Origin of the sequence: Zoogloea sp. (genome assembly GCF_041914405.1) — a bacterium.
Lineage (GTDB): Bacteria > Pseudomonadota > Gammaproteobacteria > Burkholderiales > Rhodocyclaceae > Zoogloea.
Genome location: NZ_JAYSDK010000005.1, coordinates 62,786 through 120,456 on the forward strand (window position 1 = coordinate 62,786; position 57,671 = coordinate 120,456).

At 68.8% G+C, this 57,671-nt stretch carries 40 protein-coding genes and 1 tRNA gene (1 of these 41 cut by a window edge); 25 read left to right on the forward strand and 16 right to left on the reverse strand.

Annotated features, from left to right (window positions below; all coding sequences use genetic code 11):
* Nucleotides 1–289 precede the first annotated feature (289 nt).
* Nucleotides 290–1,219 carry a family 2A encapsulin nanocompartment shell protein gene (locus tag ACE3RX_RS04560; RefSeq protein WP_374480776.1) on the forward strand — a complete coding sequence of 310 codons (930 nt, stop codon included), beginning with the start codon at nt 290–292 and terminating at the stop codon, nt 1,217–1,219.
* The gene (locus ACE3RX_RS04565) at nt 1,194–3,077 is read left to right on the forward strand and encodes a family 2A encapsulin nanocompartment cargo protein cysteine desulfurase (protein WP_374480778.1); all 1,884 of its coding nucleotides are present in this window, start codon (nt 1,194–1,196) and stop codon (nt 3,075–3,077) included. Before ACE3RX_RS04560 ends, ACE3RX_RS04565 begins: the two co-directional genes overlap by 26 nt.
* 67 nt (nt 3,078–3,144) lie before the next feature.
* Here ACE3RX_RS04565 and ACE3RX_RS04570 read toward each other — a convergent pair whose 3' ends face one another.
* Complete coding sequence (locus ACE3RX_RS04570) at nt 3,145–4,374, reverse strand: PEP-CTERM sorting domain-containing protein (protein ID WP_374480780.1); 1,230 nt, start codon at nt 4,372–4,374, stop codon at nt 3,145–3,147.
* Nucleotides 4,375–4,686: 312 nt separating this feature from the next.
* Complete coding sequence (locus ACE3RX_RS04575; protein ID WP_374480782.1) at nt 4,687–5,571, reverse strand: LysR substrate-binding domain-containing protein; 885 nt, start codon at nt 5,569–5,571, stop codon at nt 4,687–4,689.
* A gap of 75 nt (nt 5,572–5,646) precedes the next feature.
* Between ACE3RX_RS04575 and ACE3RX_RS04580 the strand changes: the two genes are divergently transcribed.
* Nucleotides 5,647–6,915: an MFS transporter gene (locus tag ACE3RX_RS04580; protein ID WP_374480784.1), complete on the forward strand. Its 1,269-nt coding sequence runs from the start codon at nt 5,647–5,649 to the stop codon at nt 6,913–6,915.
* A 31-nt stretch (nt 6,916–6,946) separates the two neighbouring features.
* Here ACE3RX_RS04580 and ACE3RX_RS04585 read toward each other — a convergent pair whose 3' ends face one another.
* Nucleotides 6,947–7,804: a pirin family protein gene (locus tag ACE3RX_RS04585; RefSeq protein ID WP_374480786.1), complete on the reverse strand. Its 858-nt coding sequence runs from the start codon at nt 7,802–7,804 to the stop codon at nt 6,947–6,949.
* Between the two features lie 87 nt (nt 7,805–7,891).
* Nucleotides 7,892–8,494 carry an FMN-dependent NADH-azoreductase gene (locus ACE3RX_RS04590; RefSeq protein WP_374480788.1) on the reverse strand — a complete coding sequence of 201 codons (603 nt, stop codon included), beginning with the start codon at nt 8,492–8,494 and terminating at the stop codon, nt 7,892–7,894.
* A 101-nt stretch (nt 8,495–8,595) separates the two neighbouring features.
* Between ACE3RX_RS04590 and ACE3RX_RS04595 the strand changes: the two genes are divergently transcribed.
* On the forward strand, nt 8,596–9,516 hold the full coding sequence (locus ACE3RX_RS04595; protein ID WP_374480790.1) for a LysR family transcriptional regulator: 921 nt from the start codon (nt 8,596–8,598) through the stop codon (nt 9,514–9,516).
* Between the two features lie 695 nt (nt 9,517–10,211).
* Here ACE3RX_RS04595 and ACE3RX_RS04600 read toward each other — a convergent pair.
* From ACE3RX_RS04600 to ACE3RX_RS04625, 6 genes are all read right to left on the reverse strand, one after another.
* A complete protein-coding gene (locus ACE3RX_RS04600; RefSeq protein WP_374480792.1) occupies nt 10,212–11,237 on the reverse strand; it encodes an amino acid ABC transporter permease in 1,026 nt (341 codons plus the stop codon).
* Nucleotides 11,234–12,196: an ABC transporter permease subunit gene (locus ACE3RX_RS04605; protein WP_374480795.1), complete on the reverse strand. Its 963-nt coding sequence runs from the start codon at nt 12,194–12,196 to the stop codon at nt 11,234–11,236. Before ACE3RX_RS04605 ends, ACE3RX_RS04600 begins: the two co-directional genes overlap by 4 nt.
* Nucleotides 12,196–13,245: an amino acid ABC transporter substrate-binding protein gene (locus ACE3RX_RS04610; RefSeq protein ID WP_374480797.1), complete on the reverse strand. Its 1,050-nt coding sequence runs from the start codon at nt 13,243–13,245 to the stop codon at nt 12,196–12,198. The genes ACE3RX_RS04605 and ACE3RX_RS04610 overlap by 1 nt, the downstream gene beginning before the upstream one ends.
* A gap of 95 nt (nt 13,246–13,340) precedes the next feature.
* Nucleotides 13,341–14,801 (reverse strand): efflux transporter outer membrane subunit, encoded by a 1,461-nt coding sequence (locus ACE3RX_RS04615; RefSeq protein ID WP_374480799.1) that lies wholly within the window; start codon nt 14,799–14,801, stop codon nt 13,341–13,343.
* A 4-nt stretch (nt 14,802–14,805) separates the two neighbouring features.
* Nucleotides 14,806–18,006 carry an efflux RND transporter permease subunit gene (locus ACE3RX_RS04620; protein ID WP_374480801.1) on the reverse strand — a complete coding sequence of 1,067 codons (3,201 nt, stop codon included), beginning with the start codon at nt 18,004–18,006 and terminating at the stop codon, nt 14,806–14,808.
* Between the two features lie 19 nt (nt 18,007–18,025).
* Nucleotides 18,026–19,246 (reverse strand): efflux RND transporter periplasmic adaptor subunit, encoded by a 1,221-nt coding sequence (locus tag ACE3RX_RS04625; protein ID WP_374480803.1) that lies wholly within the window; start codon nt 19,244–19,246, stop codon nt 18,026–18,028.
* 260 nt (nt 19,247–19,506) lie between these two features.
* Between ACE3RX_RS04625 and ACE3RX_RS04630 the strand changes: the two genes are divergently transcribed.
* From ACE3RX_RS04630 to recD, 6 genes are all read left to right on the forward strand, one after another.
* Nucleotides 19,507–20,520: a LysR family transcriptional regulator gene (locus ACE3RX_RS04630; RefSeq protein ID WP_374480805.1), complete on the forward strand. Its 1,014-nt coding sequence runs from the start codon at nt 19,507–19,509 to the stop codon at nt 20,518–20,520.
* 94 nt (nt 20,521–20,614) lie between these two features.
* Nucleotides 20,615–20,932, forward strand: coding sequence for a cytochrome c (locus ACE3RX_RS04635; RefSeq protein WP_374480807.1), 318 nt, complete (start codon nt 20,615–20,617; stop codon nt 20,930–20,932).
* Nucleotides 20,933–20,942: 10 nt separating this feature from the next.
* The gene (locus tag ACE3RX_RS04640) at nt 20,943–22,220 is read left to right on the forward strand and encodes an NAD(P)/FAD-dependent oxidoreductase (protein WP_374480809.1); all 1,278 of its coding nucleotides are present in this window, start codon (nt 20,943–20,945) and stop codon (nt 22,218–22,220) included.
* 190 nt (nt 22,221–22,410) lie between these two features.
* Nucleotides 22,411–25,938 carry an exodeoxyribonuclease V subunit gamma gene (recC, locus tag ACE3RX_RS04645; RefSeq protein WP_374480811.1) on the forward strand — a complete coding sequence of 1,176 codons (3,528 nt, stop codon included), beginning with the start codon at nt 22,411–22,413 and terminating at the stop codon, nt 25,936–25,938.
* Nucleotides 25,935–29,591 carry an exodeoxyribonuclease V subunit beta gene (gene recB, locus ACE3RX_RS04650; RefSeq protein ID WP_374480813.1) on the forward strand — a complete coding sequence of 1,219 codons (3,657 nt, stop codon included), beginning with the start codon at nt 25,935–25,937 and terminating at the stop codon, nt 29,589–29,591. The genes recC and recB overlap by 4 nt, the downstream gene beginning before the upstream one ends.
* The gene (gene recD, locus ACE3RX_RS04655; RefSeq protein WP_374480815.1) at nt 29,588–31,645 is read left to right on the forward strand and encodes an exodeoxyribonuclease V subunit alpha; all 2,058 of its coding nucleotides are present in this window, start codon (nt 29,588–29,590) and stop codon (nt 31,643–31,645) included. Before recB ends, recD begins: the two co-directional genes overlap by 4 nt.
* Before the next feature lie 190 nt (nt 31,646–31,835).
* On the opposite strand, the gene ACE3RX_RS04660 is transcribed toward recD, so the two are convergent.
* Both ACE3RX_RS04660 and ACE3RX_RS04665 read right to left on the reverse strand, forming a co-directional pair.
* Nucleotides 31,836–34,031, reverse strand: a complete 2,196-nt coding sequence (locus ACE3RX_RS04660) for an ATP-binding protein (protein WP_374480817.1) — start codon at nt 34,029–34,031, stop codon at nt 31,836–31,838.
* A gap of 45 nt (nt 34,032–34,076) precedes the next feature.
* The gene (locus ACE3RX_RS04665; protein ID WP_374480819.1) at nt 34,077–37,661 is read right to left on the reverse strand and encodes a PAS domain S-box protein; all 3,585 of its coding nucleotides are present in this window, start codon (nt 37,659–37,661) and stop codon (nt 34,077–34,079) included.
* Nucleotides 37,662–37,890: 229 nt separating this feature from the next.
* On the opposite strand from ACE3RX_RS04665, the gene ACE3RX_RS04670 reads away from it, so the two are divergent.
* Entirely contained in the window at nt 37,891–38,328 is a 438-nt protein-coding gene (locus tag ACE3RX_RS04670; RefSeq protein WP_374480821.1) for a hypothetical protein, read from the forward strand.
* Nucleotides 38,329–38,330: 2 nt separating this feature from the next.
* On the forward strand, nt 38,331–40,595 hold the full coding sequence (locus ACE3RX_RS04675) for an AAA family ATPase (protein WP_374480823.1): 2,265 nt from the start codon (nt 38,331–38,333) through the stop codon (nt 40,593–40,595).
* A gap of 46 nt (nt 40,596–40,641) precedes the next feature.
* On the opposite strand, the gene ACE3RX_RS04680 is transcribed toward ACE3RX_RS04675, so the two are convergent.
* Nucleotides 40,642–40,716 (reverse strand) — tRNA-Val (locus tag ACE3RX_RS04680).
* Nucleotides 40,717–40,862: 146 nt separating this feature from the next.
* On the opposite strand from ACE3RX_RS04680, the gene ACE3RX_RS04685 reads away from it, so the two are divergent.
* Entirely contained in the window at nt 40,863–41,705 is an 843-nt protein-coding gene (locus ACE3RX_RS04685; RefSeq protein ID WP_374480825.1) for a tetratricopeptide repeat protein, read from the forward strand.
* Between the two features lie 116 nt (nt 41,706–41,821).
* On the opposite strand, the gene ACE3RX_RS04690 is transcribed toward ACE3RX_RS04685, so the two are convergent.
* The 3 genes from ACE3RX_RS04690 to ACE3RX_RS04700 all read right to left on the reverse strand — a co-directional run bounded on the left by ACE3RX_RS04690 (nt 41,822) and on the right by ACE3RX_RS04700 (nt 44,975).
* Nucleotides 41,822–42,700 carry a DMT family transporter gene (locus tag ACE3RX_RS04690; RefSeq protein ID WP_374480827.1) on the reverse strand — a complete coding sequence of 293 codons (879 nt, stop codon included), beginning with the start codon at nt 42,698–42,700 and terminating at the stop codon, nt 41,822–41,824.
* A gap of 113 nt (nt 42,701–42,813) precedes the next feature.
* Entirely contained in the window at nt 42,814–44,313 is a 1,500-nt protein-coding gene (locus tag ACE3RX_RS04695; protein ID WP_374480829.1) for an NAD(P)H-hydrate dehydratase, read from the reverse strand.
* A gap of 92 nt (nt 44,314–44,405) precedes the next feature.
* Nucleotides 44,406–44,975, reverse strand: a complete 570-nt coding sequence (locus tag ACE3RX_RS04700) for an NADPH-dependent FMN reductase (protein ID WP_374480831.1) — start codon at nt 44,973–44,975, stop codon at nt 44,406–44,408.
* A 211-nt stretch (nt 44,976–45,186) separates the two neighbouring features.
* Here ACE3RX_RS04700 and urtA point away from each other — a divergent pair, with 211 nt between their 5' ends.
* The 12 genes from urtA to ACE3RX_RS04760 all read left to right on the forward strand — a co-directional run.
* A complete protein-coding gene (urtA, locus tag ACE3RX_RS04705) occupies nt 45,187–46,446 on the forward strand; it encodes an urea ABC transporter substrate-binding protein (protein WP_374480833.1) in 1,260 nt (419 codons plus the stop codon).
* A gap of 95 nt (nt 46,447–46,541) precedes the next feature.
* Nucleotides 46,542–48,143 carry an urea ABC transporter permease subunit UrtB gene (gene urtB, locus ACE3RX_RS04710; RefSeq protein WP_374480835.1) on the forward strand — a complete coding sequence of 534 codons (1,602 nt, stop codon included), beginning with the start codon at nt 46,542–46,544 and terminating at the stop codon, nt 48,141–48,143.
* 12 nt (nt 48,144–48,155) lie between these two features.
* Nucleotides 48,156–49,355 carry an urea ABC transporter permease subunit UrtC gene (gene urtC, locus ACE3RX_RS04715; RefSeq protein ID WP_374480837.1) on the forward strand — a complete coding sequence of 400 codons (1,200 nt, stop codon included), beginning with the start codon at nt 48,156–48,158 and terminating at the stop codon, nt 49,353–49,355.
* Nucleotides 49,356–49,357: 2 nt separating this feature from the next.
* Complete coding sequence (urtD, locus tag ACE3RX_RS04720; protein WP_374480839.1) at nt 49,358–50,209, forward strand: urea ABC transporter ATP-binding protein UrtD; 852 nt, start codon at nt 49,358–49,360, stop codon at nt 50,207–50,209.
* Nucleotides 50,210–50,212: 3 nt separating this feature from the next.
* On the forward strand, nt 50,213–50,905 hold the full coding sequence (gene urtE, locus ACE3RX_RS04725; RefSeq protein WP_374480841.1) for an urea ABC transporter ATP-binding subunit UrtE: 693 nt from the start codon (nt 50,213–50,215) through the stop codon (nt 50,903–50,905).
* A gap of 1,152 nt (nt 50,906–52,057) precedes the next feature.
* Nucleotides 52,058–52,942, forward strand: coding sequence for an urease accessory protein UreD (locus ACE3RX_RS04730; RefSeq protein WP_374480843.1), 885 nt, complete (start codon nt 52,058–52,060; stop codon nt 52,940–52,942).
* 97 nt (nt 52,943–53,039) lie between these two features.
* Complete coding sequence (gene ureA / locus ACE3RX_RS04735; protein ID WP_079435773.1) at nt 53,040–53,342, forward strand: urease subunit gamma; 303 nt, start codon at nt 53,040–53,042, stop codon at nt 53,340–53,342.
* A 9-nt stretch (nt 53,343–53,351) separates the two neighbouring features.
* Nucleotides 53,352–53,657, forward strand: coding sequence for an urease subunit beta (locus tag ACE3RX_RS04740; RefSeq protein WP_374480846.1), 306 nt, complete (start codon nt 53,352–53,354; stop codon nt 53,655–53,657).
* A complete protein-coding gene (ureC, locus tag ACE3RX_RS04745; protein WP_374480848.1) occupies nt 53,658–55,358 on the forward strand; it encodes an urease subunit alpha in 1,701 nt (566 codons plus the stop codon). It begins immediately after the preceding gene.
* 3 nt (nt 55,359–55,361) lie between these two features.
* Complete coding sequence (gene ureE, locus ACE3RX_RS04750; RefSeq protein WP_374480850.1) at nt 55,362–55,838, forward strand: urease accessory protein UreE; 477 nt, start codon at nt 55,362–55,364, stop codon at nt 55,836–55,838.
* Between the two features lie 25 nt (nt 55,839–55,863).
* Nucleotides 55,864–56,532 (forward strand): urease accessory protein UreF, encoded by a 669-nt coding sequence (locus ACE3RX_RS04755; RefSeq protein WP_374480972.1) that lies wholly within the window; start codon nt 55,864–55,866, stop codon nt 56,530–56,532.
* A gap of 12 nt (nt 56,533–56,544) precedes the next feature.
* Nucleotides 56,545–57,671 carry the 5' portion of a patatin-like phospholipase family protein gene (locus ACE3RX_RS04760; RefSeq protein WP_374480852.1) on the forward strand. Its footprint extends 157 nt past the window's final position, so only the first 1,127 of its 1,284 coding nucleotides appear in the window; the start codon lies at nt 56,545–56,547; its stop codon lies beyond the right edge, outside the window.

Sequence of the window (57,671 nt, forward strand, 5' to 3'; positions counted from 1 at the left end):
TGGTGCGTGGTGCGTGTGGGCGGGTGTTTGTGTTTGGGGGGGGGCTAACCGGGGCGCGGGGCGCGGGGCGCCCCCCGGCGGGCTCCCGACACCCCCCCCCCCACAGGGGTGGGCTGGCCTGCCCGGCTGCCCTCGAGATCATGCCGGCAGCACCCCTCGAACACCTCGCCAAGGCCCGCCGCTCGGGCCTTTGCCGTCTATAGCCGGTTGAAGCTGAGGAGTCCGGAAACGACACTCGCTTATCTCCAGATTTCATAACTATTCCATTTTTAATTCATAAGGAGCTCCCATGGCCGACCATATCGATGTTCCGACTGCCCTTGGCGACAATGCCGCCCGGCAGTTGGCGAATGCCACCAAAACCGTTCCGCAGCTGTCCACGATCTCCCCGCGCTGGCTGGTGCACCTGCTGCAATGGCTGCCGGTCGAGGCCGGTATCTACCGCCTGAACAAGGTCAAGAACCCCCGCGACGTGCGCGTGGCGTGCTCCCAGCGTGACGAGTCCGAGCTGCCGCAAACCTTCGTTGATTACGACGAAGCGCCCCGCGAGTACTTCCTGAACGCGGTCACCACCATCCTCGACGTGCACACCCGCGTCTCCGACCTGTACAGCAGCCCGCACGACCAGATCAAGGAACAGCTGCGCCTGACCGTCGAGACCATCAAGGAGCGTCAGGAAAGCGAACTGATCAACAACCCGGACTACGGCCTGCTGGCCAACGTGTCCGACGAGCAGCGCATCTCCACGCTGACCGGAGCGCCGACCCCGGACGACCTGGACGACCTGATCACCAAGGTGTGGAAGGAGCCCGGCTTCTTCCTGGCCCACCCGCTGGGCATCGCCGCCTTCGGCCGCGAATGCACCCGCCGCGGCGTGCCGCCCCCGACCGTCAGCCTGTTCGGCTCTCAGTTCCTGACCTGGCGCGGCATCCCGCTTATCCCGTCGGACAAGGTGCCCGTCGAGGACGGCAAGACCAAGATCCTGCTGCTGCGCACCGGCGAAAAGCGTCAGGGCGTGGTCGGTCTGTTCCAGCCTGGCCTGGCCGGCGAGCAGAGCCCGGGCCTGTCCGTGCGTTTCATGGGTATCAACCGCAACGCCATCGCGTCCTACCTGATTTCGCTGTACTGCTCGCTGGCCGTGCTGACCGATGACGCACTGGCTGTCCTCGATGACGTGGAGATCGGCAAGTACCATGACTATCCCGACACCTACAAGTGAGGGGCTTGCGGCCCTGGGCGGTAGCGCACCGGCGGGCGTGCCCGACGAGAGCGTGCTGGCCCGGCTGGCCGGTGAGTTCTTCGCCGCGCTGCCCAACGGGCTGCCGGGGCCGAACAGCGTCGGCAGCTTCGGCGCCGCTGCGCCGCAGCCCGAGGTGCCGCCGGAGATTCGCCTCGGCGACGTCGGCCCGCAGCTGACGGCCGCCGCGCCGGTGGCGCCGGTCGCCGCCGAGTCGGTGCCGCTGGATCACGCCGGCGCCGCCGGCAAGGCCGGCAACCCCGCTCTCGGCGTACCCGAAGCCTACGCGGCCGCCTTGCCGACCTTCAGCCCGCCGGCGTCGCCGCCGCCGCTCGCGCCGTCCACGCCCTATTACTTCCTGGGGGAGGCGAGTGCCGTGCAGTCGGCGCCGCAGGGCGCGCTGCCGGTTGCCGAGAACCGCGTCGTGCCGCAGTCCTTCGGGCTGCCGGGCGAGGCCGAGCTGCATGCCATCCTGGCGGAGATCGCCGGCGACCGGCGTGCTGCCGCGGCGCCGACGGCCACCGCGCCCGGGCATTTCTACTTCCTGGACACGGGGCTTGAACCCAGCCGCCAGGCGGAAGCGCCCAAGCCCCAGCCATCGGCCCATCCAGCCTTCGACGTGCAGGCGGTGCGCCGGGATTTCCCGATCCTGCAGGAGCGGGTGAACGGCAAACAGCTGATCTGGTTCGACAACGCCGCGACGACCCACAAGCCGCAGGCGGTGATCGATCGGCTGGCCTACTTCTACCAGCACGAGAACTCCAACATCCACCGCGCCGCACATGAACTGGCGGCACGGGCGACGGACGCCTACGAAGGGGCGCGCAGCAAGGTGGCGCGCTTCCTCGGCGCGGCGTCCACGGAGGAGATCATCTTCGTGCGCGGGGCGACCGAAGGCATCAATCTGATCGCCAAGACCTGGGGCTGGAAGAACGTCGGCGAGGGCGACGAGATCATCGTCTCCCACCTGGAGCACCACGCCAACATCGTGCCCTGGCAGCAGCTCGCTGCCGCCAAGGGTGCCAAGCTGAAGGTGATCCCGGTGGACGACACGGGCCAGGTGTTGCTCGACGAGTTCCGCAAGCTGCTCACCAGCCGCACCAAGATCGTCTCGGTGACCCAGGTCTCCAACGCCCTCGGTACCGTCGTGCCGGTCAAGGAGATCGTTGCGATCGCTCACCAGGCGGGTGCAGTGGCGGTGGTGGACGGGGCTCAGTCGGTCTCCCACATGCGGGTCAATGTGCAGGACATCGGCGCGGACTTCTTCGTGTTCTCCGGCCACAAGGTCTTCGGGCCGACCGGCATCGGCGCGGTGTATGGCAAGCGTTCCGTCCTCGAGGACATGCCCCCGTGGCAGGGCGGCGGCAACATGATTGCCGACGTGACCTTCGAGAAAACGATCTACCACGCGCCGCCGACCCGTTTCGAGGCCGGCACCGGCAACATCGCGGACGCGGTGGGGCTCGGCGCGGCGATCGACTACGTGGAGCGCATCGGCATGGACAACATTGCCCGCTACGAGCATGACCTGCTGGTCTATGCGACCCGCGGCGTGCTCACCGTGCCCGGCCTCAAGCTGATCGGTACCGCCCGGGACAAGGCTTCGGTGCTGTCCCTGGTGCTCGACGGCTACCGGCCCGAGGAAGTGGGCCGCGCCCTCAATGAGGAAGGCATAGCGGTGCGCTCCGGCCACCACTGCGCCCAGCCCATCCTGCGCCGCTTCGGCCAGGAAGCCACGGTGCGACCGTCGCTGGCCTTTTACAACACCTGCGAAGAGGTCGATGCCCTCGTCGCGGTGCTGCATCGGCTGGCCCGCGGCAAGGGGCGCATCGGGCGCTGAGTCATCTTTTGTGCGGAAAAAGACAAAACCCCGGTAAGCGTTGGCTTACCGGGGTTTTGTTCGTTGCTCATGCGGGCTGGCGTCTGCGGAATCCGACAAGCGCGCCGAGGGCCGTGCATAGCAGGGCAAGCAGCGAGGGCTCGGGGATCACTGATTCGGCAACGGCGCGATTGGCCGTGCCGATCGGGGCCGTCAGGGAACCGTCGTCCTTGATCTTCCAGTAATTGTTGCCGTTGGCCACGCCGGGGTCGTGCACGATGAGCGTCTTGTTGTCCTTTCCGGCGTCGATGTACCCCGTCACGGTAACCCAGTGGGAGTTGCCGCTCGGCCAGGTGATCAGGAATTCCACGTCCTGCCCTTTCTTCAATTCCTTCTTCACGAAGTCGAAGGTCGAGGCGCCCTGTGCCTTGGGATCCTTGACGCCGCCTTCCTCCACCACGGGCAGCATGGTGGCCTTGAGGATGTCTTTGAGTCCGGCCTCGAAGGAGCCCCGGTCCAGGCCAGGATAGCCCCGGTCGCCATTGACGATCGGGCTTTCCGGGTTCCAGTTGTTGGGCAGGCCGGCGCTCCCGTCCGTGTTGTGCTTCTGCATTGCGTTGGCGATCTGCTTCAGGAGTGCTTGCTGGTCGATGGAGCCGTTTGCCAGCTTGGGTAGCTTGTCCGTCGAAAGCCCATACTTCTTCGCCAGCCACAGCAGGGAATTGAGGGTGGCGGTCGGACCGCATTCTTCGTTGAGTTGCTTGATGTCCGGCACACCTCCGCGAAGGTAGCCCTCGATGATGGGAACTGCCGCGGGCGGCGGGCTGACGACCGGAGTGCCACCGCCGACTTCGCCGTGCAGGTCGTTGCTCCCGTATGAGGTATTTGCAGGCAGCAGTCCCACATTCGACCACTGGCTGTCGATGGCGGGCAGCAAGGAGGGCAGGGTCGGCACAAAGGGATCACTGTTGAAAATCGCCTTGACGCTGGAGAACGCCGTGCTGCTCTGGGTGAACCAGAAATGCTGCGATTCTTCGGTCAATGATTGTACGAGCGGAATGGGCTCGTTCCGGATGACCCACTGGTCGCCGTTCACGACATTGAGGTATCCAAAGCTGCTTGGGCCGGTGACGAGCGGTGTGGATGTGGCGGATGCCAACGAGTTGAGGGTGAAGTCGAAGGTGTAGACCTGCGTCGGCAGGACGGGGCCGGAGACTGCGGTGATGCCCACGGTATCGAAGCTGGCTACGACATAGGCCCAAGCGGGCATATGGCTGAAAACCGCAAGGATGAATGCAATGGAACGCCAACGAGACATGGTGAGTCCTCCTGTTCATGCCATCGTCGCGTTTGGCCCATTGGCCTCTCAGCCGCAGCTTACGGCGACTCCGGCAGTGGATGGTTTCGGGACTCTCTCGTTGGGCGGGTCCGTGACAGCTGGACCGCTCGAATTTGTCGTGCAGGTAACGCGTGTGACGAGATTCTTGCGTTCAGAATAAAGCCATATACGTGCCAAACTCACTTGAAATTCTGTATGTTATTGTAGTTTTTGCTGTTTTTATTGCGTTGCTGTGAGGGAAAGCGTTGTCTTGGGCGCCTGCTTGCAGGCACTGTCAAATTTGTCGACCTTTCAGTCCGAGTACAGGTTGGACAGAAACTGTTCCACCAGTGGATTGCGGTCGCCCTTGCGGGTCGCCACGCCCAGCGACAGGTAGGCGCCGGGGTCGCTGACCGGCAGGTAGCGCACGCCCTCGATGCGCACGCACTCCAGCGGCGCCGGCAGCAGCGCCACGCCGAGGCCGGCGGCGACGAGGCCGATCTGCGTGGTGGCCTCGCCGGCGATTTGCACGATGCGCGGCTCGAAGCCGGCTTTCAGGCACAGCTCGCGGAGCAGGATGGTGAGGCCGGTGCCGACGGTGATCGGGTAGGTGATGAAGCCTTCGCCGTGCAGGTCGGCGAGGCTCAGCACCGGGCGGCTGGCCAGCGGATGGACGGCGTTGATGACGAGGCGTAGCGGGTCGTGGTGGATCTCCCGCACGTCGAGGCTGGGCGGTGTTTCAAGCCCCGTGTAGCGCACGAAGCCCAGGTCCAGCTCGCCGGCCTCGATGGCCGTGTACTGGTCGGGGGTGAACATTTCGCGCAGGTTGAGCGTCACGTCGGGGCGCTGCTCCCGATAGCGGCGGACCAGGTTGGGCAGCACGGCGGTGAAGGGCAGGGACGAGGTGAAGCCGATCTTCAGCTCGCCCACCTCGCCGCGGGCCATCCGGCGCACGTCGTCCACCGCGCGCCCGGCTTGCTCCAGCACGCGGCGGGCGTGCTCAAGGAAGCGCTGGCCAGCTGGCGTCAGCGCGACGCGGCGTTTGGTGCGCTCGAACAGCTGCACGCCCAGCTTCTCCTCCAGCGCCTGGATCTGCTGGCTCAGCGGCGGCTGGCCGATGTGCAGGCGTTCGGCGGCGCGGGTGAAGTTGAGCTCCTCGGCGACGGCGACGAAGTAACGCAGATGGCGCAGCTCCATATATATCTTTGAGGTATTAATTCGGTCGGTAATATATATTGGACTGGTGGTTTTGGGCGGGACTAGCATGGCCTCATGCAAACCGATGCCCCCTGCTGCGAGCTTCCCGCCCAGCCAGTCCCGTCCCGCCCCCGTGTGGAGTCCGCCCCCGAACGCAGCGTCGCCGCCGACAAGCTGCACGCGGGCACCGCCGAATACCGGCGCGCCTGCCTGGCCCTGTTCCTCGGCGGTTTCGCCACCTTCTCGCTGCTCTATAACCTGCAGCCGCTGATGCCGCTGCTGGCCCATGGCTTCGGGTTGAGCCCGGCACTGGCCAGCGGCGCGGTGTCGGCGGCCACCATTGCGCTGGCGGCAGCGCTGATCCCGGCGGCCATCCTCGCCGATCGTGTCGGGCGCAAGCCGGTGATGGTCGGCGCGCTGTCCCTGTCCACGGTGTTCACGCTGGTCGGCGCCTTTGCCGGCGACTTCCACAGCCTGCTGGTGTCGCGGGCGCTGCTCGGCATGACCCTCGCCGGCCTGCCGGCGGTGGCGATGGCCTACCTCAGTGAAGAATTCGCGCCGACCTCGCTGGCTCGGGCGATGGGCTTGTACATCTCCGGCAATGCGCTGGGCGGCCTGTCCGGGCGCTTCCTCGCCGCGCTGATCGCCGAGCATGCGGACTGGCGCGTGGCGCTGGTCTGCCTGGCGGCCTCGTCGATGCTGACCACGCTGCTGTTCTGGCGCCTGCTGCCGCCGTCCCGCCATTTCCAGCCGATCCAGGTGGCGGTGGCGGACGTGCTCGGCAACGCGCGCAAGACCTTCGCCGACGGCGGCCTGCGCCTGCTGTTCGCGATGGGTTTCCTGCTGATGGGCTGCTTCACCAGCCTCTACAACTACCTGGGCTTCCGCCTCGTGGCGCCGCCGTTCTCCTTGAGCCCGGCGCAGATCGGCATGGTCTTCCTGCTCTACCTGGTGGGCATCGTGGCGTCCAACCTGGGGGCGCGGCTGGTCGAGCGCTTCGGGCGGGTGGTGACGCTGCGGGCGATGGTGGCGCTGATGCTGGCCGGGCTGGCGATGAGCGTGGCGCCGCAGCTGCCGGTGCTGGTGGTCGGCGTGGGGATCTTCACCTTCGGCTTCTTCGCCGGTCATTCGGTGGCGGCCAGCTGGGTGGGGCGGCGTCCGGCTCCGGCACGGGCCCTGGCGGCGGCGATCTACCTGTGCTGCTACTACTTGGGGGCCAGCCTGATCGGTACGGTGTCCGGGCTGGCCTGGCAGTTCGATGGCTGGATTGGCGTGGCGGGCTGCCTGGGCGGCGGCCTGCTGGTGGCGGCGGTGATCGGCTGGCGCCTCGGCCGCGTCGTCTGACGCGGCCGGGCTCCGGCCATTTTGGCAGGACTCAGGCCAGCTCGCCGGCCTGGTAGTCGGCGATGGCCTGCTCGATCTCTTCGCGGGTGTTCATCACGAAGGGACCGTACTGCACCACCGGCTCGCCGAGGGGCTTGGCGGCCAGCAGCAGGAAGCTGGCGCCGTCCGGCCCGGCACTGACTTCGATACGCTCGCCGGCCGACAGCACGCCGGCCTGGCGGGCCTGCAAGGTCTTGCCGGCGCCGTCCGCGCCCACCGACAGGCTGCCGGCGTAGGGGTAGAGGAAGGCCGTGTGGCCGTCCGCCACGCTCTGGGCGAAGTGCTCGCCGGCACCCAGGCGCACGTCGAGGAACAGCGGCGCGGTGCTGATGCCCTGGATCGGGCCGGGTACGCTGCTGCCGTCGGCGCGGTCCAGCGCACCGGCCACCACCTTCACCTCACCACCCGGCACCGCCACGCTCGGAATCTCTTCCGGCTGGATGTCCCGGTAGGCGGCCGGCTTCATCTTTTCCTTGGCCGGCAGGTTGATCCAGAACTGGAAGCCATGCAGGCGACCCTTGTCCTGCAGCGGCATCTCCGAGTGGATGATGCCACGCCCGGCGGTCATCCACTGGGCGCCGCCGGCGCGCAGATGGCCCTTGTGGCCCAGGTGGTCCTGGTGCTCGAAATCCCCCGCCAGCATGTAAGTGACCGTCTCGAAGCCCCGGTGTGGATGGGGCGGAAAGCCGGCGATGTAGTCGTCCGGATTGTCCGACGCGAACTCGTCGAGCATCAGGAACGGGTCCAGGCGCAGGAAGGGGCTCTGGCCCAGGCTGCGCCGGAGCTTCACGCCGGCCCCGTCGGAAACGGGGATGGAGGGAATGATCCTGTCGAGGCTGCGGATGGTCATGGTGGTCTCCGTTGGGGTTGGGGATGCCGTGCGAGGGTGCGGGCGGCCGCCGGGCGACACGTCCGCCCCTCGTCTATCAAGGCTGGATCAGGCGGCGAGGGCTTCGAGCGCCTTGTGGGCGCCGGCCAGGGCTTCGGCCTTGCTCTCTTCGCCCATGTTCAGGCCTTCAGCGTAGACAAATTCCACGTCGGTGATGCCGATGAAGCTCAGGAAGATCTTGATGTAGTCGGTCTGGACGTCGTACGGGGTACCGGCGTAGCGGCCGCCGCGGGTCGCCAGGACGTACACCTTCTTGCCGGTGACCAGGCCTTCCGGGCCGTTGGCGGTGTAGCGGAAGGTCACGCCGGCGCGGGCGATGTGGTCGAAGTAGGCCTTCAGCGTGGAGGGCGTGCCCAGGTTGTACATCGGCAGGCCGATCACGATCTCGTCGGCAGCCTTCAGCTCGGCGACCAGCGCATCCGAGAAGTCCACCACCGCCTGCTGCTCGGCCGTGCGCTCTTCCGGCTTGGCCAGGAAGGCGCTGAAACGGGCGCCGTCCAGGTGGGGCACCGGGTTGGCGGCCAAGTCGCGGCTCACCACCTGGGTGTCGGGGTGGGCGGCGACGCGGGCGGCCACGAAGCGCTCGGCGAGCTGGCTGGACTGGCCTTGGTTGGCGAACAGGCTGGCGTTGATCTTCAGAAGGGTGCTCATTGTGTCTCTCCGGGTGATGTGTTGGTGTGTGTATTTAATGATTTACCGAGAAGATAAAAAAGACGAAGATTTCGTTTAAATCTATCGAATGAGCTGATGATATGGCTGCGCCCAACCCTCCATCCGCGCCCGTCCCGCACATCGCCCTCGAGCAATGGCGGGCCCTGATCGCCGTCGTCGAGGCCGGCGGCTACGCCCAGGCGGCCGAGGTGCTGTTCAAGAGCCAGTCCGCCGTGACCTACGCGGTGCAGAAGATCGAATCCCAGCTCGGCGTGCGCGCCTTCGAGATCCAGGGCCGCAAGGCCGTGCTGACGCCGGTCGGGCAGATGCTGTACCGGCGCGCGCTGGCCCTGGTGGAGCAGGCCAGCGACCTGGAACAGGCAGCGCGCAAGCTGTCCGCCGGCTGGGAAGCGGAGATCGGGCTGGCGGTGGAGATCGTCTTCCCGCCCGACGTGCTGCTCGACTGCCTCGCCCGCTTTGGTGCGGAAGCCCCGCGCACGCGCATCGAGGTCATCGAGTCGGTGCTCGGCGGCACCGGCGAAGCGCTGCTCACCGGCCAGGCCGACATCGCCATCACGCCCCACGTGCCCCCCGGCTTCCTCGGGCGGCCGCTGATGCGCATGCGCATCGTCGCCGCCGCCCATCCCGATCACCCGCTGCACCAGCTCGGGCGGACCCTCGGCGAACAGGACCTGCGCCCGCACCGCCGCCTCAACGTGCGCGAAACCAGCTCCACCCGCGATAAGCGCAGCCTGATCCTCGAAGTGGAGCAGCGCTGGACCTTCAGCAGCATCGCCACTTCCATCGCCGCCGCCTGCGCGGGGCACGGTTTTGCGTGGTTCCCGGAGCCGCGCATTGCTGCTGAGCTGGCCGACGGCCGGCTGAAGATCCTGCCGCTGGGCGGGGCGGAAGTGCGCTGCTTGGAGATGTATCTGGTGGTAGCGGACCCGGATTTTGCGGGGCCGGGGGTGAGGCGGTTGGCGGAGATTTTTGGGGAGGCGGTGGCGGGCTTGGAGGGTTAACGGGCCTCCATCCAAGGGCCGCCCCCCGTGGGGTCGAATTCATTCGACCACGATGCTTTCAGCCCTTGCCGGCGCAAGTTGGTGCCTTGCTGGCCGGCTTTCCGGTTTATTGGTTTGAATTGGCCGGGACTCGCCCCGGCGGGCGACCTTCTTTCTTGCGTCGCCAAGAAAGAAGGCAAAGAAGGCGACCCGTGCCTCACCGGTCGTCCGCTGTGCGGACGACTTCCCTGCGCTGCTCGCAGCAGGCGGCCGTCGCGGAACTCGCCGGCTGCGCCGGCTCAGACAGCCGCGCCGGACTTCCCCGCCTGCAGCTGCGCTGCTCGGCGGTTCGGGACGGGCTTTGGGGGAGGCACCGAGCCTTTCCTGAAGCTGAGGTGTAGTTGGTATAGCCGCCTTGTGCGGCACCTGCCGTCGAGTGACCGCCTTTCCTTTCCCCCTCTGACGCGCCGAGTGGAGGGTGGGACGGGCGGATCAGGGCTGCGCATGTTTGAGCCCGCAGGGCGAGTTTGCGCAGACCCCGCCCGGCACGCCCGGAGCTCGGGCACCCCCGCAGGGGGCGCGGCAGCGGGGCACGTTTCTTTGCATCCTTTCTTGTCGTGTAACAAGAAAGGATGTCGCCCGCCGGGGCGAGACCCGGCCAATGCGAAGCTAACAAACCGGAAAGCTGATTTTTGCGCCGCTAAACGCCGTTTCAGTTAGCCCCCCAGCCTCCGGCTGACCCGCCCCAACACCCAACACCCCACCCAGTACACCGCCGCAATGAATAGCCAGGCTTCCAGGTAGAACGGCCGCCATTCCGGGTCGCCGGAGAGGGCGAGGCTGAGGGAGCCGGTGAGTTCGTAGAGGCTGACCACGGTGACCAGCGAGGTGTCCTTGAACAGAGCGATGGCGCTGTTGGCGATGGAGGGGGCAACGGCGCGCAGGACCTGGGGCAGCACGATCCAGCGCTGGGTCTGCCAGAAGCCGAAGCCGAGGGCGGCGGCGGCGTCGAGCTGGCCGGGGCGGATGGCTTGCAGTCCGCCGCGGATGATCTCGGACAGGTAGGCGGCGGCGAACAGCACGATGGCGATCAGCACGCGCCACAGCATGTCCAGCGCCAGGCCTTCGGGGAAGAACAGCGGCAGCAGGAAGGAAGCGGCGAAGAGGGCGGCGACCAGCGGGATGCCGCGAGCCAGTTCGACGTAGGCGGTGAGCACGGCGCGCAGCACGGGCAGTTCCGAGCGTCGGCCGTAGGCGACGGCGATGCCGAGCGGCAGCGCGCCGGCCATGCCGGCACCGGTCAGCAGCAGGGTCAGCGGCAGGCCGCCCCACAGTTCGGTGGGTACCGGCGCCAGGCCGGCCACGCCGCCACCTAGGAGCGGCAGGGCGACGAGCGGCGGGGCCAGCAGCAGGGCGGCCAGTGCGCTGCCTGGCAGGCGGCGGAAGGCGGTCAGCAGCCAGCCGGCACCGATCAGGCTGGCGGCGACGATGGGGCGCCAGGCTTCCTCGTCCGGGTAGCGACCGAGGAGGATGAAGCGGCCTTTCTCGACGACCACGCCCCAGCAGGCGCCGCCGTGTTCCAGCGCGGTGCACGCGGCGGCGTCCGGGGCGAGGTGGGCGTTGCTCACTGCCCAGCGCAGCAGCGGCGGCAGCCACAGCAGCGCGGCGGCCAGCACGGCGAGGCTCAGCAGGGCGTTGAGGGGATCGCCGAAGAAGCGGCGGCGCAGTGTACTGAAATTCATGCCGGCCCCCCGCGCAGGCTGCGCTTTTCCAGCCGGTGGCTGACAGCGGCGGCGAGTAGGGACAGCAGCAGGTACACGGCGATCACGATGCTCAGGCATTCGATGGCGCGGCCGCTCTGGTTGAGGCTGGTGCCGGCCACCGCCATCAGGTCCGGGTAGCCGATGGCCACCGCCAGCGAGGAGTTCTTGAACAGGTTGAGGAGCTGGCTGGTGGTGGGCGGCAGCGCGGCGCGCCAGGCCTGCGGCAGCTGCACCAGCAGGAAGGTCTGGCGCGGTGTCATGCCGAGGGCGAGGGCGGCGGTGCGCTGGCCGGCGGGCAGGGCGAGCACGGCGCCGCGCAGGGTCTCGGCGATGTAGGCGGCGCCGTAGATCGCCAGGCCGAACAGCAGGGCCAGGTATTCCGGGGTCAGGCTGGCGCCGCCGTCGATGCCGAAGCCGGCGGGCTCCGGGATCTCGAAACCGCTGTCGCCCCACCAGGGCAGGGCCAGCCCGGACTTGCTGAGGAACACGCCGGGCGCCAGCTGCAGCGGTGCGTCGGCGGCCGGCAGCAGGTCGGTGAGGATGAAATACCAGGCCAGCAGGTGCAGCAGCAGCGGCACGTTGCGGATGGCGTTGACGGCGGTGCCGGCCAGGCCGCGCACCAGCGGGTTGTCGGCCAGCCGCCCGAAGCCGAGCAGGATGCCCAGGCCTAGCGCCAGCGCGGCGCCGGGCAGGGCTACGCGCAGGGTGTTGAGCAGGCCGGCGACGAAGGCCCGCAGCGTGGTGTCGCTGGGCTCGAAGGGCAGCACGCTCTCGCCAAGGGAAAAGCCGGCCGGCTCGAGCAGGAAGTCGAAGCCGCTGCGGATGCCGCGCTCCTCCAGGTGGGCGCGGGTCGTCGCTACCAGCAGGCCGAGCAGGGCCAGCAGCGCGACGATCAGCAGCGCCTGCACGGCGCGGGAGGCGGACTGCGTTCGGGTCATCAGCGCAGCGGCAGCGCGTACAAGATGCCGCCCTTGTTCCAAGGCGCGTTGAGGCCGCGCGGCAGCTTGAGGGTGGAGTCCGGGCCGACGTTGCGGTTGAAGATCTCGCCGTAGTTGCCGACAGCCTTCACCGCCCGCGCCGCCCAGTCCCGGTCGAGGCCGAGGTTCTTGCCGAGGTCTTCGCCCACGCCGAGGAAGCGCTGCACGGCCGGATCGGGAGAGGACTTGAGGCTGTCTACCTTGGCTTGGGTGATGCCCAGCTCTTCCGCCTCGATCAGCGCATTGACGGTCCATTTGACGATCGCGAACCATTCGTCGTCGCCGCGCCGCACGGCCGGGCCGAGGGGCTCCTTGGAGATGATCTCCGGCAGGATCACGTAGTCGTCGGGGTTGGGTGCTTCCTTGGCGCGGATGAAGGCCAGCGCCGAGGCATCGGTGGTGTAGGCCTGGCAGCGGCCGCTGAAGAAGGCCTTGATGGACGGCTCGAACTTCTCAAAGACCACCGGCTTGACCTTGATGCCCTGGGCGTGGGCGAAGTCGGCCAGGTTCTTCTCGGTGGTGGTGCCGGACTGCACGCAGACCTCGGCGTTCTTCAGCTGCTTGGCGCTGGTCACCTTGGTCTTTTTGGCGACGAGGAAGCCCTGGCCGTCGTAGTAGGTGACCGCCGCGAAGTGCAGGCCCTGGCCGGCGTCGCGGGTCAGGCTCCAGGTGGTGTTGCGGGACAGGATGTCCACCTCGCCGGACTGCAGCGCGGTGAAGCGCTGCTGGGAGTTGAGGGGCACCCAGCGCACCTTGCGGGCGTCGCCGAGGACGGCGGCGGCCAGGGCCTTGCAGACGTCCACGTCCAGGCCCTTCCACTGGCCCTGGCTGTCGGCCGCCGAGAAGCCGATGACGCCGGTGCTGACGCCGCAGGCGAGCTGGCCCTTGGCCTTGATGGCGTCGAGGGTCTTGCCGGCGAAGGCCGGCGTGGCGAAGCCGCCGACGGCGGACAGGATGGACAGGCTCAGGACGCCGGCAAGGCGCCCGCGCAACGCGGAAAATCGGGACATGGCAAAGGGAAAAATAAGGCCGATGCCCCGTAGCTTAAAGGGCATCGGCCTCCTGTTGCAAAGCAGCACCGGCCACGCACGGCGCAATTTTTCGATCAACCGGATGCAGGCGTCCACCCGCCGCCGAGGGCGCGGATCAGATTGACGGTGGCCCGCGCCCGCTCCCCGTCCAGCCCGACGGCGAGGCGCTGCTGCTGTAGCACGCTGCGTTCCGCGTCGATCACGTTGAGGTAGCTCACCGCGCCTTCCCGGTATTGCAGGCGGGCCAGGCGGGCGGCCCGCTCGGCGGCGCCGACGGCGTCGTCCTGCTCCCGGTGCTGGTCGCCGAGCAGGCGCAGCTGGGCCAGGTTGTCCTCCACCTCGCGGAAGGCCTGCAGCACCGTCTGGCGGTAGCGCGCGGCGTCTTCCACGTAGGCCGACTCGGCCTGCTTGAGGCCGGCCTCGCGGGCGCCACCGTCGAAGATCGGCAGGCTCAGCGCGGTGCCGACCAGCGGGCCGAGCACGAAGGTCCGGCTGGCATACTTGAACAGGTCGCCGACGCCGCCGGCCTCGTAGCCGGCCGCCCCGGTGAGGGACAGGCGCGGGAACCAGGCCGACTTGGCAACCCCGATGCGCGCGTTGGCGGCGGCCATCGCCCGTTCGGCGGCGGCGATGTCCGGCCGCCGTTCGAGCAATGCCGACGGCAGGCCGGCCGGCACGCCGATGGCGAGGCGGCGCAGCGGCATGGCCTGCAGGCTGAACTCCGCCGGCGACTTGCCGAGGAGGATCGCCAGCGCGTGCTCGGCCACCGCCCGCTGGCGGGCCAGGCCGAGGGATTCGGAGCGCGCCGCGGCGAGTTCGCTGCGCGCCCGGGCCAGGTCCAGCTCGGCGATGTCGCCCTCGTCGAAGCGGCGCTGCAGCAGCTGCACGGTGTCGGCGCGCAGCTTGACGGTGTCCACGTACAAGGCCTGGGCAGCGTCCAGCTCGCGGATCAGGAAGTAGGCCTGAGCCACGTCGGCCTGCAGGGCCAGCAGGGTTGCGCCGAACAAGGCGCCGCTGCGCTCGGCGTCGAGGCGGGCGGCGTCCTCGGCGCCGGACAGGCGGCCGAACAGGTCCACCTCGTAGGCGACCGTGGCCTGGCCGCGCCATAGGGTGCTTGTGCGCGTGTCAGCGTCGACGGCGAGGCCCTGGGAGGCCGGCGACGGGCGCTGGCGGGTCGGGCCGAAGCCGATGCCGACCTGGGGCAGGCGCGCCGCGTGGGCGGCCTGTTCCAGCGCGCGGGCCTGGCCCAGGCGGGCGGCGGCGGCCACCAGGTCCGGGTTGGCGGCCACCGCGTCGCGCTCCAGGCGGTCCAGCGTGGCGTCGCCGAAAACCGTCCACCACTCGCCGCGGGCGGCGGTGTCGGCCGGCTCGGCGGGCTTCCAGTTGGGATCGGCGGCGGGCGCCTCCTTGTAGGCGGCGGGTAGGTTGAGTGCCGGCTTGTCGTAGGCCGGCGCCACCGAGCAGCCGGCCAGCACCAGCAGGCTGGCGAGCAGGCCGAAGGCGCGGCGGGGCAGGGGAGGTTGTTGCAGGTTCATCGTCTTACTCCTGGCCGGCATGGGCGGCGGCGGGCTGCACCAGCGGCGCTTCGTGGTGGCTCGCCGAGTGGAGGGGATGGCGCTTGTCGAGGGTGCGCAGCAGCACGTAGAACACCGGCGTCAGGAACAGCCCGAACAGCGTCACGCCGAGCATCCCGAAGAACACCGCGATGCCCATCGCGTGGCGCATCTCCGAGCCTGCACCGCTGGAGGTGACCAGCGGCACCACGCCCATGATGAAGGCGATGGAGGTCATCAGGATCGGCCGCAGACGCAGGCGGCTGGCGTCGATGGCGGCCTGCAGCGGGGTGTGGCCCTGCAGCTCCAGCTCGCGGGCGAACTCGACGATCAGGATGGCGTTCTTGCAGGCCAGCCCGACCAGCACCATCAACCCGATCTGCGTGAAGATGTTGTTGTCGCCACCGGTCAGCCACACGCCGGTGAGGGCCGCGAGGATGCTCATCGGCACGATCAGGATCACCGCCAGCGGCAGGGTCAGGCTCTCGTACTGGGCGGCCAGCACCAGGAAGACCAGCAGCACGCTGATCGGGAAGACCCACACGCCGGCGTTGCCGGCCAGGATCTTCTGGTAGGTGAGGTCGGTCCATTCGAACTTCACGCCGCGCGGCAGGGTTTCGGCGGCGATGCGCTCGGCGGCCGCTTCGGCCTGGGCCGAGGAATAGCCGGGCGCCGGCCCGCCGTTGATGTCGGCGGCGGTGAAGCCGTTGTAGCGCACCACCATCTCCGGCCCGTAGCTGGGGGTGACCCGCAGCAGGGAGGCCAGCGGCACCATCTCGCCGCTGGCGTTGCGGGTCTTCAGGCGGCCGATGTCCTCCGGCTGGGCGCGGAAGTCCGCATCCGCCTGGGCCCGCACCTGGTACACGCGGCCGAAGCGGTTGAAGTCGTTCACGTACAGGGAGCCCAGGTAGATCTGCAGCGTGTCGAACACGTCGGTGACGGCCACGCCTTGCTGCTTGGCCTTGGTGCGGTCCAGGTCCACGTCGAGCTGCGGCACGTTGATCTGGTAGCTGGAGAACATCGGGCCCAGCTCGGGCGCCTTGCTGGCCGCCGCCATGAAGGCCTTGGCGGCCTTGTCCAGCTCGGCGTAGCCGACGCTGCCGCGGTCCTCGATCTGCATCTTGAAGCCGCCGAGGGTGCCCAGGCCCATCACCGGCGGCGGCGGGAAGACGGCCGTGAAGGCTTCCTGGATGGACGCGAACTGCTGGTTGAGGGCGCCGGCGATGGCGCCCGCCGACAGCTCCGCCCCCTTGCGCTCGGCGAAGGGCTTGAGGGTCACGAAGACGATGCCGGCGCTGGCGCTGTTGGTGAAGCCATTGATGGACAGGCCGGGGAAGGACACTGCGCTCTCCACGCCGGGCTGCTTGAGGGCGATGTCGCCCATGCGGCGGATCACCGCCTCGCTGCGGTCGAGGGAAGCGCCGGCCGGCAGTTGCGCGAAGGCCACCAGGTATTGCTTGTCCTGGGCCGGCACGAAGCCGCCGGGCACGATGTAGGAGATGCCCACGGTAAGCGCCAGCAGCAGCCCATAGACGCCCATCGCCGAGGCCTTGTGGCCGATCACGCCGCGCACGCCGTTGCCGTAGTGCTCGCTGCCGCGTTGGAAGACACGGTTGAAGCGGGCGAAGAGGCCGCCCAGCCAGCGCTGCATCTGCACCGTCAGCCAGTCGGGCTTGGCGTCGTGGCTCTTCAGCAGCAGCGCGGCGAGGGCCGGCGACAGGGTCAGGGAATTGAAGGCGGAGATCACCGTGGAGATCGCGATGGTCATCGCGAACTGCTTGTAGAACTGGCCGGTGAGGCCGGTCATGAAGGCCAGCGGCACGAACACCGCGACCAGGGTCAGCGCGATGGCGATGATCGGCCCCGACACTTCGCGCATCGCCCGGTAGGTGGCTTCGCGCGGGGTCAGGCCGGCCTCGATGTTGCGCTCGACGTTCTCCACCACGACGATGGCGTCATCCACCACGATGCCGATGGCCAGCACCATGCCGAACAGGGACAGGGCGTTGATGGAATAGCCGAAGCCGAGCATCAGCGAGAAGGTGCCGATGATGGACACCGGAACCGCCAGCAGTGGGATGATCGACGCACGCCAGGTCTGCAGGAAGACGATGACCACCAGCACCACCAGCGCGATGGCCTCCAGCAATGTGGTGACCACCGCTTTGATACTGGCCCGCACGAACTGGGTCGGGTCATAGACGATGCTGTACTGCACCGACGGCGGGAAGTCCTTGGCCAACTCGGCCATCGTCTCGCGCACCTGGGACGAGACATCGAGGGCGTTGGCGCCGGGCGTCTGGAAGATCGGGATGGCCACCGCCGGCTTGTTGTCGAGCAGCGCACGCAGGCCGTATTCCGACGCGGCCAGCTCGATGCGGGCCACGTCGCCGAGACGGGTGACGCCGCCGTCGGGGGCTGTCTTGAGAATGATCTGCGCGAACTCCGCCTCGTCCTTCAGGCGGCCTTGGGCATTCACGTTGAGCTGCAGCGGCGTGCGGCGGTCGTTGGGCGGCGCGCCGATGACGCCGGCGGCCACCTGCACGTTCTGCTCGCGGATGGCCTTCACCACCTCGGCGGCGGTGAGGCCGCGCTCGGCCACCTTGCCGGGGTCGAGCCACACCCGCATGGCGTAGTTGCCGGAGCCGAACAGGCCTACTTCACCCACGCCCTGGATGCGCGCCAGGCGGTCCTTGACGTTGAGGACCGCGTAGTTGCGCAGGTAGGTCATGTCGTAGCGGTCGTCCGGCGAGGTCAGGTGCACCACCATGGTGATCGTCGGGGTGCTCTTGGCGGTGGTCACGCCGAGGCGCTGCACGTCCTCCGGCAGGCGCGGCAGGGCCTGGGAGACGCGGTTCTGCACCAGTTGCTGGGCCTTGTCGGGATCGACGCCGAGCTGGAAGTTGACGGTCAGGGTCAGGTTGCCGTCGCTGTTGGCCTGGCTCTGCATGTACAGCATGTTTTCCACGCCGTTGATGCTTTCTTCAAGCGGCGCGGCCACCGTTTCGGCGATCACCTTGGGGTTGGCGCCCGGGAACTGGGCGCGCACCACCACGGAGGGCGGCACCACTTCCGGGTATTCGGCGATGGGCAGCTTGAAGGCCGCCAGCACGCCGGCCAGCAGGATCAGGATCGACAGCACGCCGGCGAAGATCGGGCGGTCGATGAAGAACTTGGATATGTTCATGGGGCTTCTCCCGCGGATCTCAGATCCGCGTTTTCATCGCGTGGGGCGTGGCGGCGGCGGCCAGCGGCGCGCTGCCTTCCATGGCGACCGGGTGGGGCGTCACCGGGTCGCCGGGGCGGACCCGCTGCAGGCCGTTCACCACGATGCGTTCGCCCGGCTTGAGGCCGTCCTCGACGATGCGCAGGCCGTCGTGCAGGTTGCCGAGGCGCACTTCCCGGTAGGCGGTCTTGTTGGCGGCGTCCACGACCAGCACGAAGCGCTTGTCCTGGTCGGTGCCGATGGCGCGGTCGTCGATCAGCACGGCCTCCCGCGGGGTGCCGGCACCGAGGCGGATGCGTGCGTAGAGGCCCGGTACCAGGCGGCCGTCTGCGTTGTCGAAGATGGCCCGCACGCGGATCGTGCCGGAGGTGGTGTCGAGGCGGTTGTCCACCGAGTGGATGCGCCCCTCGAAGGGGTGGCCGTCCTGGTCGGCGAGGCCGAGGTGCACCGGCAGGGCAGGGCCCTTGGCGTCGCGGGCCGGGCTCACCGACTTCAGGAAGGTCTGCTCATCCACGTCGAAGGCAGCGTAGATGCGGCTGGACGACACCAGCGTGGTGAGCGCCGGGCCGCCGTTGGCGCTGACCAGGTTGCCGACGGTGACTTCGGCGCGGGACATGCGGCCGTCGATGGGCGCCTTGATGGACGTGTATTCCAGGTTCAGGCGGGCGATGCGCAGCGCCGCGCGGGCGGCCTGCACGCCGGCGCCGGCATCGCGGGCGGCGTTCTGCTTCTCTTCCAGGTCGCGGCGCGATACCGCGTTGTCGGCGATCAGGCGCTCGGCGCGGGCCAGGTCGGAGCCGGTGTAGCCGACCCGCGATTCGGCGGCGGCGAGCTGGGCCTCGGCACGCTCCACCTCGGCGGCGAAGGGGCGCGGGTCTATGGTGAACAGCACGTCGCCCTTGCGTACGAGGCTGCCATCACGGAAATGCACCTGGGTCAGGATGCCCGACACCTGCGGACGGATCTCGACCCGGTCCACCGCTTCCAGGCGGCCGGAGAAGTCCTGCCAGTCGATGATGGCCTTGTCGACCACTTGGGCGGTGTCCACCTGGGCGGCCTGCGGCGCGGCGGCCGGTGTGGGCACCTCGTCGTGGGCCGCATAGACGGCGGCTCCGCCACCGGCCAGGGTGAGGCCGGCGAGGGCTGCGGCGATGACGAGACGCCGGCGGGGAAGGGAACGGGAGGTAACGGTCGCGGTCATGATGTCCTCTCTGTTTTCTGATTTGGGGCTGGATTCCGGAAAAGGCTGGCGCCGCCTGGTCGCCCGGCTATGATCGAGAACATTGGCGTACTGCCTTGTCATTTGATCAGTTATCCGGGATGGACGGGCGGGGAGATGACTGAATTCTGGTTGTTGTGAAGTCATGGATAAATATCCAAAAGTTGACTTCACTATTCGAAGTTGGCTAATAATTGATCCATGCCTTCCTTCCGCGGAGGCCATCGTACGGAGCCGGAAAAATGGATCGATTTCAGGCCATGAAGGTCTTCATGGGAGTCGTGGAAGCCAACAGCTTTACGCGCGCGGCGGACAACCTTGGCCTGCCGCGGGCCACTGTTACCAACACCATCCAGGGGCTGGAAAACCACCTCAAGACGCGGCTGCTCAACCGAACCACCCGCAGCGTCAGCCTGACCGCCGACGGGGCGGCCTACTACGAGCGTTGCGGACGCATCCTGGCCGAGCTGGAGGAGACCGAAGCGGCGTTTCAGGATGCCGCGCGGCGGCCCCAGGGGCGGCTGCGGGTGGACGTGGCCGGCCCCATCGGGCGGCAGATCCTGATTCCCCATCTGGGGGAGTTCCACGAGCGCTACCCCGACGTGGAACTGGTGATCGGCATGGGCGACCGCCCGGTGGACCTGGTGCAGGAGGCTGTGGATTGCGTGATCCGCGGCGGCGAGCTGACGGATTCCACGCTGGTGGCGCGGCGCATCGGCAGTCTGAGCTTCGTCACCTGCGGGTCGCCGGCCTACCTGGGGCGCCACGGCGAGCCGCTGACGCTCGAGGAACTGCAGCGGCACCGGGCCGTGCATTACTTTTCGAGCGTCAGCGGGCGCAATTTCGACTGGGACTTTCTGGTGGACGGGGTCAGCGTGCCGATCCGCATGGAAGGGCGCATGGCGGTAAACGACGCCGATGCTTACATCACCTGCGGGATCAAGAGCTTCGGGCTGATCCAGCCGGCCCGCTTCATGGCCTTGCCGCACCTGGAGAGTGGCGCGCTGAAGGAGATCCTGCCCCAGTGGAAGCCGTCGCCGGTGCCGATGTCGGTGCTCTACCCGCAGAACCGCCACCTGTCGCCCAAGGTGCGCGCCTTCGCCGACTGGGCGGCGGAGCTGTTCGCCCGCTGCCCGCTGCTGAGCGGCTGTAACAGTGCCGGGGTTGAAGTCGGTGTCTGTCATTACCCGGATCGCAAGCCGAGCTACACGGTGCGCGACATGCTGGTGGACGACAACGCGGTGTTGGCCGGCTGAAGCCTGGCGCGGCTTGCGGCGAAGCGGCCTGGCGGAGAACAATGGCGGGCTCGCCGATCGCCCCTTGCGTCGGCCGCCTCGACTAGGAGAAACGATGACGCTGTCCCCGCGCTGCGCCGTCCTCGGCCTGCTGTTCGGCCTGGCTACCATGGCCCATGCCAGCCCCGCCCCTGATCCCGACCTGGCCCGCAACCTGGCCGCCACTTGCACCGGCTGCCACGGCACCGACGGCCACGCCCGGCCCGACGCGACGATGCCCGTGCTGGCCGGCGTGCCGGCGCCCGAGTTGATGCAGAAGCTGCGGGAGTTCCGTAGCGGCACACGGCCGGCGACGATCATGCCGCAGATCGCCAAGGGCTACAGCGAAGCCCAGCTCGAACTGATCGCGGCGTATTTCGCCGCCCGCAAGTAGGAGGCCGGGCATGCTGAAGCGACGCGATTTCCTGAAGACTGCTGGCCTGGCCGGTGGCAGCTTATTGATGCCGGGGCTGTCCGGTCGTGCGCTGGCGGCCAAGCCCCGCGCCCATGTGGTGGTGGTCGGTGGCGGCTACGGCGGCGCGACGGCCGCCAAGTATCTGCGCATGTGGAGCGGCGGGGCGGTGGACGTGACCCTGGTGGAGCGCGATCCGCAGTTCATCTCCTGCCCGATCTCCAACCTGGTGATTGGGGGCGTGAAGACTCTCGCCGACATTACGCTGGGCTACGAGGGCCTGCGCGATACCTGGGGCGTGAAGGTGGTGAAGGACGAAGTGACCGCCATCGACCCGGCGGCGCGCACGCTGCGCCTGGCCGCCGGCGGCACGCTGTCGTGGGACCGCCTGGTGCTGTCGCCGGGCGTCGATTTCCAGTTCGACCAGGTGCCGGGGCTGGACAGCGAAGCCGCCCGCGGGCGCATCCTGCACGCCTGGAAGGCTGGCGCCCAGACCGTCGCGCTGCGCGCGCAGCTGGAAGCCATGCCCGACGGCGGCGTGTATGCGCTGACCATCCCGCTGGCGCCGTACCGCTGCCCGCCGGGGCCCTACGAGCGGGCCTGCGTGGTGGCCGACTACTTCCGCCGCGCCAAGCCGAAGTCCAAGGTGCTGGTGCTCGACGCCAACGCCGAGATCATCTCCAAGAAGGCGCTGTTCATGCAGGCCTTCGCCCGCTACAAGGGCATCCTCGAATACCGCCCCAACAGCGCGCTGCGCGAGGTGGACGCGGCCAGCCGCACGGCCGTGCTGGACTTCGAGAACGTGCAGGCCGATGTGCTCAACGTGGTGCCGCCGCAGCGCGCCGGCGCCATCGCGGCCCAGGCGGGCCTCAAGCTGATCAACGGCCGCTGGGTGGACATCGACTGGCTGACTTTCGAGTCGGTGAACACGCCCGGCGTGCATGTGCTCGGCGACGCGATCTTCCCGGCGCCGACAATGCCCAAGTCCGGCCACATGGCCAATCAGCATGCCAAGGTGGCGGCGGCGGCGATCCTTCGCCTGCTCGCCGGCGAGGCGCCCAACCCCGCGCCGGTGGTGATGAACACCTGCTACAGCTTCGTCGATGCCAGCCACGTGATCCACGTCAGCTCGGTGCACCAGTACGACGCGGCCCAGCGCACCGTGCTGCCGGTGGCCGGCGCCGGTGGCGTGTCTGCCGAGGCCAGCGAACAGGAAGGCCGCTACGCGCTGGCCTGGGCGCACAACATCTGGGCCGACATGCTGGCCTGAGATGAGAGGGGTTCCGGGTGTGCGACAGTTGCTGTCGTACGCCCGTGTTCCAATCGGCACCATGAACGGCAACCTGTGGGGGCGAATTCATTCGCCCTCGGACTTCGATCAACCGACTGCGGGCGACTGAATTCGCCCCTACAGCCGAGTAATTCGCCCCAACCGCCGAATTCATTTTCCGGAGACTTCCTTGAGCGCCAATCCGCTGCCCACCGGCCTGATGCTGGTCCATGGCAATCACCCCGAAGCCCTGCGTGATCTGCTGGTCACGTGGAGCCGCCGCTATCCGCTGGCGCCGCTGGAAACCGAGACCCTGCTGGTGCATAGCAACGGCATCGCCCAGTGGCTGCGCCTGGCGCTGGCCGAGGATGCGGACGGGGCGTTCGGCGGCGGTTGCGGCATTGCCGCGGCGCTGGACATGTCGCTGCCGTCGCGCTTTCTGTGGCAGGCCTACCGGGCCGTGCTGGGCTTCGATGCGGTGCCGGAGAGCTCGCCCTTTGACAAGCCGCTGCTGGTGTGGCGCCTGATGCGCCTGTTGCCGGGGGTGATGGCGGCGCCGGACTATGCGCCGCTGCGCCGCTTTCTGGCTTCCGACAACGATCTGCGCAAGCGCTTCCAGCTCGCCGAGCGGCTGGCCGACCTGTTCGACCAGTACCAGGTGTACCGCGCCGACTGGCTGGCCGCCTGGGCGGACGGCGAGGACGTGCTGATCCGCGCCAACGGCGACCGTCCGCCGCTGCCCGACGAGCAGCGCTGGCAGGCCAGCCTGTGGCGCGCGCTACTCGACGACGTGGCGGCCAGCGGCGACGGCGGCGCGCTGGCCGGACAGGGGCGGGCGGCGGTGCACGAGGCCTTCCTGCGCCGGGTCGAGGCCTGGCCGGAGGCGGCCGGCCGGCCGGCCGGGCTGCCGCGCCGGGTGATGATCTTCGGCATCTCGGCGATGCCGCGCCAGTCGCTTGAAGTGCTGGCCGCCCTGGCCCGGTGGACCCAGGTGCTGATGTGCGTGCATAACCCCTGCGAGCACTTCTGGGCCGACATCGTCGCCGACAAGGACCTGCTGCGCGCCACCCGCAACCGCCAGCAGCGGCGTAACGGCATGCCCGCCGAGTTGTCCGCCGAGAACCTGCACCTGCATGCCCACCCGCTGCTCGCGGCGTGGGGCAAGCAGGGGCGCGACTTCATCGGTCTGCTTGACGAGCACGACAGCGACGCCGCCCGTGCCGGCTACCTGCAGCACTTCGTGGACATCCGCCAGCGCATCGATCTGTTCGCCCCCCACGGCCAGGAGCGCCTGCTCAACCAGTTGCAGGACGACATCCGCGATCTGCGCCCGCTGGCCGAGACGCAGGCCCGCTGGCCGGCGGTGGCGCCGGATGACGACTCGATCCGTTTCCACGTCGCTCACAGCCCGCAGCGGGAGGTGGAGATCCTCCACGACCAGCTGCTCGCCGCCTTCAATGCCGACCCCACGCTGCGCCCGCGCGATGTGATCGTGATGGTGCCGGACATCGACGCCTACGCGCCGCACATCCAGGCGGTGTTCGGGCTGGTGGATGGCAAGGATCCCCGTTTCATCCCCTTCAGCATTGCCGACCAAGGGCGGCGCCACCATGATCCGCTGGTCAACGCCATCGACAAGCTGCTGGGCTTGCCCACCTCGCGGGTGGCGGTCAGCGACGTGCTGGACCTGCTGGAGGTGCCGGCTCTGCGTCGCCGCTTCGGGATTGCCGAGGACGAGCTGCCGCTCCTGCACCGCTGGATCCACGGCGCCCGCGTGCGCTGGGGCCTGCACGCCGAGCACCGGCAGAGCCTCGACCTGCCCGTGGCGCTGGAGGACAACAGCTGGCTGTTCGGCGTGCGCCGCATGCTGCTCGGCTACGCGGTGGGCAGCACCGGCGGTGCGTGGCAGGACATCGAGCCCTACGACGAGATCGGTGGCCTCGATGCGGCGCTGCTTGGCCCGCTGGTGAAGCTCCTTGATCGCCTCGAGGCGAGCTGGCGCGTGCTTGCCACGGAGGCTACGGTGTCCGACTGGTGCCTGCGCCTGCGCCAGCTGCTGGCCGACTTCTTCGATGCGCAGGAGAGTGGCGACACCTACACCCTGCAGCAGCTCGAGGCGGCGCTGGAGGCCTGGCAGCAGGCTTGCGGGCAGGCCGGCCTGACGGACCCGCTGCCGTTGGCTGTGGTCGGCGAGCACTGGCTGGCCCAGCTTGACGAGGGCAGCCTGTCCCAGCGTTTCTTCGTCGGCGCGGTGACCTTCGCGACCCTGATGCCGATGCGCGCGATCCCCTTCCGCCAGGTCTGCCTGCTCGGCCTGAACGATGGCGACTACCCGCGCACCCGGGTACCGATGGACTTCGACCTGATGGGGCGCGACTACCGCCCCGGCGACCGCTCCCGCCGCGAGGACGACCGCTACCTGTTCCTCGAGGCCCTGCTGTCGGCGCGGGAGCGCCTGCTCATCTCGTGGGTCGGGCGCAGCATCAACGACAATACCGTGCGCCCGCCGTCGGTGCTGGTCGGCCAGCTGCGCGACCATCTGGCGGCAGGCTGGAAGCTGGCCGGGGCGGAGCAGGATGGCAAGGACGCGCTGCTCGCGGCGCTGACCGTCGAGCACCGCCTGCAGCCCTTCAACCCGGACTACTTCCCGGCCGACCCGCAGCGCGGGCCGCTGTTCACCTATGCCCACGAATGGCGCATCGCCGACGACCGCCCGGCAGCGGGCGGCGTGCTGCCGCCGCTGCAGCGCGACGAGCCCTTGCGCCTGGCCGACCTGGGGGGCTTCCTGCGTGATCCGGTGAAGCAGTTCTTCCGCCAGCGCCTGCATGTAGATTTCGACATGGACGACCCGGCCAGTGACGACCAGGAGCCGTTCGAGCTGGACGGCCTGCAACGCTGGGGCCTTTGGGACGAGCTGATCGGCCTGCAGGCCGCCGCGGTGCATGCGGGCGAGGACCGGGAGCTGGCGCTGGAGGCGGGCCTCGAGCGGCTGCGCCGGCGCGGCGAGTTGCCCGCCGCGGCCTTCGCCGAGTTGCTGGCCGCTGACCTGGCCAAGCCGATGGAGAGCATGTTCCAGCGTTACGAGGAGGGCCGGGCCCGCTGGCCGCTCGAAGCGCGCGAGGACGAGGAGCTGCGTTACGTGAGCCAGGCCACCGGCCTGCGCGTGGAGGACTGGTTGCGTGGCATCCGGACCGCCGGCGCCGGCAAGCGCGGCCGGGTGGTGCTGGAAAGCAGCGACGTCGTGAAGAAGGGGCATTACCAGCACCACCACCTGGTCCGCCACTGGGTCGCCCACCTGGCGGCCCATCTGTCCGGCGGGCCGCTGACCACGCTGGTGGTCAGCAAGGCCGGCAACGCGGAACTGGGGCCGCTCGACCCGAAGGAGGCGGCACGCCAGCTGGAGGCGCTGCTGGCGGCCTGGGTCGACGGCCAGCGTCGTCCGCTGCCGCTGGCGGTGAAGACCGCCTTCGCGTGGCTGAAGTACGCGCCCGACGATGATGACAAGGCGCATGAGGCCGCGACGACGGCCTACGAAGGGGACGGTTACCAGAGCGACGGCGAGCTGGGTTCCAGTGCCTACCTGCAGCGGGCCTGGCCCAGCTTCGCGGCGCTGGCGGCGGACGGCGACTTCGCCAGGCTGGCTACCAGCCTGCTGCGCCCCCTGTACCTCGCCACCTTTGTCGACAAGAAGAAAACCGCTGACGGAGCCAAGGCATGAGTCCGAATCCGATTTCCTCCCCGCCGGTGGACCTCGTCCCGCTGGCTTTTCCGCTGCGTGGCAGCCGCCTCATCGAGGCCAGCGCCGGCACCGGCAAGACCTTCACGATCGCGCTGCTGTACGTGCGCCTGGTGCTGGGGCACGGCGACGATGCTGCTTTCGGCCGTGAGCTGACCCCGCCCGAGATCCTCGTCGTCACCTTTACCGACGCGGCCACCAAGGAACTGCGCGACCGCATCCGTGCCCGCCTGACCGAGGCCGCCGGCTATTTCCTCGCCGATCCGGCCGGACTGCCCGCCATCGCCCCCGGCAAAGACCCGCTCCACGACCTGCGTGCCGCCTACCCGCCGGAAGCCTGGCCGGGTTGCGCACGCAAGCTGCAGCTGGCCGCCGAGTGGATGGACGAGGCGGCGGTGTCCACCATCCACGGCTGGTGCAACCGCATGCTGCGCGAGCACGCCTTCGACAGCGACAGCCTGTTCACCCAGACCCTCGAAACCAACCAGGACGAGCTGCTGGCCGAGGTGGTGCGCGACTACTGGCGCAGCTTCATGTATCCGCTGGATATCGATGCGGCGGCCGTGGTGCATGGCTGGTGGGCTTCGCCCGAAGCACTGCAGGGCGAAGTGAAGAAGCTGCTGCTGCATGCCGACCTGCTGGACGAGGCGCTTGCGCCGGCCACGGCGGTGGCGGCCGCCGAGGCGGAAAAACAGCGTCAGCTCGGTCCGCTGAAAGCGCCGTGGGGGAAATGGGTCGATGAGCTGCGCGATCTGTTCGACGCGGCCCGCGACGCCAAGCAGGTGGACGGCCGCAAGCTGCGCAAGGACTACTGCGACGGCTGGCTGGCTGCGCTGGCTGCGTGGCGGGACGATCCGGCCATGGTCTGGCCGGCGCTCAGTGATTCGGCGTGGAAGCGCCTGAGCCCTGACGGTCTGGCGGAAGCCTGGAAAGGAAATCCGGTGCCGGCGCACCCGGCGCTGGCCGCCATCTTCGCGCTGCCGGACCAGCTGGTGACGCTGCCCGATGCCCGTGACGACGTGTTGCGCCACGCCGCCGACTGGGTTGCCCAGCGTTTCGCCGCCGAGCAGGCCCGCCACGCCAAGATGGGCTTCAACGACCTGCTGACCCGCCTCGATGCGGCGCTGAGCGGCGCCAACGGCGACCGCCTGGCTCAGGTGATCCGCGCGCAGTTTCCGGTGGCGCTGATCGACGAGTTCCAGGATACCGACGCGGTGCAGTACCGCATCTTCGATGCCGTCTATCGGGTCGCAGACAATGACGAGAGCACTGGGCTGATCCTCATCGGCGACCCCAAGCAGGCCATCTACGCCTTCCGTGGCGCCGACATCTACACCTATCTGGCGGCCCGCGCGGCCACTGCCGGCCGGCACTACACGCTGCGGCGCAACTTCCGCTCGACCCACGCGATGGTGGCCGCCGCCAACCGCTGCTTCGCGCTGGCCGAGGAGCGGGACAGCGGGGCTGGTGCCTTCCTGTTCCGCAGCGCGGCGGGCAACCCGGTGCCTTTCCTGCCCGCCGAGGCCAATGGCCGTGAGGACGTGCTGCAGGCGGAAGGGGCCGAGCTGCCGGCACTGACCCTGTGGCGGCTGCCGCCCAGGGAGGAGGACAAGCCGCTCTCGAAGGGGCATTACGTCGCCGACATGGCCGCGGTGTGCGCCAGCGAGATGGTGCGCCTGCTCAACCTCGGCCAGCAGGGCCAGGCCGGCTTCTTCGGCAAGGGCGAGGCACGCCCGCTGCGCCCGGCCCACATGGCGGTGCTGGTCAGCAACGGCGGCGAAGCCACGGCGATCCGTGAGGCGCTGGCGGCCCGCGGCGTGCGCAGCGTGTACCTGTCCGAGAAGGAGTCGGTGTTCCAGCGCCCGGAGGCAGTGGAGCTGCAGCACTGGCTGTCGGCCTGCGCCGAGCCGGACGACGGCCGCCTGCTGCGCGCCGCGCTGGCCACCCCGACGCTGGGCCTCGACTGGGCCGAGCTGGACGGCCTCAACCGCGACGAGACCGCCTGGGATAAGCGTATCGACCAGTTCCGCGCCTACCGGGAGTGCTGGCGCAGCCAGGGCGTGCTGCCGATGCTGCGCCGCCTGCTCAACGACTTCCGCGTGCCGGCCCGCCTGCTGGCCGGTGGCGGTGTCGGGGAGCGCCGCCTCACCGACCTGCTGCACCTCGCCGAACTGCTGCAGCAGGCCAGCCTGCTGCTCGACGGCGAACACGCGCTGATCCGCCACCTGGCCGAGCAGCGCCGTGAGGACAGCGTCGGTGGCGATACCCGCCAGGTGCGCCTCGAGAGCGATGCCGACTTGGTGCAGGTGGTGACCATCCACAAGTCCAAGGGGCTGGAGTATCCGCTGGTCTTCCTGCCCTTTGCATGTACCTTCCGCCCCGTCAAGGCGGACGACCTGCCCCTCAAGTGGCATGACGACGACGGCCACCTGCAGCTGGCCCTGAACGGCGACGACCCGGCGCAGCTGGCCCTGGCCGACCGGGAACGACTCGGCGAGGACCTGCGCAAGCTCTACGTGGCGCTGACCCGTGCCCGCTACGCCACCTGGGTCGGCACCGGGCCGCTGGACGGGCTGGGCCAGAGCGCCCTCGGCTACCTGCTCGGCGGCAGCCTGGATGGCGGGTTGGCCGAGCTGGCCGCCGGCGACGGGATCAAGCTGAAGGAAGAGCCGGAAGCCGACGACGGGGCCTACCAGGCCCGCGAGCTTGCCCTCCTCGAGGGGGCCGCCCGGCAGCCGCTGCGCGCCGTGCGCGAGCAGTGGTGGATCGCCAGCTACTCGGCGCTGCAGACCGCCGGCGAGCGGCAGGGGCCGGACACGCCGAAGGAGGACGTGCACCGGGAAACCTTGAAAACCCGCAGCGAGGCGCCGTCTCAGCCGGCCGCAAAAGGTGGCGGGATGCACGATTTTCCGCGTGGCGCGGCGGTCGGCACCTTCCTGCACGAGTTGTTCGAATGGGCTGCCAAGCAGGGCTTCGCCCGCGTTTCGGCGGCGCCGGGGCTGCTGCGCGACGTCGTCGCCCGGCGCTGCGCGGCGCGGGGCTGGCAGCGCTGGATCGAGCCGCTGAGCGAGTGGATGCTGGGTTTCCTGCACCTGCCGCTGACCGACGGTGACAGGCCGCCGTTGACCCTGGCCGGCCTGCAGGTCTACGCCGCCGAGATGGAATTCCTGGTCGCCGTGCACCACGTCGATCTGGCGGAGCTGGATGCCCTGGTGTGCCGCCACACCCTCGGCGGCGCGCCGCGGCCGGCTCTCGACAGGAGTCAGCTCAATGGCATGCTGAAGGGCTTCATCGACCTGCTGGCCGAGCACGACGGGCGTTACTACGTGGTGGACTACAAGTCCAACCGCCTTGGTGACAACGACGCCGCCTACACGCCGGAGGCCATGCGCGAGGCGGTGCTGGCCGAGCGCTACGAGCTGCAGTACGTGCTCTACCTGCTGGCCCTGCACCGCCTGCTCAAGCTGCGCCTGCCGGACTATGACTACGACCGCCACGTGGGCGGCGCCCTCTACCTGTTCCTGCGTGGCAGCCACTCCGCCAGCCGGGGCATCCACGCTGAGCGCCCGCCGCGGGTGCTGATCGAAACCCTCGACGCGCTGTTTGCCGGCGCCCGCCGCCAGGAGGCCGCATGAGTTTCCATTCCTACGACGACCCGGCCGCGATGAAGGCCCTGCTGGACCGCTGGGCCGAGCAGGGCTGGTTGCGGGTGCTGGACGCAGCCTTCGCCGACTTCCTGCAGCGCGAGGCGCCGGATGCGCCGCCGCTGCTGATCCTCGCCGCCGCGCTGGCCAGCCACCAGCTTGGCCGTGGACACGCCTGCCTGGATCTTGGCGACACGCTGCGTGATCCCGGCTTTGCGCTGTCCCTGCCACCTGAGGGGGCGGCCGACGCCGAAGGCGCGGAGCTGCCGCCGGTGCCGGCTGAAGTGCTCGATGGCCTGACGCTGGAGCACTGGCAGGCGGCGCTGGCGTATTCCGCGCTGATCAGTGACGAGGCGGGCAATACGCCGCTGGTGCGCGTCGGCCGGCGGGTCTACCTGCGTCGCTACTGGCAGTACGAACGGGACGTGCAGGACGGTATCCGGCGGCGCCTGGGCGACCTGGCAGAACGCCAGGATGCGCTGCCGCTGGATGCCCTGCGGGCGGCGCTGGATGCGCTGTTCCCGCCGTCGCCGGGCGTGGCCGGGCCGGACTGGCAGAAGCTGGCTTGCGCATTGGCAGCGCGCAGCGCCTTCGCGATCGTCACCGGCGGCCCCGGCACCGGCAAGACGACCACGGTGGTGCGCTTGCTCGCGGTGCTGCAGGCGCTGGCGCTGGCCGAGCGGCCGGAGCGCCCGCTGCGCATCCGCCTGGCGGCACCGACCGGCAAGGCTGCGGCGCGCCTCAACGAATCCATCGCCGGCGCGGTGGCCAAGCTCAAGCTGGACGGACTGCCGGCCGGCGAGCAGGTGCGGGCGGCGATCCCGGTGGCAGTGACGACCTTGCACCGCCTGCTCGGCAGCCGGCCGGACACCCGCCATTTCCGCCACCACGCCGGCAATCCGCTGCCCCTCGACGTGCTGGTGGTGGACGAGGCGTCGATGGTGGACCTGGAGATGATGGCCGCGCTGCTCGCCGCGTTGCCGCCGTCGGCGCGGCTGGTGCTGCTCGGCGACAAGGACCAGCTCGCGTCGGTGGAGGCCGGCGCGGTGCTCGGCGAGCTGTGCCGGCGTGCCCGTGAGGGGCATTACACGCCGGACAGCCGCGCCTGGCTGGAGGCGGCCACCGGCGAGAAGGTGGCGGACGAGCTGATCGACGCCGCCGGCACGCCGCTGGACCAGGCCGTCGCGATGCTGCGCCACAGCCACCGCTTCAGCGGCGACAGCGGCATCGGCCAGCTGGCGGCGGCGGTGAACGACGGCGCGGTGAAGCGCGTCGGCGAGGTGTTTGCCCACGGCTATGCCGATCTGGCGCGGATCGGGCTCGGCGACGACGGCGAGGCTGCGCTGCGCCGGCTGGTGGTGGATGGCGACAACGGCGCGCCGCCCGCGGCGGATGGCGAGCAGCCCCGTGGCTACCGGCATTTCCTGCGCCAGGTGGTGGAACGGCGTCCCGCTGCCGGTGCGTCACAGGCGGCGCTGGATGCCTGGGCGCTTCAGGTGCTTGTCGCCCACGGCCAGTTCCAGCTGCTGTGCGCGCTGCGTCGCGGTCGGTGGGGCGTGGAGGGGCTCAACCAGCGCATCGCCGGCTGGCTGCACGAGGCCGGGCTGATCCCGGCCCGGGAGGGCTGGTATGGCGGCCGGCCGGTGCTGGTGACGCGCAATGACTACGGCCTCGGCCTGATGAACGGCGACATCGGCATCACGCTGGAACTGCCGCTGGCAGGCGGTGGCACCCAGCTGCGGGTGGCCTTCCCGAGCGGCGACGGCAGCCAGGGCGTCAAGTGGGTGCTGCCGAGCCGCCTGCAGGCCGTCGAGACGGTGTATGCGCTGACGGTTCACAAGTCCCAGGGCTCGGAGTTCACCCACGCGGCGTTGGTGCTGCCCGACGGGCTCAACCCGATCCTGACCCGCGAGCTGGTCTATACCGGCATCACCCGCGCCAAGCGCTGGTTCACCCTGGCCGACGCGTCAGGCTCCCAGGTGCTGGAACAGGCGGTGGCGCGGCGGGTGCTGCGGGTGTCGGGGCTGCTGGACGGGATGGCGTGACCGGCCGGCACGCCGTCGGGGGCGTGTCGGCTTCGAGGTGGGATGAGGTTGTGGGGGACGGGTTTGTAGTAGGGATGGTCTTGTGGGGCTTGGATCTACCCCCGTAGGGTCGAATTCATTCGACCTTGGGGGACGGGATATCGACGAACCGCAGGTCGAATGAATTCGCCCCCACGGAAGGCATCGGCTGTCAGCTTGGCGGCAGGTGGTGCTGGAGGGCGGTGATCAGTTGGCTCAGGTGATCGCCCAGTTCGACCAGGCTGGCATCGAGCCCGGGGGCGTGGTCGCGGATGTCGTGCTCGACACGTTCGGCGAGGCTGCGCAGCCGCCCGGCGCCGGCCTGGGAGGCAACGCCTTTCAGCGAGTGGGCGCGGCGCTGGGCGCCGTTGCGGTCGCCGGCGGCCAGCGCGTTGGCGATGCGTTGCGGGCTGCTGGCGTGATCGGCGGCGAACTGGGCCAGCACCCGCAGGTAGAGTTCGCTGTTGCCGCCCAGTTGGTAGAGCGCGGCGTCGGGATCGAGGCCGTCGATGTCGTGCAGGCCGATGTCGGTGGCGGGGCTCTCGGTGGCCTCGTTGCCGTTCTCCCCGCTGTCCGCCTCCGCCGCCGGCAACAGCCACTGGAGCAGCTTGGCGAACAGCAGCCGGGAATTGATCGGCTTGGTGATGTGGTCGCGCATGCCGGCGTCCAGGCAGCACTGGCGGTCGCTGGCCATCGCGTTGGCGGTCATTGCGACGATGGGCGGGGCCTGTTCGCCGAGGCGGGCCAGGATCTCCCGGGTGGCGCTGGGGCCATCCAGCACCGGCATCTGCATGTCCATCAGGATCAGGTCGTAGCGGCCGCGCAGGGCGGCCTCCACCGCCTCGGCGCCGTTGGCCGCCACGCTGACCCGTAGCCCGGCGAGCTGAAGCAGTTCCCGCGAGACCTCCTGGTTGATCGGCTCGTCCTCGACGAGCAGCACGTGCATGCCGCGGCAGTGCTGGCGCAGGCGCTGCTCGGCCGCTTCGCTGGCATGCCGCGCGCGCGGCAGTGCGCTTTCCTGGCCCTTGCCGATGCGCAGCACGAACCAGAAGGTGCTGCCGCGGCCTTCCTCGCTGTCCACACCGACCTGGCCGCCCATCAGTTCCACCAGCCGCTTGCTGATCGCCAGCCCGAGGCCGCTGCCGCCGTACTTGCGGGTCATCGAAGCGTCGGCCTGCTCGAAGGCGTTGAACAGGCGGTCCCGGTCGGCGGCGGCGATGCCGATGCCCGTGTCCTGGACTTCGAAGCGCAGGGCGACGTCCCGTTCACCCTCTTCGGCGAGATGGACGCGCACGGTGATGCCGCCGTGCTCGGTGAACTTGATCGCGTTGCCGGCGAAGTTGATGAGGATCTGGCTGAGGCGCAGCGGGTCGCCGTGCAGGGCCAGGCGGGCGATCTCGGGGGCGAGGATGACGCGCAGCAGGAGGCCTTTCTCGGCGGCCCGGTGGGCGACCAGGCTGCTGAAGTTCTCGAGTACTTCACCGAGGCGGAAGTGGGTCTGCTCGAGGACCAGCCGGTCGGCCTCGATCCTGGAGATGTCCAGCACATCGTTGATGACGCCCAGCAGGTGCTGGGAGGCGCGGTCGATCTTGACCAGCTGGTCGCGCAGGCGCGGTTCGTGGGCGCCGCGCAGGGCCAGCTCTGAGAGGCCGATGATCGCGTTGAGCGGTGTGCGCAGTTCGTGGCTCATGTTGGCGAGGAAGCTGCTCTTGGCCCGGTTGGCGGCCTCGGCGGCCTCCTTGGCGACCGACAGGGCGGCGGTGCGCTCCTCGACCATCGCCTCCAGGTGCTGGCGGTACTTGGCGAGTTCCGCGTCGGTGCGTTTGCGGGCGGTGATGTCGCGGGCGATCTTGGAGGCGCCGCAAACCTGCCCGTTCTCGTCGAGGATTGGCGAGACGGTGGCGGACACGTCGATCAGGTGGCCGTCCTTGTGGCAGCGCACGGTCTCGAAGTGGTCCACTCGTTCGCCGGCGGCGATGCGTGCCAGGATCGTGCTTTCCTCCCCGTGTCGCTCGGGTGGGATGATGATCCGGATCGACTGGCCGAGCGCTTCCGCCGCGCCATAGCCGAAGATCCGTTCGGCGCCGGTGTTCCAGCTGGTGATGGTGCCGTCCAGCGCCTTGCCGATGATCGCGTCGTCGGAGGAGTCGATGATCGCCCGGTAGGCTTGCTGGTTCAACGCGGGTTCGGCAGCCCGGGCTTCCAGTGCGCGGGTCAGGCGGGATAGTTCCGCCAGGGTTTGCTGATCGAGCAGGGGCGCCAGGCCGTCGGCCGGTGGGCCGAGGGTCTCGTTGAGGCGGTCCAGCAGGGTTCGCAGCCGGGGAAGGTCCAGGCCTGTCGGGTCGTCGGAGGGCGTGTCGTCGCGCATGCCCCGACGATACCGCAATGTCCGCGGGGGATATAGCGCGGGGCCTCAGCGGCCAGCGTCGCCCTTGTCGTGGTCGCCGGTCAGGTGCTCGGCGGGCAGTGGGATGGGCGCGTACAGGTGTACCGCGTTGCGGCCGGCCAGCTTGGCCCGGTACATGGCGATGTCAGCCGATTTGAGGATCTCGTTCTGGTTGTTGTCCTGGCCGTGGAACAGGGCCACGCCGATGCTCGACGAGCAGCGGTGCTCGATCAGGGCCGAGCCGCTGTCGTCCGGCCGGGTGAGCAGGTAGGGGCGGGCCAGGGCCTCGCGGATCTTTTCGGCGATGGCCAGGGCTTCCAGCCGCGATACATCCTGGTCCGCATCGAGGCCGCCGAGAACGACCACGAACTCGTCGCCACCCAGCCGCGCCACCGTGTCCACCGCCCGCACGCTGCGGCTCAGGCGGCGTGCCACCTCGATCAGCAGCAGGTCGCCGACGGCATGCCCATACTCGTCGTTGAGGGGCTTGAAATTGTCCAGGTCGAGGAGGATCAGCGCGCCGTATTCGTTGTTGCGCTTGCTGGTGGCCTGGGCGAGGGTCAGGCGATCGTGCAGCAGGCGCCGGTTGGCGAGCTGGGTCAGGCTGTCGTAGTAGGCGAACTTGCGGACCTGTTCCTCGATGCGCTTGCGCTCGGAGATGTCGCTATGGACGACGACCGCACCACGGCGGCCGCCGCTGAGGGGGGTGACCGTCATCGTGAACCAGTGTTCCTGATGGGGTGCGTGGCAAGGGTATTCCAGGCTGAAGGTCGGCAGGTGGCCGTCGAGTACGCCGCGGATGCCGGTGTGCGCGGCGCTGGCCGAGATGTCTGCGGCGCCGTCGGTGCTGCTGCCGCAGACATCCAGGTAGCTGGTGCCGACGCCCGTGTTCGGCTCGCACTGGCCCGGCTGGTTGCTGTTCAGCGTGGCGAACCGCCGCCAGGCTTCATTGACCATCACGATGACGCCGGCGTGGTCGAGCACGGCGATCTCGTTGGGCACGGAGTCGAGCACGTCCTGCATGAACACGCGGCTCTCGCGCAGCGCATCCTCGGCCTCCTGGCGCTCGGTGATGTCGATGAAGAAGTTGAGGCTGGCCGGTTCCTCGTTCCAGTGGATGCCGGCGCGTCCCACGTCGAACCAGCGAACGCCCCGGTGGCGGGTCTGGATGCGGATGGTGTGGCGTTCGTCCGATGCACTGCTGCGGGTGTCGTCCGCGTCGAGCTGGAACAGCGGCGCGGCGCCGTCGTTGGTGACGATGAAGTCGCCGAAGGGGCGGGCCTGCAGTTCCTTTTCGCTATAGCCGAGCTGGCGGGAGAGCGCCGGGTTGCAGAAGCGGATGAAGCCGTGCTGGGCGACGCAGATGCCTTCGGCGCTGGATTCGATGAGCAGGCGGTAGCGCTCCTCGCTCTCCCGCAGGCGCGCCTCGGCCTGGCTCTTCTCGATGGCGATGCTGGCCAGGCGGGCCATCTGTTCGATCAGCGCGATGTCGGCGCCAGTCGGCGAATGGGGCGTGCGGTGGTAGATCGCCAGCGTGCCGAGGATGCGGTGGGTCGAGGAGCGGATCGGCTGGGACCAGCAGGCCCCCAGTTCGGCCCGCGCCGCCAGATCCAGGTAGGGCGCCCAGTAGGGGTGGTTGGTGATGTCGTCGACGATGACCCGTTCGCCGGTGAAGGCGGAGGTGCCGCAGGAGCCGACCCCGATGCCGATCTCGAGGCCGTCGCAGGAGGCGTTGAAGAAGTCCGGCAGGCTGGGGGCGATGCCCTTGTGGAAGCGCCGGCCTTCGTTGTCGAGCAACTGCACGCTGCAGCGCACCCCCGGGTGCAGGCGTTCGACGCCGGTGACCATGACGGTCAGGACCTGCTGCAGTGCCGCGCCGCCAGCCAGCATCTCGAGGATCTGGCTGCGCAGGCGTTCGTGGTCCTCGATGTCCTTGCGCTGGCTGATGTCGGCGATGACGCCGATCACCCCGGCATCGGCGGCCTTGTCGAACGGGCGGCAGGTGAGGTGCCCCCAGAACACGCTGCCGTCGGCACGCTGGTACTGGCGGTCGAAATCCACCACCGGGATCTCGTTGGCGAGCATGGCCTGGACCCGCTGGCGGGCGGGCTCCTTTTCGGTGGCCAGCACCAGGTCGGCGTAGTCGCTGCCGACCAGGTCGTCCATGGGTTTCTGGAACATCTCGGCCATGCGCCGGTTGGCCAGCGCGATGCGTCCGTCCCGGTTCACCAGGAAGATCGCCACGAAGGAGGTGTCGAGGATCTGCTGCAGCAGGGCCTGCCGTTCGGCCAGGTTGCTGTTGGCCACGGCCAGGGCCTGGGTCCGTTCGGCCACGCAGGATTCGAGCAGTCTCTCGGTCTGGCTGGCGGTTTCCAGGGCGCGGGTCTTTTCGGCGAGGAGGTTCCAGTAGGTATGGCGGATCTCGTGGAGCAGGGCGCCGCCGGCCAGTAGTGCGAACAGGATGAACAGCCCGTTGCGCAGCAGCAGTTGCAGCGGCGAGGCTGGCAGCAGGCCGAGCAGCGGCAGCACGCCGCTCAGCAGGCCGGCCAGGTAGAGCAGCAGGGCCAGTGCCAGTACGCCGTCCGAGCGGTGGCGGGACGCCTGCGTGCGGAGCAGTTGCAGGGCCAGCGCCACGATGCCGGCTGCCAGGTTGAGGAGCAGCGCGAAGCGGATCAGCGTGCCATAGCGGTCGATCAGCAGGCTCAGCGGAATCAGCGCGCAGTAGGCGGTGGCCAGCAGGTAGAGGCGATCGAGCCAGCGCGGGGCGTTGATGCGGATCACGAACTCGCGCAGGGTCCATAGCATGCTGGCAATGGCCAGCGGCGCCAGCATGCCGATGCTGGTGTCACCCCAGTGGGGATGTTCGCGCCACAGGGTGCTGGCAAGGAAGCCCTGGGAGTTGGCCACGTGCAGTCCGTTGAGCAGAAGTGCGGTGCTCAGGGCCAGGTAGGGCCGGCTGCGCTTGATGGCCACCATCGCCAGCATGAACAACAGGGCGATCAGCAGCGCGCCAAAGTACAGGCCCCAGTAGATGCCGCTCGTCTCCGCGTCCTCGATGAAGGCTTCCGGCGTGCGCAGGCTGGCCAGCAGGTACAGGGAGCTGCTGGTCTGTACGCGCAGGAATACCGGGGGCTGGGTACCTGGGCTGGCGGCCAGCCGAAAGGCGAACAGGCGGTGGGCGAGCTCCCGCTCCCGGTAGGACAGGCGGTCGCCGGCCTGGCGCATCCGCCAGTTGCCGGCGTCCTTCTCGTAGAGCTGGATGGAGTCGAGTACCGCCGGTTGCACCTCAAGCCACCAGGCCTCCTCGCCGGGTGGGCGTTCGAAGCGCAGCCAGACGGTGCTGCGCGTGTAGCTGAGGGAGAGCCCACCCTTAACGGGCTTGAAGGCGCCAGGCGGCAGGCTGGCGATGTCCTCGATGGTCTTGCCACCGTCCGCATCGACGAAGACCCCGTAGGGCAAATCCGTGCCGAGCTGGAAGCGCGTGCGCCCTCCGTCCGCCGCGCTGGGCGGGCAGTGGAGCAGCAGGCACAGGACAAGCAGACCCAGGATGCAGGCGCAAAAACGGTCCGCTGGCGACATCCGCGACGGGGGCGACAGGAGGAGGGCAGGCATGGCCTGAGTATCGGATCTTTGCCGCCGATTGACCCGCTTTAGTCCCTGCCGGGTGTGAGGATATTGGCGCTTTTCCCCAGATTGGCCATCGGCGGGACGGGCATCTGCTGGTGCCCGTCGAGGGGCTGGAAGGGCTGTGCCGGGACGCCTCCGACGGGGTTCTTGTACGACATGGGTTGACGCATCAGGCTGGTCAAATACGCCCATCGACCCTTCCAAGGAGAACACGATGAGCGCCAAACGCAACAATGCCCTGTCGTCCCGCGAACTGCTCGCCAAGCTCGGCATCGACGAGAGCGCCGGTGAGGAAAGCCTGCTCTTCGACGACGAGCCCCTCGACTCCCCCCTCGACGATCTGGCCGCTGCGCTGCGCGAGCGTTTTCAGGGCCTCAAGCGTCGCCAGGCCTTCCAGCCGGGCGACGTGGTGCTGTGGAAGCCGGGCCTGAAGAACCGCCGCTGGCCCGCTTACGGCAAGCCGGCGATCGTCGTCGAGGTGATCGACCCGCCGATTTTCGACTCGGAGAAGGACTCCGGCAGCGCCTATTTCCGTGAGCCGCTGGACGTGGCAGTCGGGGTTTTCATCGAGGACGGGCCGCACCGGGGGGATTTCGTGGTGTGGCATTTCGACAGCCGCCGCCTGCAAACCTGGACGTCCGAGGAGGTCTGATCATGCTCACCATCAAGAAGGCCCCCCGCAAGCCCCGTCCGTCCAGGCGCGTCCCGTGGCGCACCGACTTCCGCGAGATTCCTGCGGAGCAGCGGCGAGCCGGCCGTTACGCGCTGCAACTCGTGGCCAGCCGGCCCGCGCTGTTGTCGCGCCTGCAGGATGCGGATTTCCTCAGTGCCCTGTGGGTGCTGTGCTTGCCGTTGATCGAACCGGCGGTGCTGGGCCAGTTGCAGGCCGAGTGGCGCAGCAAACGCAGCGTCCGTGCCGACGAGGATGGCGATGATGACTGGGAAGACGATCTGCCGGACTTCCTGAGTACGCCGAGCCGCCGCGAGCTGCGCGGGCAGCCGGGCCGCCATATCCGGGCCTATCTGGCCGAGCTGCTTGCCGAGGTGCCCGATGCGCTGCTGGAGCGCCTCGCGGAGCAGGATGGCACCGCCCCGACCCATCCGGGCGTGGCGGTGATCGCCGCCAGCACGGCCCTCGATCCGGTGGAGACGGCGCTGCTGGATTTCGTCGAGAAGCGGGTGCAGACCCCGGCCTTCAGCGACTTCCTGAGGGAAAGCCAGAGTTGCGGGTCGCGGGACAACTTTGCCTGCGTGGCGGCGGCTCTCGGGCTGGAGCCGGCGGCGATCAAGAACGCCCTCGGGCGTGCCGGCACGCTGCGCAAGCTGCAACTGCTGCGCGTCAATGCCCGCGATCGCACCGATCTGGAGGATTTCCTGGCGCCGGCGGAACTGCTCGGCGAGATCCTGGTGCTCGCCCCGGAGTCCGAGGCGGCGCTGTTCGAGCTGATCGTCGAGCCGGCGCCGGCATCCCGGTGGACGCCGGCGGATTTCCCGCACCTGGAAAAGGAGGCCGCCCGCCTGTGCAGTGTGCTGGGCCGTGCCGCCGCAGATGGCGCGGTCGGCGTCAATGGGTTGTTGTACGGCGCGCCGGGGACCGGAAAGACGGAGTTTGCGCAGGCCATCGCGACGGCGGCCGGCCTGAAGGCCTTCCGGGTCAAGACCGCCGACGAGGAGGGCGCAGGCTTGTCGCGCGAGGGGCGTCTCGGTGCCTACCTGCTGCTGCAGCGCGTACTGCGCGGGCGGCGCGACTGCCTGGTGATCTTCGACGAGGTCGAGGATGCTTTTGGTGGCGGCATCAACGCGCTGCTGGCCCTCTTCGGCGGCCGCTCCGGCGCATCCGACAGCGACAAGGGCTGGATGAACCGCATCCTGGAAGATAACCCGCTGCCGGCACTGTGGATCACCAACGACGCGGAGAGCATGGATCCGGCCTTCCTGCGCCGTTTCCTGCTGCCGGTGGCCTTCACCACGCCGCCGAAGAGCGTGCGCCGCCGCATGGCGGAGAGCCATCTGGGCGATACCGGTTTGCCGTCCTTGCTGCTCGATGAACTGGCCGCCGATGAGGCCTTGCTGCCGGCCCAGCTTGGTGCCGCGCGGCGCCTCCTCGACCTGCAGCCGGACGTCGATCCGGTCGAGGCGGTGCGCAGCGGCGTTGCGGCCAGCCGGCGCCTCCTGCAGGGCAGCCCGGTGGCGCAGCGGCGGCAGAGCGCGACGGCCTTCGACGCGGCCTATCTCAACCTGGCCGGTGGCATCGCGCCGGGGCGCATTGTCCAGGCCCTCGAGCGCAACGGCCATGGCCGCCTGTGCTTCTACGGCCCGCCGGGCACCGGCAAGACCGAGTTCGCCCATGTGCTGGCCGATGCGCTCGGGCGCGAACTGATTGTGCGCAGCAGCTCCGACCTGGTGTCGAAATACGTCGGCGAGACGGAACGGAATCTGGCTGCGCTCTTCCGCGACATCGACGCGGAGCGCAGCGTGCTGTTCCTCGACGAGGTGGACAGTTTCCTGCGGGATCGCCGCCAGGCCCGCCAAAGCTGGGAAACCACCCAGGTGAATGAGCTCCTGCAGCAGATCGAGCGTTTCCCCGGCATCTTCATCGCGGCCACCAACCTGATGGACGGGCTCGATGCGGCGGCGCTGCGCCGCTTCGATTTCAAGCTGCACTTCCGGCCGCTGACCGCCGCCCAGCGGCTCAGCCTGTTTGCCCGCGAGGTCTTCGGCGACGCGGCGCAGACGGATGCCATTCCGCACCTCCTGGCCCGCAAGCTGCAAAGCCTGGAACTGCTCACGCCCGGCGACTTCGCCAATGTGGTGCGGCAGCGCAATCTGCTGGGAGAGGAATTGAGTGCGGAAGACTTCCTGCGCCGGTTGGCTGGCGAGTGCCGGTGGAAGGAGCGCAGCGGGGCCGTGGCGGCCTGAGCGGTAAACGAAATCAGGCGCCCGGAGGCGCCTGATTTACTGAATCTGGTGGGCGGTACTGGGATCGAACCAGTGGCTTCCACCGTGTGAAGGTGGCACTCTACCGCTGAGTTAACCGCCCGGTGAGTTGAGGAGCGCATTATAGGAAGGGCCGTGAGGGTCGTCAAGCACTTTCTGTTTTTTTCTTGAAAAAAGCTGCGCGAGCGGTTGTGTGCCTGCTTCGGGCACAATGGGGCCGCAGCATTACAACAACAGATGGAGACGACGATGCCCCGACTTTCAGCCGCCGTCCGGCGGCCGCTGCTGGCCCTTTGCCTGTGTACCGCGGCCAGTTCGCAACTCGTACACGCGGAACTGCTCGACGATGACGAGCTGGCCGAGGTGGTGCGCAAGCCGGCCATCGGCCTCTACAAGGGCTACGCGGAGTTCAAGATGGCCCACTATGCCGAGGCGCGCCAGATATGGACTGTGCTGGCCGACAAGGGCATGGGTGAGGCCTGGTTCAACCTCGGCATCCTCGCCGAGGACGGGCTGGGTGAGGCCAAGAATGGTGCCGAAGCCCGCCGCCGCTATGAGAAGGCGGCGCTGGCCGGCAGCCGCAATGCGGCGCTGCGGCTCGGAGTGGCCCTGCAGACCAGCCGCCTCGGTGCGCCTGATCTGGCAGGTGCGCGGCATTGGCTGCAGGTGGCGGCCGACTTAGGCGACGACGAAGCTGCCGCGCAGCTCGCGGTGCTTGACGGCCCGGCAGCCCGCCCGGTGAGCGCGGCGGACAGGCGGCTGGCCCAGGCCCGTCGGCTGGAGGCTGACGGCAGCCTGCCCGACGCGGTGAGCGCCTATCGGGCGATTGCCGATGCGGGTGATGCCCGCGGGCTGACCCGGCTGGCCTGGCTCTTCGAGGCCGGCCGCGGCGTGCCGCGCAATCTCGACGAGGCCGCGCGACTGTTCCGCCAGGCGGCGGAGGCCGGCGAGCCGGAAGCTCAGTACGCGCTGTCGGTGATGCTCGACACCGGCGCCGGCCAGGCCCGCAACCCGGACGAGGCCCTGCGCTGGTTGAAGGCGTCGGCTGCCGGCCGCTATCCGCCGGCCGTCGAGGCGCTCAAGGTGCGCTGAGGCCTTGTTTGAGGGGGCTGGCCCACGCCGTAGGGGCGAATTCATTCGCCCTTAGTGCATGCAGAACCGACTGAGGGCGAATGAATTCGCCCCTACTGGCACCGGCGCTGCTAAGTCTAGGTGCCGTTGCGGCGCCGGCTGTCCACGGCGATCAGCACGCCGGCGGTGCCGATGACCAGCATGCCGGCCAGCGCGACTGCGTCGGGAAGGTGGGCGAAGACCAGCCAGCCGAACAGCATGGACCACAGCAGCTGGCCGTAAAGCATCGGCGACAGCAGCGACGCAGGGGCTTCGCGGAAGGCGCGGGTAAGCAGGAAGTGGCCGCTGCCGGCGAGCAGGCCCATCAGCGCCATCAGGGTGTAATCGGTGCCGGATGGCGCGGGGCCGTGATCCAGCCACGGGATGACGAGGCTCATTGCGCCGCTGCCGATCAGCGCGGTGTAGAAAAGCAGCGTCACCGGGCTCTCGGTGGCCGCCATGCGGCGGGTCAGCAGTTGATAAAGCGCATACGCACCGGCCGACACCAGCGCGTAGATCACGCCGTCGGCCACCAGTCCGCTGCCCGGCCGGGCCACCATCAGCACACCGCCGAAGCCGAGCAGCACCGCCAGCCAGCGCAGTGCACCGATGCGCTCGCCAAGGTGCGGGCGGGCCAGCAGCACGACGATCACCGGCGAGGCGAAGATGATCGCCGTGGTTTCGGCCAGTGGCATGCGCTGGAAGGCGGCCACGCCGCCGAGGCTGGTGATCAGCAGCAGTACCGAGCGCAGCAGATGCTGGACCGGATGACGGGTGGCGAACAGGCGGCTGCGCAGTCGCGGGCCGAGGAAGATCACCATCAGCAGCAGGTGTACGGTGTAGCGCGCCCAAACCAGCAGCGGCACCGGGAAGCGCTGGCTGAGGTGCTTGGTGGACACGTCGAGCGTCGAGAACAGCACGACGGCCAGCAGGGCCAGGCCGATGCCCAGCAGGGGGCGTTGGGGAGGGTGAGTCACGGATTCGGGTGGATTGGCGGAAACGGATGGAACGGCATTGGTGTACGCCAGCGCACGGAGGTTCCGCCGGGCTGACGGATCGCGTCGTCGAGCCGGCGTGACGATACGATGGATCAGGCCTCGCCGCGGATCCAGCGGTTGAAGCAGCGCCGTGCGGCGGGGGCGACTTCGTCGGCGAGCAGGCCGCAGTCCAGGCCCAGCTCCGCGCAGCATGCATCACCGGCCAGGCCGTGCAGATGCACGCCTGCCAAGAGGGCTTCGCCGGCGTCCCAGCCGCGGGCCAGCAGCGCGGCGAGGAAGCCGCTCAGTACGTCGCCCATGCCGGCGGTGGCCATCGCCGGGTTGCCGCTGGTGTTGATCCACCAGGCGCCGTCGGGGCTGGCGACGACGCTGCCACAGCCCTTCAGCACGATCCACGCATTCAACTTCGCTGCCAGGTGGAGGGCGGCGGCGAGGCGGTCGGCCTGTACCTCGGGTGTCGTGCACGCCAGCAGGCGGGCGGCCTCGGCGGGGTGGGGCGTCAGCAGCGTCGGCGCGCAGCGGCGGGCGACGGCCTGTTGCAGTTCAGCGTCGCGGGCCACCAGGTTGAGGGCGTCGGCGTCGAGGACCAGCGGCGTGGTGCGCAGTACCGCGTCGTGCACGAGGGCGCGGGCCGCATCGGACTGGCCGAGGCCGGGGCCGACCGCGAAGGCGCCGATGGCGGGGGCGGCCAGCAGCTCGGCGGCGGCGCGGAACATCAGCTCCGGGCGCAGGATGTCCACCGCCAGTGCGCTGGGGTCGAGCAGGCCGAGCAGCACCCGGCCGGCGCCCAGGTGGGCGGCGGCCCGCCCGGCCAGCACGGCGGCGCCGACCATGCCCGGCGCACCGCCGATCAGTGCTGCGTCGCCGTAGCTGCCCTTGTGGCTGTTGCGCAGGCGCGGCTGCAGGCGGGCTGCGAACAGCGCCGGCGAGATCTCGCGGCCGGGCGCCGGGGCCAGTTCTTCCGCGGCCACGTCGATGGTGGCCAGGTGGAGCTCGCCGCACTGGTCGGGCCCGTCCAGCGTCAGCAGACCGGGTTTGAGGGCGATGAAAGTGATCGTGTGGGTCGCTGCAAAGCACGGACCCAGGCGGCGCCCGCTGTCGGCATCGAGTCCACTGGGGATGTCCACCGCCAGGCGTGGGCAGGGCTGGGCGTTGAGGGTATCGATCCAGTCGGCGTAGCGCCCTTCTAGGGGGCGCTGCAGGCCAATGCCGAACAGTGCGTCCACCACCAGCGCCCAGCCTTCCGGCTGGGCCGGCGGCAACTCGGCACTGGTCGTGCCGCCGGCAGCCAGCCATGCGGCGTGGGCAGCGGCGGCATCGGCGGGCAGGCGGGCCGGATCGCCGGCGAAGGCGACCTCCACGTGCCGTCCGGCGGCCAGCAGCAGGCGGGCCATGACGAAACCGTCGCCGCCGTTGTTGCCCGGCCCGCAGGCGACCAGTACCGGTCCGCTACCTAAGGCGAGGCGGGCGGCCAGCATGGCGGCGGCTGCACCGGCACGCTCCATCAACGGGGGTTCGGCGCCGGGGATGGCCAGCGCTTCGATGGCGCGGATGCCGGCGACGGGATAGATCGGGCGGGGCGGAGCAAACATGGCGTGAGCACGTGCCGGCAGCCGCGGGGGCGGCTTGCCGGGCAATCCGGAATGAGTTGCCCCGATTCTAGCCGAGCCCGGCCAGCCCGCCGTCAGCCGCCCAGTGCGCCGCTGACGATCAGCAGCTTGCCGGCCAGCGTGCGCAGGGTCTTGCTGCGGGCTGCGTCCAGTTGCCCGTCGGCGTCGAAGGCCTGGTCGGCGTGGCTGACCGCCAGGGTTTGCGGCAGCACCAGCACGCCGAGGCCTTCCAGCGAGTCTCGCAGATGCTTCAGCCCGCGCATCCCACCCAGCGCGCCGGGGGAGGCGGCGAGGAGCAGGGCGATCTTGTCCCGGTAGGGTACGAGGCCGCTCTCGTCGCCGTCGGCACGGGAGATCCAGTCAAGGGTGTTCTTCAGTAGCGAACTCATCGACGAGTTGTTCTCCGGCGAGGCGATCACCAGCGCCTGGTGTTCCTTGAACAAGGCCTTCAGCTTGCGCGCGGAGGGTGGAATGCCCTCGGCCGCTTCCAGGTCACCGTTGTAGATCGGCATCGGGTAGTCGGCCAGCTCGATCAGCGTGACGTCTCCACCCAGGTCAGTCAGGGTTTGTGCGGCCATTTTGGCCAGCTTGCGGTTGAGGGATTCCCGGCGGCTGCTGCCGGAGAAGACGAGGATGCGGGGCATGAAGGACTCCTGGGGATTGGTTGATGCCATGCATGCGTTATAGGAGGGCATTCGCCGCAGCGCCAGCGCTGGCGCGCCTCTAAGGGAAGTGCGTAGGGACTACGCAGGACCTACGCAATCTGACGTATTCCGGGGATGGGACGGGCTCCGTAATCTGCACTCCATTGCTGCACCGCATTAGCCAAACCCAACTGATACCAAGGAGTCATCGATGCAAAACCGTCGTTCCTTCCTCAAGGCTGCCGTCATCTCCGCCTCCATCGCCGCGATGGGCGGCATCGCTTCCAGCGCCTACGCGGCCGACACCATCAAGGTCGGCATCCTGCACTCCCTGTCCGGCACGATGGCGATCTCCGAGACCGCCCTCAAGGAAACCGCGCTGATGACCATCGAGGAAATCAACGCCAAGGGCGGCGTGCTCGGCAAGAAGCTTGAGCCGGTGGTCGTCGATCCGGCCTCCGACTGGCCGAAGTTCGCCGAGAAGGCCCGCCAGCTGCTGTCCCAGGACAAGGTCGCTGTGACCTTCGGCTGCTGGACCTCGGTGTCCCGCAAGTCGGTGCTGCCGGTCTATAAGGAACTCAACGGCCTGCTGTTCTACCCGGTGCAGTACGAGGGTGAGGAGCTCGAGAAGAACGTCTTCTACACCGGCGCGGCGCCCAACCAGCAGGCCATTCCGGCGGTGGAATACCTGATGAGCAAGGAAGGCGGTTCGGCCAAGCGTTTCGTGCTGCTCGGCACCGACTACGTGTATCCGCGCACCACCAACAAGATCCTGCGCGCCTTCCTCAAGAGCAAGGGCGTCGCCGAGTCGGACATCATGGAGGAGTACACCCCCTTCGGCCATTCCGACTACCAGACCATCATCGCCAAGATCAAGAAGTTCGCCGGTGAGGGCAAGAAGACCGCGGTGATCTCGACGATCAACGGCGACTCCAACGTGCCCTTCTACAAGGAACTGGGCAACGCCGGCCTGAAGGCCAAGGACGTGCCGGTGGTGGCCTTCTCGGTGGGTGAGGAAGAGCTGCGCGGCGTCGATGCCAAGCCGCTGGTCGGCCACCTGGCGGCATGGAACTACTTCATGTCGGTGAAGAACCCCGACAACGACAAGTTCATCAAGATGTACCGCGACTGGGCCAAGAAGGCCAAGCTGCCGAAGGCCGACACCGTGGTCACCAACGACCCGATGGAAGCCACCTACGTTGGCATCCACATGTGGGCCCAGGCCGTCGAGAAGGCCAAGTCCACCGACACCGACAAGGTCATCGCGGCGATGGGCGGCCAGACCTTCAAGGCCCCGTCCGGCTTCACGCTCAAGATGGACGAGACCAACCACCACCTGCACAAGCCGGTCTTCATCGGCGAGATCAAGGCCGACGGCCAGTTCAGCGTGGTGTGGAAGACCAAGGGCCCGATCCGCGCCCAGCCGTGGAGCCCGTATATCCCCGGCAACGAGAGCAAGCAGAAGCTGTAAGAAATCCCCAACCTCCTCAAGAGGGCAGTTTGGCCGGCGGTGGGCTCCGGGCCCGGAGCCGGCCATTTTTTCGCCCTCCGATTCAGGGAGCACGCATGAAACGACTTTTACTCATCCTGAGCCTGGCCCTCGGCCTGGGCGCCGGCGCGGTGCGCGCCGACGTGGCCCCCGAGGTGCTCAAGGGCCTCGCGTCGGAAGACTTCGACGCCAAGCAGGGCGCCGTGGCAGCGCTCGCCGAAGCGGGTGACGCCGACGCGGCGCGCCTGCTCAAGGCACTCTCCGACGACGCGGTGGCGGTGGCCGGCGACAAGCTGGTGATCGTCGCAGGCGATCAGGTGCTGGACGCCGCCAACGGCAAACCGCTGAAGCCGGCCGCCAGCCCGGACTCCATCAACCTCAACAACAGCCTGCGTCAGCAGGTGGATGGCGCCCTCGCGGCGCTGCGCCTGCTGTCCGCCGACAAGGCCGAACGCCTGACCGCTGCCAAGGCCCTGCTGGCCGACATGGGTGACGGCGCGGCGCTGCTGCCGCTCTTCGACAAGGCCTTGAAGCAGGAGCAGGACGGCGAGATCAAGCCCATCCTCGTGCAGCTGCAGGCCCAGGCCAGCCTCGCCAGCCCCGACGCTGCGGCCCGCCTGCAGGCCGTGCAGACCCTCGGCCAGTCCGCCAGCCCGGCGGTGAAGGCGCTGCTGCTGCCGCTGATCGAAAAGCAGGGCGACACTTTCGCCGAGCCGGACGAGAAGGTACGCCTGGCTGCCCAGACCGCGATCAAGGCCATCGATGGCCGCCTGGTGTGGAGCGACATGGCCGGGCAGGTGTTCACCGGCATCTCCCTCGGCTCCATCCTGCTGCTGGCGGCCCTCGGCCTGGCCATCACCTACGGGGTGATGGGCGTCATCAACATGGCCCACGGCGAGCTGCTGATGGTTGGCGCCTATTCCGCCTATGCGATGCAGGCCCTGTTCCGCAGCCGCTTCCCGGATTTCGTCGATTACTACGTGGTCGCCGCGGTGCCAGTGGCCTTCTTCGTCGCCGCGGCGGTGGGCATGCTGATGGAGCGCACGGTGATCCGCCACCTCTACGGCCGCCCGCTGGAAACCCTGCTCGCCACCTGGGGCTTGTCCCTGGTGCTGATCCAGGCGGCGCGCCTGCTGTTCGGCGCGCAGAACGTGGAAGTGGCCAACCCGGCCTGGATGTCCGGCGGCGTGCAGCTGGCCGAGAACCTGTCGCTGCCGTGGAACCGCCTGGTCATCGTGGCCTTCTCGGGCTTCGTGCTGCTGGTGGTGTGGCTGCTGATGAACAAGACCCGCCTCGGCATGTTCGTCCGTGCCGTCACGCAGAACCGCCCGATGGCCGGCTGCGTCGGCGTGCCGACGGCGCGCATCGACACCCTGGCCTTCGGTATCGGCTCCGGCATCGCCGGCCTCGGCGGCGTCGCGCTGTCGCAGATCGCCAACGTCGGGCCGGACATGGGCCAGGGCTATATCGTCGATTCCTTCATGGTCGTCGTGCTCGGCGGCGTCGGCCAGCTGGCCGGCGCGGTGTGGGCGGCGCTGGGCCTCGGCGTGGTCACCAAGTTCCTCGAAGGCTGGGCCGGGGCGGTCATCGCCAAGATCCTGGTGCTGGTCTTCATCATCATCTTCATCCAGAAGCGACCCCAGGGGCTGTTCGCCCTCAAGGGCCGGTTCGTCGACTGAGCGGGGGTTGCGATGCGCACACCTGTAAGCGTGAAACTTGTTGCCGGCCTCGGTCCGCGGGGCTGGCTGGCGGTGGCGGCGGTCTTTGTGGCGGCCTGGGTGCTGGTGCCCCTGGCGCACCTGATGCTGCCGGAAGGCCATCCGCTGCATATCTCCACCTACGCCATCACCCTGATCGGCAAGATCCTGTGCTACGCCGTGGTGGCGGTGGCGATGGACCTGATCTGGGGCTTCGGCGGCATCCTGTCCCTCGGCCACGGGCTGTTCTTCGCCCTCGGCGGCTACAGCTTCGGCATGTACCTGATGCGCCAGATCGGCCGCGACGGCAGCTACGGCGCCGACATCCCGGACTTCATGGTCTTCCTCGACTGGAAGGAACTGCCCTGGTACTGGTCCGGCACCGACAGCTTCTTGTGGTGCCTGCTGCTGGCGGTGGCGGTGCCCGGCGCGATCGCCTGGATCTTCGGCTACTTCGCGTTCCGCTCGCGCATCAAGGGGGTGTATTTCTCGATCATCACCCAGGCCATGACCTACGCCGCGATGCTGTTCTTCTTCCGCAACGAGACCGGCTTCGGCGGCAACAACGGCTTCACCGACTTCAAGCGCATCCTCGGCTACTCGATCACCGCGCCGGAGACCCGCGTGGTGCTGTTCGGCCTGTCGGTGACGCTGCTGCTCGGCACGCTGATCCTCGGCAAGGCGCTCATCGCCTCCAAGTTCGGCCGCGTCCTCACCGCCATTCGCGACGCCGAGAACCGGGTCATGTTCATCGGCTACAACCCGCTGCACTACAAGCTCTTCATCTGGACCGTGTCGGCTATGCTGTGCGGCCTGGCCGGGGCGCTCTACGTGCCGCAGGTGGGTATCATCAACCCGTCGGAAATGTCCGTCGCCAACTCCATCGAGATCGCCATCTGGGTGGCGGTGGGCGGGCGTGGCACGCTGGTCGGGCCGATCTTCGGGGCCGGCATCGTCAATCTGTCGAAGACCTGGTTTACCACCAGCTTTCCCGAATACTGGCTGTTCTTCCTGGGGCTGCTGTTCATCCTGGTGACCCTCTACCTGCCCGAAGGCGTGGCCGGCCTGTGGGCCAAGATCAAGGCCCGCCGCGCCGAGAAGGCCGCCTTGGCGGCGGCCCGCGCCGAAGCCGTGGTGATGCCGGCCGCCCCTGAATCCAAGCTGCCCAACGGCACTGCCGTAAAAGGAGCCTGACGATGCGCGTCGAATCCTCCATCTCCCGCAACGCCCCCGCCGACGGCCAGAAGGAAGGCTGGGACGGCGAGGCCAGTACCAGCCACGTGCTGACGCCGGGCGAGCTCGACCTGTCCCACAAGGTCATGCTCTACCTGGACGACATCACGGTCAGCTTCGACGGCTTCCGCGCCCTCAACCAGCTGTCCCTGCAGATCGACGCCGGCGAGCTGCGCTGCATCATCGGCCCCAACGGGGCGGGCAAGACCACGATGATGGACGTCATCACCGGCAAGACCCGGCCGGATTCCGGCAAGGCCTTCTTCGGCCAGACCATCGACCTGACCCGCCTGACCGAGCCGCAGATCGCCCACGCCGGCATCGGCCGCAAGTTCCAGAAGCCGACCATCTTCGAGCACCACACCGTGTTCGAGAACCTGGAGCTGGCCCTCAAGACCGACAAGCGGGTCAAGAAGAGCCTCTTCGCGCGTCTGTTCGGCGACGACCTGGACAAGATCGCCGACACCCTGCGCCTGATCCGCCTCGACGACCAGGCCGACCGGCCCGCCGGGCTGCTGTCCCACGGCCAGAAGCAGTGGCTGGAGATCGGCATGCTGCTGGTGCAGGACCCCAGGCTGCTGCTCCTCGACGAGCCCGTCGCCGGCATGACCGACGACGAGACCGAGCGCACCGCCGAGCTGTTCGTCAGCCTCAAGGGCAAGCACTCGCTGGTGGTCGTCGAACACGACATGGCCTTCGTCGAAGCCCTCGGCGGCAAGGTCACCGTACTGTGCGAAGGCTCGGTGCTGGCGGAGGGCGACCTTGCCACCGTCCAGGCCGATCCGCGCGTCATCGAAGTCTATCTGGGGCGCTGAACCATGCTTACCGTCACCAACCTCAACCAGTACTACGGCGGCTCCCACATCCTGCGCAATCTCAGCTTCGAGGTGCCGATGGGCAAAGTCACCACCCTGCTCGGGCGCAACGGGGTGGGCAAGACCACGCTGCTCAAGACCCTGATGGGCCTGGTGCCCGCCGCCACCGGCAGCATCGCCCTCGACGGCACCGACATCACCAAGGCCCCCAGCTACGGCCGCGTGCGCGCCGGCATCGGCTACGTGCCCCAGGGCCGCGAGATCTTCCCGCGCCTGACGGTGGAAGAGAACCTCATGATGGGCCTCGCCACCCGGCCTGCCAGCGCCGAAGTGCCGACCCGCATCTTCGAGATGTTCCCGGTGCTCAAGCAGATGATGCGGCGGCGCGGCGGCGACCTCTCCGGCGGCCAGCAGCAACAGCTCGCCATCGGCCGCGCGCTGGCCCCGGGGCCCAAGCTGCTGATCCTCGATGAACCCACTGAGGGCATCCAGCCGTCCATCATCAAGGACATCGAACGGGCGATCCGCGCGCTGGCCGAAACCGGCGAGATGGCGATCCTGCTGGTGGAGCAGTACTACGACTTCGCGCGCTCGCTGGCGGATCACTATTTGTTGATGGAGCGGGGGGAGATCATCAGTGCGGGGCTTGGGGAGGAGATGGAGGCGAATCGGGTGAGGGAGATGTTGTCGGTCTAGCGCGTGGGTTGCCCTTTGCTGGGCGGCTTGCTTTTGTTTTGGCTTGAATCGGCCGGGACTCGCCCCGGCGGGCGACCTTCTTCTTTGCGTCGCCAAAGAAGAAGGCAAGAAAGGCGACCCGTGCCTCACCGGTCGTCCGCTGTGCGGACGACTTCCCTGCGCTGCTCGCAGCAGGCGGCCGTCGCGGAACTCGCCGGCTGCGCCGGCTCAGACAGCCGCGCCGGACTTCCCCGCCTGCTGCTGCGCTGCTCGGCGGTTCAGGACGGGCTTTGGGTTGAGACCGAGCCTCTGCGGAGGCGTTTCTGGGGGCTTGGGGAGTTGGAGTGCGCTTAAGGTTGGAATCGCGCCTGGTTTCGGAGGCTGGTGTGTTCGGACTGTTTCGCTCCATCACCGAGTCTTTCCTGACGCGGAGGCGGTGGAACAGTCTTTCGCAAAGACCGAGCCGAGCCTCTTTACTTATTGGCACCGGCCGTTGAGCGGCCGCCTTTCCTTTCCCCCTCTGATGCGCCGAGTGGAGGGTGGGGCGGGCGGATCAGGGCTGCGCATGTTTGAGCCCGCAGGGCGAGTTTGCGCAGACCCCGCCCGGCACGCCCGGAGCTCGGGCACCCCCGCAGGGGGCGCGGCAGCGGGGCACGTTTCTTTGCCTTCTTTCTTGTCGTGCGACAAGAAAGAAGGTCGCCCGCCGGGGCGAAACCCGGCCAATGCAAAGAAAAACAATGGAAATCCGCCTAGAAAAACCCCAAACAAACACCTTAATGCCCCTATTTGGTGCGTATACGACCACCAGAAGCACACAAGCCGAGCCCGCTACTCCACCAATGAACCATCTTGGTGCATAACCCACCCCCAAATCCCCACTCCTGCCCCAAAACCCTCCGCAAGCCATGCCCGCCAGCTCCACATCCCAGGCTTTTCGCTCCACCCGCGAGGCCCGGAACCCCACGGGCGGCCCGTTTAGCCCGGCTCAACGCGCTTTCAGCCCCACCATCCGGGCTCCGAACGCCATTCGCCACGCGTTGGACGCCCGCCGTGGCCCTCATTGCTCCGCGCCCCGCCCGCAGGGCACCGGATTCCGCCCCGCAAAACGGACATTCGCCGCGAAACCCTGTATCCATGCGGTTTTCCGGCATACCGTTTGCTAATCTCAAGACCATGTTGCTCGCTCCCTTTCCTCCCGCCGAATCGCAGGCGCCATCGCGCCCCGATGCCGGCCACCACCTGAGCTGGCGCGCGCGCCTCGAGCTGGGCTTCGACGCCACGCCCGACGGCCGCACGGTGCTGGCCCACCGCCTGCACGAAGGCCCGCTGCGGGTCCAGAAGGCGCTCTACCCGGAAGGGCCGGCGGTGTGCCATGCCTTGATGCTCCATCCGCCGGCCGGCATTGCCGGCGGCGATGCGCTCACCGTGCAGGTGCAGGTGGGCGAGGGCGCCCATGCGCTGGTCACCACCCCCGGCGCCGGCAAGTGGTATCGCAGCCAGGGGCCGCTGGCCACGCAGCGGCTGGATTTTTCGGTGGCGGCGGGGGGCGTGCTGGAATGGCTGCCGCAGGAGAGCATCGTCTTCGACCGGGTGCGCGGTTTCACCGAGACCACGGTGCGCCTGCACGGCGACGCGGTGTTCGTCGGGCTGGATCTGCTGTGCCTCGGGCGTACCGCGTCCGGCGAGCGGCTGACCGCCGGCAGCCTGCGCCTGGCCTCGCGCATCGAGCGGGACGGGCGGCTGATCTGGAGCGAGCAGGGCGTCATCGAAGGCGGTTCGCGCCTGCTCGATTCGCCGGTCGGCCTGCGCGGCCAACCGGTCACCGGCACGCTGCTGGTGGCGGCGGAAGGTATCGACACGGCGCTGCTGGAGGCTTGCCGGGCGGTAGTGCCGACGGTGGGCGAGGGCGGTGTGACGCGCCTGCCGGGCCTGCTGGTGGCGCGCTACCTGGGGCCGGCCGCCGAGCCGGCGCGGGCCTGGTTCGTGGCCCTGTGGGCGGCGCTGCGTCCGGCGCTGGCGGGCCGTCCTGCCGAGGTGCCACGGATCTGGCATACGTGATATCGGTTTTTGGCAATGGCCGCCGCCGCGGCCGTGCAACTACTATTTCCGGCGCCGGCCAGCGGGCCGCGCTGACCGAACGAGAAAGGGCTCCCGAATGGAACTGACCCCCCGCGAAAAAGACAAGCTGCTGATCTTCACCGCCGGCCTGCTGGCCGAGCGGCGCAAGGCCCGTGGTCTCAAGCTCAACTACCCGGAGGCGGTGGCCTACATCAGCGCCGCCCTCCTCGAAGGCGCCCGCGACGGGCGCACGGTGGCCGAGCTGATGAACTACGGCACCACGCTCTTGACCCGTGCCGACGTGATGGAGGGCGTGCCCGAGCTGATCCCCGAGATCCAGGTGGAAGCCACCTTCCCCGACGGCACCAAGCTGGTCACCGTCCACCAACCCATCGTCTGAGGCCCGCCCATGATCCCCGGTGAAATCGACACCCTAGACGGCGAGCTGGAGCTCAACGTCGGCCGCGCCACGCTGACCCTCGTCGTCGCCAATACCGGCGACCGCCCGATCCAGGTCGGCTCCCACTACCACTTCGCCGAGACCAACGCGGCGCTGGACTTCGACCGCGCCGCCGCGCGGGGCTTCCGCCTCAACATCGCGGCCGGCACCGCGGTGCGCTTCGAGCCGGGCCAGACGCGTACCGTCGAGCTGGTGGCGCTGGATGGCGACCGCAAGGTCTTCGGTTTCAACGCTCATGTGATGGGAGCCCTGTAAATGGCCAAGATCTCGCGCCGCGCCTACGCGGAAATGTTCGGCCCGACGGTGGGCGACCGGGTGCGCCTGGCCGATACCGAGTTGTGGATCGAGGTGGAGAAGGACTACACGATCTACGGCGAGGAGGTGAAGTTCGGCGGCGGCAAGGTGATCCGCGACGGCATGGGCCAGGGCCAGCGCCTGGCGGCCGAGGTGGCCGACACCGTCATCACCAATGCGCTGATCCTCGACCACTGGGGCGTCGTCAAGGCCGACATCGGCCTCAAGAACGGGCGCATCAGCGCCATCGGCAAGGCCGGCAACCCGGACATCCAGCCCGGCGTGACGATCGCCGTCGGCGCGGCGACCGAGGTGATCGCCGGCGAGGGGATGATCGTCACCGCCGGCGGCATCGACACCCACATCCACTTTATCTGCCCGCAGCAGATCGAGGAGGCGCTGATGAGCGGCGTCACCACGATGATCGGCGGCGGCACCGGGCCGGCCACCGGCACCTACGCCACCACCTGCACGCCGGGGCCGTGGCACATCGCGCGCATGCTGCAGGCGGCGGACGCCTTCCCGATGAATCTGGGTTTTCTCGGCAAGGGCAACGTCAGCCTGCCCGACCCGCTGCGCGAGCAGGTGGAGGCCGGCGTCATCGGCCTCAAGCTGCACGAGGACTGGGGCACCACGCCGGCGGCGATCGACAACTGCCTGACGGTCGCCGAGGAAATGGATATCCAGGTGGCCATCCACACCGACACGCTGAATGAATCCGGCTTCGTCGAGACCACCGCGGCGGCCTTCAAGGGGCGCAGCATCCACACCTTCCATACCGAAGGGGCGGGCGGCGGCCACGCGCCGGACATCGTCAAGCTGGCCGGGTTGTCGAACGTGCTGCCCAGCTCCACCAACCCGACCCGGCCCTACACCGTCAACACCATCGACGAGCACCTGGACATGCTGATGGTGTGCCACCACCTCGACCCGGCGATCGCCGAGGACGTGGCCTTCGCCGAAAGCCGCATCCGCCGCGAGACCATCGCCGCCGAGGACATCCTGCACGACATCGGCGCGCTGTCCATGTTCTCGTCCGACTCCCAGGCCATGGGCCGGGTCGGCGAGGTGATCATCCGCACCTGGCAGACGGCGCACAAGATGAAGGTCCAGCGCGGCGCACTGGCCGAGGACACGGCGCGCAGCGACAACTTCCGCGCCAAGCGCTACATCGCCAAGTACACCATCAACCCGGCCATCACCCACGGCATCAGCCACGTCGTCGGCTCCATCGAGCCGGGCAAGCTGGCCGACCTGGTGATCTGGAAGCCGGCCTTCTTCGGCGTCAAGCCGAGCCTGATCCTGAAGGGCGGCATGATCGCCGCGGCCGCCATGGGCGACGCCAACGCGTCCATCCCGACGCCGCAGCCGGTGCATTACAAGCCGATGTTCGGCGCCTTCGGCGGCGGCCTCAAGACGGCGCTGACCTTCGTGTCCCAGGCGTCCCTCGCCAACGGTGCGTTGGAAAGACTCGGCCTCGCCAAGCCGCTGGAGGCCGTGCGCGGCATCCGCAGCGTCACCAAGGCGTCGATGATCCACAACAACTGGCAAGGCGACATCACCGTCGACCCGGAAACCTACGAGGTCCGCGCCGCCGGCGAGCTGCTCACCTGCGAACCGGCCAGCGTGCTGCCGATGGCCCAACGTTACTTCCTGTTCTGAACCATGCTGCTGATCGAAAACATTTACACCGGCGACGCCGCGCCCACCGCGCGCCTGCAACTCGACTTCGACGCCCGCACCAAGAGCCGCCTGCGCACGCGCCTGGCGGACGGCGAGGAGGTCGGCCTGTTCCTGCCCCGCGGCACCATCCTGCGCGGCGGCGACCGCCTGCAGGCCCAGGACGGGCGCATCGTCGAGGTGGTGTCGGCGCCGGAGGAGCTGCTGGAGGCGCGCTGCGCCGACGCCTCTGCGCTGGCCCGCGTGGCCTACCACCTGGGCAACCGTCACGTGGCGGTGCAAGTGGGTGACGGCTGGCTGCGCATCCAGACCGACCATGTGCTGAAGACCATGCTGGTCGGCCTCGGCGCCGAGGTCAGCAGCCTGAGCGCCGCCTTCGAGCCGGAAGCCGGCGCCTACGCGCACGGCCATCACCACGCCGAGCGCGGGGCGACGGAAGCCAAGATTCACCAGTACAAGTAGGAGAGCGTTGGTGAGCTTGCCGCTGATGCGCCTGCTGCAGCTGGTCAGCCCCGCGCTGCCGGTGGGCGCCTACACCTATTCGCAGGGCCTGGAGTGGGTCGTCGATTGCGGTGCGGTGAAGAGCGAGGCCCAGGTCGGCGAGTGGATCGGCGATGCGCTGGCCGGTGCTTTCGGCGGCTATGAGCTGCCGCTGCTGGCTTGCTTGCTGGATGTGTGGCGGGCCGGCGACGACGGCGAGGTGGCGGCGCTCAACGCCCGCTGCCTGGCCAGCCGCGAGACTTCCGAGCTGCGTGCCGAGACGGTGCAGATGGGGTACTCGCTGGTTCGCCTGCTGGTGGATCTGCCGGCCTTCGTCGAACTGCCCGGCTGGGTGGCGCGGCTGAAGGCGGTGGACGAGCCGGCCTTTCCGACCGCCTGGGCCGCCGCGGCGGCGGCCTGGCAGGTGCCGTCGGCCGATGCGCTGAACGGCTATGCCTGGGCCTGGCTGGAGAACATGGTGATGGCGGCGGTGAAGGCCGTGCCCCTTGGCCAGGCCGCCGGCCAGCGCCTGCTGTCGTCCCTGGCCGCGCAGGTGCCGGAGCGGGTCGCCGATGCGCTGCAGCGGCCGGCGGAGGCCTGGTCCAACTTCCAGCCGGGGCTGGCGATTGCCAGCTGCCGTCACGAGACGCAGTATTCCCGTCTGTTCCGTTCCTGAGAGTCCTGCATCGTGACTGCTCGTGCCGACGACGTTCCCCGTCTCGCCATCGCCTGCCAGGGCGGCGGCGCCCACACCGCCTTCACGGCGGGTGTGCTGGCCTACCTGTTTCTGTCCTTCGAGCATTTCAGGCGGGAAGGGCAGGAGAACCGCTGGTTCCGCCTGCAAGGCCTGTCCGGCACCTCGGGCGGGGCGCTCACCGCGGCGCTGGCGTGGAGCAAGGCCGACAGCTGGGCGATTGGTGCCCGCCGGGTGTTGAATTACTGGAACCGCAACAAGGCCAGCCTTGAGCTGGCCGGCAAGGCGCCCCTGTGGTGGGGCGAGTACTTCACCAACAAGGCCACGCAGTTCGCGCTGTCCCTGCAGGACTGGCTGCCCGACGTGAGCGTGCCGCCATCGCCCTTTCTGTCGACGCTGGTGCAGGCCCGCATGAAGGATGACCTGCGCGCCACTGTCGGGCTGTCGGCGGGCGACGAGCGTTTCTTCGGCCGGGAGGGGCTGGATCTCTTCGTCGGCGCGGTGGATGTGCTCGGCTATCCCGACCATCCCCAGAGCGCCTTCCGCACCTTTCCGGAGCGGCCTGGGGCCGGCATCCGCCTCGACGAACTGCTGGCCAGCGCCTGCATCCCCGAACTCTTCGTCGCCGCGCCGCTGGAGGTGGACAGCCGCAGCCGACCGGGCCACCGTGAAGCGCGTTTCTTCTGGGACGGCCTGTACTCCCAGAACCCGCCGATCAATGACTTCTTCATCAACCGCCCGCGGGAGGCCAAGCCCGACCTGCTGTGGGTGGTGCAGATCAACCCGAACCAGTACGAGGGCAGCGCCTGCGGCCCGGTGACGCCGTCCGAGCAGATCGACCGGCGTAATGAGCTGTCCGGCAACCTGTCCCTCGGCCAGGAGCTGCGCAGCATCGACGTGGTGAACAAGATCGCCACCCAACTGACTGGACTTCGCAAGCTCCCGCCCGAGCTGGCCGACTACAAGCGGGTCACCGTCAGCGTCGTCGGCCTCGGCGAGCGGCCGCGCAAGGACTTTGCTGGCGTGCGCCTCGACTACGCGTCCAAGCTCAACCGCGATCCGGCGTTCATCGATGCACTGATCGCCGAAGGCATCGCCGCGGCGGCCGAGGCGGCCTGCGG

What these genes read in the sequence shown, in the direction of transcription:
- ACE3RX_RS04560 (WP_374480776.1), top strand. Translation starts at nt 290, where the DNA reads ATGGCCGACCATATCGATGTTCCGACTGCCCTTGGCGACAATGCCGCC.
- ACE3RX_RS04565 (WP_374480778.1), top strand. Translation starts at nt 1,194, where the DNA reads ATGACTATCCCGACACCTACAAGTGAGGGGCTTGCGGCCCTGGGCGGT.
- ACE3RX_RS04570 (WP_374480780.1), bottom strand. Translation starts at nt 4,374, where the DNA reads ATGTCTCGTTGGCGTTCCATTGCATTCATCCTTGCGGTTTTCAGCCAT.
- ACE3RX_RS04575 (WP_374480782.1), bottom strand. Translation starts at nt 5,571, where the DNA reads ATGGAGCTGCGCCATCTGCGTTACTTCGTCGCCGTCGCCGAGGAGCTC.
- ACE3RX_RS04580 (WP_374480784.1), top strand. Translation starts at nt 5,647, where the DNA reads ATGCAAACCGATGCCCCCTGCTGCGAGCTTCCCGCCCAGCCAGTCCCG.
- ACE3RX_RS04585 (WP_374480786.1), bottom strand. Translation starts at nt 7,804, where the DNA reads ATGACCATCCGCAGCCTCGACAGGATCATTCCCTCCATCCCCGTTTCC.
- ACE3RX_RS04590 (WP_374480788.1), bottom strand. Translation starts at nt 8,494, where the DNA reads ATGAGCACCCTTCTGAAGATCAACGCCAGCCTGTTCGCCAACCAAGGC.
- ACE3RX_RS04595 (WP_374480790.1), top strand. Translation starts at nt 8,596, where the DNA reads ATGGCTGCGCCCAACCCTCCATCCGCGCCCGTCCCGCACATCGCCCTC.
- ACE3RX_RS04600 (WP_374480792.1), bottom strand. Translation starts at nt 11,237, where the DNA reads ATGAATTTCAGTACACTGCGCCGCCGCTTCTTCGGCGATCCCCTCAAC.
- ACE3RX_RS04605 (WP_374480795.1), bottom strand. Translation starts at nt 12,196, where the DNA reads ATGACCCGAACGCAGTCCGCCTCCCGCGCCGTGCAGGCGCTGCTGATC.
- ACE3RX_RS04610 (WP_374480797.1), bottom strand. Translation starts at nt 13,245, where the DNA reads ATGTCCCGATTTTCCGCGTTGCGCGGGCGCCTTGCCGGCGTCCTGAGC.
- ACE3RX_RS04615 (WP_374480799.1), bottom strand. Translation starts at nt 14,801, where the DNA reads ATGAACCTGCAACAACCTCCCCTGCCCCGCCGCGCCTTCGGCCTGCTC.
- ACE3RX_RS04620 (WP_374480801.1), bottom strand. Translation starts at nt 18,006, where the DNA reads ATGAACATATCCAAGTTCTTCATCGACCGCCCGATCTTCGCCGGCGTG.
- ACE3RX_RS04625 (WP_374480803.1), bottom strand. Translation starts at nt 19,246, where the DNA reads ATGACCGCGACCGTTACCTCCCGTTCCCTTCCCCGCCGGCGTCTCGTC.
- ACE3RX_RS04630 (WP_374480805.1), top strand. Translation starts at nt 19,507, where the DNA reads ATGGATCGATTTCAGGCCATGAAGGTCTTCATGGGAGTCGTGGAAGCC.
- ACE3RX_RS04635 (WP_374480807.1), top strand. Translation starts at nt 20,615, where the DNA reads ATGACGCTGTCCCCGCGCTGCGCCGTCCTCGGCCTGCTGTTCGGCCTG.
- ACE3RX_RS04640 (WP_374480809.1), top strand. Translation starts at nt 20,943, where the DNA reads ATGCTGAAGCGACGCGATTTCCTGAAGACTGCTGGCCTGGCCGGTGGC.
- recB (WP_374480813.1), top strand. Translation starts at nt 25,935, where the DNA reads ATGAGTCCGAATCCGATTTCCTCCCCGCCGGTGGACCTCGTCCCGCTG.
- recD (WP_374480815.1), top strand. Translation starts at nt 29,588, where the DNA reads ATGAGTTTCCATTCCTACGACGACCCGGCCGCGATGAAGGCCCTGCTG.
- ACE3RX_RS04660 (WP_374480817.1), bottom strand. Translation starts at nt 34,031, where the DNA reads ATGCGCGACGACACGCCCTCCGACGACCCGACAGGCCTGGACCTTCCC.
- ACE3RX_RS04665 (WP_374480819.1), bottom strand. Translation starts at nt 37,661, where the DNA reads ATGCCTGCCCTCCTCCTGTCGCCCCCGTCGCGGATGTCGCCAGCGGAC.
- ACE3RX_RS04670 (WP_374480821.1), top strand. Translation starts at nt 37,891, where the DNA reads ATGAGCGCCAAACGCAACAATGCCCTGTCGTCCCGCGAACTGCTCGCC.
- ACE3RX_RS04675 (WP_374480823.1), top strand. Translation starts at nt 38,331, where the DNA reads ATGCTCACCATCAAGAAGGCCCCCCGCAAGCCCCGTCCGTCCAGGCGC.
- ACE3RX_RS04685 (WP_374480825.1), top strand. Translation starts at nt 40,863, where the DNA reads ATGCCCCGACTTTCAGCCGCCGTCCGGCGGCCGCTGCTGGCCCTTTGC.
- ACE3RX_RS04695 (WP_374480829.1), bottom strand. Translation starts at nt 44,313, where the DNA reads ATGTTTGCTCCGCCCCGCCCGATCTATCCCGTCGCCGGCATCCGCGCC.
- ACE3RX_RS04700 (WP_374480831.1), bottom strand. Translation starts at nt 44,975, where the DNA reads ATGCCCCGCATCCTCGTCTTCTCCGGCAGCAGCCGCCGGGAATCCCTC.
- urtA (WP_374480833.1), top strand. Translation starts at nt 45,187, where the DNA reads ATGCAAAACCGTCGTTCCTTCCTCAAGGCTGCCGTCATCTCCGCCTCC.
- urtB (WP_374480835.1), top strand. Translation starts at nt 46,542, where the DNA reads ATGAAACGACTTTTACTCATCCTGAGCCTGGCCCTCGGCCTGGGCGCC.
- urtC (WP_374480837.1), top strand. Translation starts at nt 48,156, where the DNA reads ATGCGCACACCTGTAAGCGTGAAACTTGTTGCCGGCCTCGGTCCGCGG.
- urtD (WP_374480839.1), top strand. Translation starts at nt 49,358, where the DNA reads ATGCGCGTCGAATCCTCCATCTCCCGCAACGCCCCCGCCGACGGCCAG.
- urtE (WP_374480841.1), top strand. Translation starts at nt 50,213, where the DNA reads ATGCTTACCGTCACCAACCTCAACCAGTACTACGGCGGCTCCCACATC.
- ACE3RX_RS04730 (WP_374480843.1), top strand. Translation starts at nt 52,058, where the DNA reads ATGTTGCTCGCTCCCTTTCCTCCCGCCGAATCGCAGGCGCCATCGCGC.
- ureA (WP_079435773.1), top strand. Translation starts at nt 53,040, where the DNA reads ATGGAACTGACCCCCCGCGAAAAAGACAAGCTGCTGATCTTCACCGCC.
- ACE3RX_RS04740 (WP_374480846.1), top strand. Translation starts at nt 53,352, where the DNA reads ATGATCCCCGGTGAAATCGACACCCTAGACGGCGAGCTGGAGCTCAAC.
- ureC (WP_374480848.1), top strand. Translation starts at nt 53,658, where the DNA reads ATGGCCAAGATCTCGCGCCGCGCCTACGCGGAAATGTTCGGCCCGACG.
- ureE (WP_374480850.1), top strand. Translation starts at nt 55,362, where the DNA reads ATGCTGCTGATCGAAAACATTTACACCGGCGACGCCGCGCCCACCGCG.
- ACE3RX_RS04755 (WP_374480972.1), top strand. Translation starts at nt 55,864, where the DNA reads ATGCGCCTGCTGCAGCTGGTCAGCCCCGCGCTGCCGGTGGGCGCCTAC.